The 57,395-nt window shown below is 68.1% G+C and carries 52 protein-coding genes (1 of these 52 only partly in view); 22 read left to right on the forward strand and 30 right to left on the reverse strand.

The annotated features are described in order from the left end of the window. From gyrA to dnaA, 7 genes are all read right to left on the reverse strand, one after another. On the reverse strand, positions 1-1,942 hold the 5' portion of the coding sequence (gyrA, locus tag MQN93_RS13675; protein ID WP_242709683.1) for a DNA gyrase subunit A. Its footprint begins 653 nt before the window's first position; the window shows 1,942 of its 2,595 coding nt (coding positions 1-1,942); the start codon lies at positions 1,940-1,942; its stop codon lies off the left edge, out of view. 42 nt (positions 1,943-1,984) lie between these two features. After that, positions 1,985-4,069 carry a DNA topoisomerase (ATP-hydrolyzing) subunit B gene (gyrB, locus tag MQN93_RS13680; protein ID WP_308404307.1) on the reverse strand — a complete coding sequence of 695 codons (2,085 nt, stop codon included), beginning with the start codon at positions 4,067-4,069 and terminating at the stop codon, positions 1,985-1,987. 386 nt (positions 4,070-4,455) lie between these two features. Next, a complete protein-coding gene (locus MQN93_RS13685) occupies positions 4,456-4,989 on the reverse strand; it encodes a DciA family protein (RefSeq protein ID WP_016437048.1) in 534 nt (177 codons plus the stop codon). Beyond that, positions 4,986-6,107: a DNA replication/repair protein RecF gene (recF, locus tag MQN93_RS13690; RefSeq protein ID WP_242709684.1), complete on the reverse strand. Its 1,122-nt coding sequence runs from the start codon at positions 6,105-6,107 to the stop codon at positions 4,986-4,988. The genes MQN93_RS13685 and recF overlap by 4 nt, the downstream gene beginning before the upstream one ends. Before the next feature lie 36 nt (positions 6,108-6,143). After that, positions 6,144-7,019 carry a phosphogluconate dehydrogenase (NAD(+)-dependent, decarboxylating) gene (gnd, locus tag MQN93_RS13695; RefSeq protein WP_242709685.1) on the reverse strand — a complete coding sequence of 292 codons (876 nt, stop codon included), beginning with the start codon at positions 7,017-7,019 and terminating at the stop codon, positions 6,144-6,146. A gap of 167 nt (positions 7,020-7,186) precedes the next feature. After that, positions 7,187-8,317, reverse strand: coding sequence for a DNA polymerase III subunit beta (gene dnaN / locus MQN93_RS13700; RefSeq protein WP_016437045.1), 1,131 nt, complete (start codon positions 8,315-8,317; stop codon positions 7,187-7,189). A gap of 868 nt (positions 8,318-9,185) precedes the next feature. After that, on the reverse strand, positions 9,186-11,168 hold the full coding sequence (gene dnaA / locus MQN93_RS13705; RefSeq protein ID WP_078516732.1) for a chromosomal replication initiator protein DnaA: 1,983 nt from the start codon (positions 11,166-11,168) through the stop codon (positions 9,186-9,188). 377 nt (positions 11,169-11,545) lie between these two features. Here dnaA and rpmH point away from each other — a divergent pair, with 377 nt between their 5' ends. The 9 genes from rpmH to MQN93_RS13750 all read left to right on the forward strand — a co-directional run bounded on the left by rpmH (position 11,546) and on the right by MQN93_RS13750 (position 18,485). Continuing rightward, the gene (gene rpmH / locus MQN93_RS13710) at positions 11,546-11,683 is read left to right on the forward strand and encodes a 50S ribosomal protein L34 (RefSeq protein WP_015659252.1); all 138 of its coding nucleotides are present in this window, start codon (positions 11,546-11,548) and stop codon (positions 11,681-11,683) included. Between the two features lie 21 nt (positions 11,684-11,704). Further along, entirely contained in the window at positions 11,705-12,076 is a 372-nt protein-coding gene (gene rnpA / locus MQN93_RS13715) for a ribonuclease P protein component (protein WP_078516731.1), read from the forward strand. Further along, a complete protein-coding gene (yidD, locus tag MQN93_RS13720) occupies positions 12,073-12,426 on the forward strand; it encodes a membrane protein insertion efficiency factor YidD (RefSeq protein WP_016437043.1) in 354 nt (117 codons plus the stop codon). Before rnpA ends, yidD begins: the two co-directional genes overlap by 4 nt. A gap of 3 nt (positions 12,427-12,429) precedes the next feature. Then, positions 12,430-13,710, forward strand: a complete 1,281-nt coding sequence (gene yidC / locus MQN93_RS13725) for a membrane protein insertase YidC (RefSeq protein ID WP_242709686.1) — start codon at positions 12,430-12,432, stop codon at positions 13,708-13,710. Positions 13,711-13,725: 15 nt separating this feature from the next. Further along, positions 13,726-14,238, forward strand: coding sequence for a Jag family protein (locus MQN93_RS13730; RefSeq protein ID WP_016437041.1), 513 nt, complete (start codon positions 13,726-13,728; stop codon positions 14,236-14,238). A gap of 115 nt (positions 14,239-14,353) precedes the next feature. Continuing rightward, positions 14,354-15,070, forward strand: a complete 717-nt coding sequence (gene rsmG / locus MQN93_RS13735; protein ID WP_016437040.1) for a 16S rRNA (guanine(527)-N(7))-methyltransferase RsmG — start codon at positions 14,354-14,356, stop codon at positions 15,068-15,070. A 298-nt stretch (positions 15,071-15,368) separates the two neighbouring features. Then, complete coding sequence (locus MQN93_RS13740) at positions 15,369-16,442, forward strand: AAA family ATPase (RefSeq protein ID WP_078516730.1); 1,074 nt, start codon at positions 15,369-15,371, stop codon at positions 16,440-16,442. Then, complete coding sequence (locus MQN93_RS13745) at positions 16,439-17,539, forward strand: ParB/RepB/Spo0J family partition protein (RefSeq protein WP_242709687.1); 1,101 nt, start codon at positions 16,439-16,441, stop codon at positions 17,537-17,539. The genes MQN93_RS13740 and MQN93_RS13745 overlap by 4 nt, the downstream gene beginning before the upstream one ends. Positions 17,540-17,867: 328 nt before the next feature. Next, the gene (locus MQN93_RS13750) at positions 17,868-18,485 is read left to right on the forward strand and encodes a GNAT family N-acetyltransferase (RefSeq protein ID WP_242709688.1); all 618 of its coding nucleotides are present in this window, start codon (positions 17,868-17,870) and stop codon (positions 18,483-18,485) included. Positions 18,486-18,582: 97 nt separating this feature from the next. On the opposite strand, the gene trxA is transcribed toward MQN93_RS13750, so the two are convergent. The 7 genes from trxA to MQN93_RS13785 all read right to left on the reverse strand — a co-directional run bounded on the left by trxA (position 18,583) and on the right by MQN93_RS13785 (position 28,350). Then, on the reverse strand, positions 18,583-18,915 hold the full coding sequence (gene trxA, locus MQN93_RS13755) for a thioredoxin (protein WP_016437036.1): 333 nt from the start codon (positions 18,913-18,915) through the stop codon (positions 18,583-18,585). 43 nt (positions 18,916-18,958) lie between these two features. Further along, the gene (trxB, locus tag MQN93_RS13760; RefSeq protein ID WP_242709689.1) at positions 18,959-19,927 is read right to left on the reverse strand and encodes a thioredoxin-disulfide reductase; all 969 of its coding nucleotides are present in this window, start codon (positions 19,925-19,927) and stop codon (positions 18,959-18,961) included. Between the two features lie 169 nt (positions 19,928-20,096). After that, positions 20,097-21,008 (reverse strand): anti-sigma factor family protein, encoded by a 912-nt coding sequence (locus MQN93_RS13765; protein WP_242709690.1) that lies wholly within the window; start codon positions 21,006-21,008, stop codon positions 20,097-20,099. After that, positions 21,005-21,730: an RNA polymerase sigma factor SigM gene (gene sigM / locus MQN93_RS13770; RefSeq protein ID WP_016437033.1), complete on the reverse strand. Its 726-nt coding sequence runs from the start codon at positions 21,728-21,730 to the stop codon at positions 21,005-21,007. Before sigM ends, MQN93_RS13765 begins: the two co-directional genes overlap by 4 nt. 31 nt (positions 21,731-21,761) lie before the next feature. After that, the gene (locus MQN93_RS13775) at positions 21,762-23,480 is read right to left on the reverse strand and encodes a protein kinase family protein (protein WP_016437032.1); all 1,719 of its coding nucleotides are present in this window, start codon (positions 23,478-23,480) and stop codon (positions 21,762-21,764) included. 138 nt (positions 23,481-23,618) lie between these two features. After that, positions 23,619-25,889 (reverse strand): murein biosynthesis integral membrane protein MurJ, encoded by a 2,271-nt coding sequence (gene murJ, locus MQN93_RS13780; protein WP_242709691.1) that lies wholly within the window; start codon positions 25,887-25,889, stop codon positions 23,619-23,621. 43 nt (positions 25,890-25,932) lie between these two features. Next, complete coding sequence (locus MQN93_RS13785; RefSeq protein ID WP_242709692.1) at positions 25,933-28,350, reverse strand: DUF6049 family protein; 2,418 nt, start codon at positions 28,348-28,350, stop codon at positions 25,933-25,935. Between the two features lie 259 nt (positions 28,351-28,609). Between MQN93_RS13785 and MQN93_RS13790 the strand changes: the two genes are divergently transcribed. Further along, entirely contained in the window at positions 28,610-30,076 is a 1,467-nt protein-coding gene (locus MQN93_RS13790) for a CCA tRNA nucleotidyltransferase (protein ID WP_242709693.1), read from the forward strand. A gap of 62 nt (positions 30,077-30,138) precedes the next feature. Here the strand turns inward: MQN93_RS13790 and MQN93_RS13795 are convergent, their stop codons facing one another. The 5 genes from MQN93_RS13795 to MQN93_RS13815 all read right to left on the reverse strand — a co-directional run bounded on the left by MQN93_RS13795 (position 30,139) and on the right by MQN93_RS13815 (position 34,669). Continuing rightward, positions 30,139-30,822, reverse strand: a complete 684-nt coding sequence (locus MQN93_RS13795) for a hypothetical protein (RefSeq protein ID WP_242709694.1) — start codon at positions 30,820-30,822, stop codon at positions 30,139-30,141. 54 nt (positions 30,823-30,876) lie between these two features. After that, a complete protein-coding gene (locus tag MQN93_RS13800) occupies positions 30,877-31,377 on the reverse strand; it encodes an LppU/SCO3897 family protein (RefSeq protein ID WP_242709695.1) in 501 nt (166 codons plus the stop codon). A 124-nt stretch (positions 31,378-31,501) separates the two neighbouring features. Next, a complete protein-coding gene (locus MQN93_RS13805; RefSeq protein WP_242709696.1) occupies positions 31,502-32,764 on the reverse strand; it encodes an MFS transporter in 1,263 nt (420 codons plus the stop codon). Between the two features lie 94 nt (positions 32,765-32,858). Further along, positions 32,859-33,941 carry an inositol-3-phosphate synthase gene (locus MQN93_RS13810; protein WP_016437026.1) on the reverse strand — a complete coding sequence of 361 codons (1,083 nt, stop codon included), beginning with the start codon at positions 33,939-33,941 and terminating at the stop codon, positions 32,859-32,861. Between the two features lie 44 nt (positions 33,942-33,985). Next, complete coding sequence (locus MQN93_RS13815) at positions 33,986-34,669, reverse strand: PadR family transcriptional regulator (protein WP_242709697.1); 684 nt, start codon at positions 34,667-34,669, stop codon at positions 33,986-33,988. Between the two features lie 352 nt (positions 34,670-35,021). Between MQN93_RS13815 and MQN93_RS13820 the strand changes: the two genes are divergently transcribed. Together MQN93_RS13820 and MQN93_RS13825 are read left to right on the forward strand one after the other, a co-directional pair. Beyond that, positions 35,022-37,691 (forward strand): transglycosylase domain-containing protein, encoded by a 2,670-nt coding sequence (locus MQN93_RS13820; RefSeq protein WP_016437024.1) that lies wholly within the window; start codon positions 35,022-35,024, stop codon positions 37,689-37,691. Positions 37,692-37,822: 131 nt separating this feature from the next. Further along, a complete protein-coding gene (locus tag MQN93_RS13825) occupies positions 37,823-39,331 on the forward strand; it encodes a glycosyltransferase family 87 protein (RefSeq protein WP_242709698.1) in 1,509 nt (502 codons plus the stop codon). A 127-nt stretch (positions 39,332-39,458) separates the two neighbouring features. Here the strand turns inward: MQN93_RS13825 and MQN93_RS13830 are convergent, their stop codons facing one another. The 3 genes from MQN93_RS13830 to MQN93_RS13840 form a co-directional block, all read right to left on the reverse strand. Beyond that, positions 39,459-40,490, reverse strand: coding sequence for an alanine racemase (locus MQN93_RS13830; RefSeq protein WP_016437022.1), 1,032 nt, complete (start codon positions 40,488-40,490; stop codon positions 39,459-39,461). 101 nt (positions 40,491-40,591) lie between these two features. Further along, positions 40,592-41,713 carry a peptidoglycan bridge formation glycyltransferase FemX gene (femX, locus tag MQN93_RS13835; protein WP_016437021.1) on the reverse strand — a complete coding sequence of 374 codons (1,122 nt, stop codon included), beginning with the start codon at positions 41,711-41,713 and terminating at the stop codon, positions 40,592-40,594. A gap of 180 nt (positions 41,714-41,893) precedes the next feature. Then, positions 41,894-42,208, reverse strand: a complete 315-nt coding sequence (locus MQN93_RS13840) for a hypothetical protein (RefSeq protein WP_016437020.1) — start codon at positions 42,206-42,208, stop codon at positions 41,894-41,896. 286 nt (positions 42,209-42,494) lie between these two features. Here MQN93_RS13840 and rpsF point away from each other — a divergent pair, with 286 nt between their 5' ends. The 4 genes from rpsF (at position 42,495) to rplI (ending at position 44,209) form a co-directional block, all read left to right on the forward strand. Beyond that, positions 42,495-42,785, forward strand: a complete 291-nt coding sequence (rpsF, locus tag MQN93_RS13845; protein WP_006604399.1) for a 30S ribosomal protein S6 — start codon at positions 42,495-42,497, stop codon at positions 42,783-42,785. Between the two features lie 76 nt (positions 42,786-42,861). Further along, on the forward strand, positions 42,862-43,449 hold the full coding sequence (locus tag MQN93_RS13850; protein ID WP_242709699.1) for a single-stranded DNA-binding protein: 588 nt from the start codon (positions 42,862-42,864) through the stop codon (positions 43,447-43,449). 58 nt (positions 43,450-43,507) lie between these two features. Then, the gene (rpsR, locus tag MQN93_RS13855) at positions 43,508-43,744 is read left to right on the forward strand and encodes a 30S ribosomal protein S18 (RefSeq protein WP_003949403.1); all 237 of its coding nucleotides are present in this window, start codon (positions 43,508-43,510) and stop codon (positions 43,742-43,744) included. A gap of 18 nt (positions 43,745-43,762) precedes the next feature. Further along, positions 43,763-44,209 (forward strand): 50S ribosomal protein L9, encoded by a 447-nt coding sequence (gene rplI, locus MQN93_RS13860; protein ID WP_016437017.1) that lies wholly within the window; start codon positions 43,763-43,765, stop codon positions 44,207-44,209. Positions 44,210-44,317: 108 nt separating this feature from the next. On the opposite strand, the gene MQN93_RS13865 is transcribed toward rplI, so the two are convergent. Next, on the reverse strand, positions 44,318-45,664 hold the full coding sequence (locus MQN93_RS13865) for an MATE family efflux transporter (RefSeq protein WP_372504349.1): 1,347 nt from the start codon (positions 45,662-45,664) through the stop codon (positions 44,318-44,320). Between the two features lie 452 nt (positions 45,665-46,116). On the opposite strand from MQN93_RS13865, the gene dnaB reads away from it, so the two are divergent. Next, on the forward strand, positions 46,117-47,595 hold the full coding sequence (dnaB, locus tag MQN93_RS13870; protein WP_242709701.1) for a replicative DNA helicase: 1,479 nt from the start codon (positions 46,117-46,119) through the stop codon (positions 47,593-47,595). A gap of 93 nt (positions 47,596-47,688) precedes the next feature. Then, positions 47,689-49,128, forward strand: coding sequence for a serine hydrolase domain-containing protein (locus MQN93_RS13875; RefSeq protein ID WP_242709702.1), 1,440 nt, complete (start codon positions 47,689-47,691; stop codon positions 49,126-49,128). Between the two features lie 59 nt (positions 49,129-49,187). Here MQN93_RS13875 and MQN93_RS13880 read toward each other — a convergent pair whose 3' ends face one another. Next, positions 49,188-49,640, reverse strand: a complete 453-nt coding sequence (locus MQN93_RS13880; protein WP_242709703.1) for a GNAT family N-acetyltransferase — start codon at positions 49,638-49,640, stop codon at positions 49,188-49,190. A 78-nt stretch (positions 49,641-49,718) separates the two neighbouring features. Then, positions 49,719-50,585, reverse strand: a complete 867-nt coding sequence (locus MQN93_RS13885; protein ID WP_242709704.1) for a GNAT family N-acetyltransferase — start codon at positions 50,583-50,585, stop codon at positions 49,719-49,721. 145 nt (positions 50,586-50,730) lie between these two features. Here MQN93_RS13885 and MQN93_RS13890 point away from each other — a divergent pair, with 145 nt between their 5' ends. Together MQN93_RS13890 and MQN93_RS13895 are read left to right on the forward strand one after the other, a co-directional pair. Next, positions 50,731-51,363: an HAD family hydrolase gene (locus tag MQN93_RS13890; RefSeq protein ID WP_242709705.1), complete on the forward strand. Its 633-nt coding sequence runs from the start codon at positions 50,731-50,733 to the stop codon at positions 51,361-51,363. Between the two features lie 119 nt (positions 51,364-51,482). After that, complete coding sequence (locus MQN93_RS13895) at positions 51,483-52,646, forward strand: globin domain-containing protein (RefSeq protein WP_242709706.1); 1,164 nt, start codon at positions 51,483-51,485, stop codon at positions 52,644-52,646. 40 nt (positions 52,647-52,686) lie between these two features. On the opposite strand, the gene MQN93_RS13900 is transcribed toward MQN93_RS13895, so the two are convergent. The 5 genes from MQN93_RS13900 to MQN93_RS13920 all read right to left on the reverse strand — a co-directional run bounded on the left by MQN93_RS13900 (position 52,687) and on the right by MQN93_RS13920 (position 56,430). Beyond that, positions 52,687-53,169 carry an NUDIX domain-containing protein gene (locus MQN93_RS13900; RefSeq protein WP_016437009.1) on the reverse strand — a complete coding sequence of 161 codons (483 nt, stop codon included), beginning with the start codon at positions 53,167-53,169 and terminating at the stop codon, positions 52,687-52,689. An 88-nt stretch (positions 53,170-53,257) separates the two neighbouring features. Further along, the gene (locus MQN93_RS13905) at positions 53,258-54,163 is read right to left on the reverse strand and encodes a LysR family transcriptional regulator (RefSeq protein WP_242709707.1); all 906 of its coding nucleotides are present in this window, start codon (positions 54,161-54,163) and stop codon (positions 53,258-53,260) included. Between the two features lie 242 nt (positions 54,164-54,405). Then, the gene (locus tag MQN93_RS13910) at positions 54,406-55,557 is read right to left on the reverse strand and encodes a cystathionine gamma-lyase (protein ID WP_242709708.1); all 1,152 of its coding nucleotides are present in this window, start codon (positions 55,555-55,557) and stop codon (positions 54,406-54,408) included. After that, positions 55,554-56,045 carry a low molecular weight protein-tyrosine-phosphatase gene (locus MQN93_RS13915; protein WP_242709709.1) on the reverse strand — a complete coding sequence of 164 codons (492 nt, stop codon included), beginning with the start codon at positions 56,043-56,045 and terminating at the stop codon, positions 55,554-55,556. The genes MQN93_RS13910 and MQN93_RS13915 overlap by 4 nt, the downstream gene beginning before the upstream one ends. A gap of 7 nt (positions 56,046-56,052) precedes the next feature. Then, on the reverse strand, positions 56,053-56,430 hold the full coding sequence (locus MQN93_RS13920) for a phage holin family protein (protein WP_016437005.1): 378 nt from the start codon (positions 56,428-56,430) through the stop codon (positions 56,053-56,055). 59 nt (positions 56,431-56,489) lie between these two features. Here MQN93_RS13920 and MQN93_RS13925 point away from each other — a divergent pair, with 59 nt between their 5' ends. Next, positions 56,490-56,807: a cupin domain-containing protein gene (locus tag MQN93_RS13925; RefSeq protein WP_016437004.1), complete on the forward strand. Its 318-nt coding sequence runs from the start codon at positions 56,490-56,492 to the stop codon at positions 56,805-56,807. A 164-nt stretch (positions 56,808-56,971) separates the two neighbouring features. Beyond that, positions 56,972-57,184, forward strand: a complete 213-nt coding sequence (locus MQN93_RS13930) for a DUF5326 family protein (RefSeq protein WP_016437003.1) — start codon at positions 56,972-56,974, stop codon at positions 57,182-57,184. The last annotated feature ends 211 nt before the right edge of the window (positions 57,185-57,395 follow it).

Consider the following 57,395-nt stretch of genomic DNA (forward strand, 5'->3'; position numbering starts at 1 on the left):
GCGGCGAATCGTAATCCTTCAAAGACGTCTTCTTGACCAGACCGCCCTTGGTGGCCAGGACCAGGTACGGCGCCGCCTCGTAGTCGCGGATCGCGAGGATCTCGGCGATCGACTCGTCCGGCTGGAAGGCCAGCAGGTTGGCTACGTGCTGCCCGCGCGCGTCCCGGCCGGCGTCCGGCAGCTCGTAGGCCTTCGCGCGGTAGACGCGGCCCTTGTTGGTGAAGAACAGCAGCCAGTGGTGCGTGGTGGAGACGAAGAAGTGGTCGACGATGTCGTCTTCCTTCAGCTTCGTGCCGCGCACGCCCTTGCCGCCGCGCTTCTGCGCGCGGTAGTCGTCCGTCTTGGTGCGCTTGACGTAGCCGCCGCGGGTGACGGTGACGACGATGTCCTCCTCGGCGATGAGGTCCTCGATGGACATGTCGCCGTCGAAGGGCACCAGCATCGTCTTGCGGTCGTCGCCGTACTTCTCGACGATCGCGGCGAGTTCCTCGCTCACGATGCCGCGCTGGCGGACCTCGGAGGACAGGATCTCGTTGTACTCGGTGATCTTCGCCTGGAGTTCGTCGTGCTCCTGGACGATCTTCTGGCGCTCCAGGGCGGCCAGTCGGCGCAGCTGCATCTCGAGGATGGCGTTCGCCTGGATCTCGTCGATCTCCAGGAGGTCCATCAGGCCCCCGCGCGCGATCTCGACGGTCTCACTGCGCCGGATCAGCGCGATGACCTCGTCGATGGCGTCCAGGGCCTTCAGCAGACCGCGCAGGATGTGCGCCCGCTCCTCCGCCTTGCGCAGCCGGAAGCGCGTACGGCGGACGATGACCTCGATCTGGTGCGCCACCCAGTGGCGGATGAACGCGTCGAGGGAGAGGGTGCGCGGGACGCCGTCGACCAGCGCCAGCATGTTGGCGCCGAAGTTCGTCTGCAGGTCGGTGTGCTTGTAGAGGTTGTTCAGCACGACCTTGGCGACCGCGTCGCGCTTGAGCACGATGACCAGACGCTGGCCGGTGCGCGAGGACGTCTCGTCGCGGACGTCCGCGATGCCGCCGATCTTGCCGTCCTTCACCAGGTCGGCGATCTTTTGCGCGAGGTTGTCCGGATTCACCTGGTACGGCAGCTCCGTGACCACCAGGCACTGGCGGTTCTGGATCTCCTCGACCTCGACGACCGCGCGCATGGTGATGGAGCCGCGGCCGGTGCGGTACGCCTCCTCGATGCCCTTGCGGCCCACGACCAGCGCGCCGGTCGGGAAGTCGGGGCCCTTGATGCGCTCCATGAGCGCATCAAGGAGGTCCTCGTGCGAGGCGTCCGGGTTCTCCAGGTACCACTGGGCGCCGGCCGCGACCTCGCGCAGGTTGTGCGGCGGGATGTTGGTCGCCATGCCGACCGCGATGCCCGCCGAACCGTTGATCAGCAGGTTCGGGAAGCGGGCGGGCAGGACGGTCGGCTCCTGGGAGCGGCCGTCGTAGTTGTCCATGAAGTCGACGGTTTCCTCGTCGATGTCACGGACCATCTCCATCGACAGCGGCGCCATCTTGCACTCGGTGTAGCGCATGGCCGCCGCCGGGTCGTTGCCCGGAGAGCCGAAGTTGCCGTTGGAGTCCACCAGCGGCATCCGCATCGACCACGGCTGCGCGAGGCGGACCAGCGCGTCGTAGATCGAGGAGTCGCCGTGCGGGTGGTAGCTGCCCATGACGTCGCCGACCACACGGGCGCACTTGTAGAAGCCGCGCTCGGGGCGGTAACCGCCGTCGTACATGGCGTACAGCACGCGGCGGTGGACGGGCTTGAGGCCGTCACGGACGTCGGGCAGCGCACGCGAGACGATGACGGACATCGCGTAGTCGAGGTACGAGCGCTGCATCTCCGTCTCGAGCCCGACGGGCTCGAGACGCTGGGCGATGACGCCGCCCTCGTCAGGGGTGGCAGGAGTGTTCTCGTCGGCCATTGCTGGTGAAGGTCCTTCCTGGTGCGGTCAGCTGAGACCGACTCAGATGTCGAGGAAGCGGACGTCCTTGGCGTTGCGCTGGATGAACTGGCGGCGGGCCTCGACGTCCTCGCCCATCAGGACCGAGAAGAGGTCGTCGGCCTGGGCGGCGTCGTCGAGGGTGACCTGGCCGAGGACGCGGTGCTCCTGGTCCATGGTCGTCACGCGCAGTTCCTCGGCGTTCATCTCGCCGAGACCCTTGAAGCGCTGGATCGTGTCTTCCTTGATGCGCTTGCCGCGCTGGCGGCCGAGCTCGACCAGGGCGTCGCGCTCGCGGTCGGAATAGGCGTACTCCACCTCGTCCCGGCCCCACTTGAGCTTGTAGAGCGGGGGACGCGACAGGAACACGTGACCCGCCTCGACCAGCGGGCGCATGAAGCGGAACAGGAAGGTCAGCAGCAGGGTGCTGATGTGCTGGCCGTCGACGTCGGCGTCCGCCATCAGGATGATCTTGTGATAGCGGAGCTTCTCGATGTCGAAGTCCTCGTGCACGCCCGTGCCGAAGGCGGAGATCAGCGCCTGGATCTCCTGGTTCTGCAGGATCTTGTCGATCCGGGCCTTCTCCACGTTCAGGATCTTGCCGCGGATCGGGAGGATCGCCTGGTACTGCGGGTTGCGGCCGGACTTGGCCGAGCCGCCGGCGGAGTCACCCTCGACGATGAAGATCTCGCACTTGGTGGGGTCGTTGGACTGGCAGTCCGAGAGCTTGCCGGGCAGCGACGCCGTCTCCAGCAGGCCCTTGCGCCGGGTCAGGTCGCGGGCCTTGCGGGCCGCCACGCGCGCGGTGGCCGCCTGGATGCCCTTGCGGACGATGTCCGCGGCCTCGACCGGGTTGCGGTCCAGCCAGTCGTTCAGGTGCTCGTAGACCGCCTTCTGGACGAAGGTCTTGGCCTCCGTGTTGCCCAGCTTGGTCTTGGTCTGGCCCTCGAACTGCGGCTCGCTCAGCTTGACCGAGATGATCGCGGTCAGACCCTCGCGGATGTCGTCACCGGTGAGGTTGTCGTCCTTCTCGCGCAGCAGCTTCTTGTCGCGCGCGTACTTGTTGATCAGGCTCGTGAGGGCCGCGCGGAAGCCCTCCTCGTGGGTGCCGCCCTCGTGCGTGTGGATGATGTTGGCGAAGGAGTACACGCCCTCGCTGTAACCGCTGTTCCACTGCATCGCGACCTCGAGGGACAGGCTCTTGTCCTTGTCCTCGGCTTCGAGATCGATGACGGTGTTGTGGACCACGTCCCCCTTGCGGGAGTTGAGGTACTTCACGAAGTCGACGATGCCGCCCTCGTAGTGGTACGTGACGGTCTTGACCTCGTCCTTCTCGTCCGCACCCGCCTCGTCCGCACCGGTGGTGGCCTTCGCCGACTCGCGCTCGTCGGTGAGTTTGATCGTCAAACCCTTGTTGAGGAACGCCATCTCCTGGAAGCGCCGCGAGAGCGTCTCGAAGGAGTACTCGGTGGTCTCGAAGATGTCCGGGTCGGCCCAGAAGGTGACCGCCGTGCCGGTCACGTCGGTGGCCTCGTGCTGAGCGAGCGGCGCCGTGGGGACGCCCATCTTGTAGTCCTGCGTCCAGCGGTGGCCGTCGGTCTTGACCTCGACGGCGACCTTCGCCGACAGCGCGTTGACGACGGAGACACCCACGCCGTGCAGACCGCCGGAGACCGCGTAGCCGCCGCCGCCGAACTTGCCGCCCGCGTGCAGCACGGTGAGCACGACCTCCAGGGCCGGCTTGCCCTCGGAGGCGACGATGCCCACGGGGATGCCGCGGCCGTTGTCGACGACGCGCACGCCGCCGTCGGCGAGGATCGTCACGTCGATGGTGTCCGCGTGCCCGGCGAGCGCCTCGTCGACGGAGTTGTCGACGACCTCGTACACGAGGTGGTGCAGTCCTCGCTCACCGGTGGAGCCGATGTACATGCCGGGGCGCTTGCGGACCGCGTCCAGGCCTTCGAGGACGGTGATGGCGCTGGCGTCGTACGAGGCGGTGACCTCGCCGTTCGACGAAGTCACCGCGCCGTTCTCGCCGGCGTCGGTGGACGGGATGTTCTCGTTGGGGTTGCCGGAATCGGCCACGAAGCGCCCTTTCTGGCACAGCACGAGCCAGGCTCTGGGGTCCCCCCTCCGGAGGGTTGCCGGAGCGGCTGCGGCATGTTGCGTTGGTAAGCCCTGTTCGGCGTTGCTCAGCTTTTCCCGGACGGTCCCCACGACTGGGGCGGGATTAGCCTCCAGTCTACCGGTAGCGCCGACAGTGATGGGGGTTTGCCGGTACCTGAGTCCGCATGTGCCGCCCTGAACCGGCGTCTTCCGGGTCCCCATATACGGAACGGGGCTCCAAGAGGCTCACAGCGGCACTCAGCGCTTCCGGCTGTCAACCCTTGGCTACTTGGGAGTCAGGTGGGCGTTCGCACCCGCACGCAGGGCTGCAACGAAGCGGCCGCCGGTGCCTGAAGGAGAGCGCCGACGGCCGGTGAATGTGAGGTCTGTCACCCATACGTGTCGCCGGGTCCCGTGCTGCCCGGGGCACGCAGGGGACCGTAGCGACGGGCGGGTCCGCCGGGGCCGTTCACCTTGATCACCCGCACGGCACCGTGCCCGAGATCCTCGTTGAGACGGGCGACGAGCGTGGGGGCGAGCAGGCGCAGATTCGTCGCCCAGGCCGTGGAGTCGCAGCGCACGACGAGCACCCGCTCGTCCTCGTCGTACTTCTCCGGCACGCAGTGCTTGGCCACGTCCTCACCGACGATCTGCGGCCAGCGGCCCATCACCCCGCCCACCGCAGCGGGGGTCTCCCAACCGCGCTCGGTGATGAGCCGGTTGATCGCAGCGCCGAGCGCCATGGGGTCGCGTCCGTCGGCGCGCGCGCCGGAGCGCAGGCCCCCGCGCCGCGCCTGCTTCTTCTGCTGTGCCACGTCCCCACGCGCGCGTGCCTGTTCCTTGGCCGCCCTGAGCGCCACGCGCGCGAGGTCGACGCCGGACGGCTCGGGGGTCTTGCCGGGGACCGGCTCTTCGTTCGTCATACGCGCTCCACCGTCCCGTCCGACACGGCGAACCGCGTCCCGGTCAGTACGTGCGGTACGTCGTCGTCGACCGCGGCCGTCACCAGCACCTGCTCCCCGGGCGCGACCAGCTCCGCCAGGCGCTCACGGCGGCGGGTGTCGAGCTCGGCGAAGACGTCGTCGAGGACGAGCACCGGTTCGTTGCCCTCGGCCCGCAGCAGGTCGTAGGAGGCCAGGCGCAGCGCCAGGGCGTAGGACCAGGACTCGCCGTGGGAGGCGTACCCCTTGGCGGGCAACTGGCCGATTTTGAGCAGCAGATCGTCCCGGTGGGGGCCCACGAGGGTGACGCCCCGCTCGATCTCCTGCTTGCGCGCCTCGGCGAGCGCGGCCATCAGCTGCTCGTGGAGGTCCTCGCGCGTGTGCGCCTCACCGGGGGCGGACGGCTTGTACTCCAGGGCCACCGGGCCGCCGCCCGGGGCCAGTTGCTCGTACGCCTTGTCGGCCAGCGGCTGGATCGCGGCGATCAGGTCGAGGCGCTGGGCGAGCAACTCCGCGCCGACGCGCGCCAGATGCTGGTCCCAGACGTCGAGCGTGGACAGGTCCATGGAGCGGCCGCCGTGGCGGCGGGCCAGCGCGGCCGACTTCAGCAGCGTGTTGCGCTGCTTGAGGACCCGCTCGTAGTCGGAGCGCACGCCGGCCATGCGCGGGGAGCGGGCGGAGATCAGCTCGTCGAGGAAGCGGCGGCGTTCGCCGGGGTCGCCCTTGACCAGGGCGAGGTCCTCGGGCGCGAACAGCACGGTTCGTACGATGCCCAGCACGTCGCGGGGCCTGACCTGCGAGGATCTGTTGATACGGGCCCGGTTGGCCTTGCCGGGGTTCAGCTCCAGCTCGACCAGCTGCTGCCGTTCGCCCTGCCGGACCTGGGCGCGGATGACCGCGCGGTCGGCGCCCATGCGGACCAGGGGCGCGTCGGAGGCGACCCGGTGGCTGCCGAGGGTGGCGAGATAGCCGACGGCCTCGACGAGGTTCGTCTTGCCCTGGCCGTTGGGCCCGACGAAGGCGGTCACGCCCGGGTCGAGCGGGACCTCGACCCGGGCGTACGAGCGGAAGTCGGCCAGCGACAGATGCGTGACGTGCATGGTCGTTCGCCGACCTCCCCCAGCGTTGTGGATGGACTACTTCTTCTCGACCGCGTGGCCGCCGAACTGGTTGCGCAGCGCGGCGATCATCTTCATCTGCGGCGAGTCCTCCTGGCGGGAGGAGAACCGCGCGAAGAGCGAGGCCGTGATCGCCGGCAGCGGCACGGCGTTGTCGATGGCGGCTTCCACAGTCCAGCGTCCCTCACCGGAGTCCTGTGCAAAACCCTTCAGCCTGTCGAGGTGCTCGTCCTCGTCGAGGGCGTTCACCGCGAGGTCCAGCAGCCAGGAGCGGATGACGGTGCCCTCCTGCCAGGACCGGAAGACCTCGCGCACGTCCGTGACCGAGTCGACCTTCTCCAGCAGCTCCCAGCCCTCGGCGTAGGCCTGCATCATCGCGTACTCGATGCCGTTGTGGACCATCTTCGCGAAGTGGCCCGCGCCGACCTTGCCCGCGTGCACCGCGCCGAACGTCCCCTCGGGCTTGAGGGCGTCGAACACCGGCTGCACCTTGGCGACGTTCTCCGCGTCGCCGCCGTACATCAGCGCATAACCGTTCTCCAGGCCCCAGACGCCCCCGGAGACGCCGCAGTCGACGAATCCGATGCCCTTGGCCGCCAACTCCTCGGCGTGCTTCTCGTCGTCCGTCCAGCGGGAGTTGCCGCCGTCCACGACGACGTCGCCGGGCTCGAGGAGCTCGGCCAGCTCGTCGACGGTGGACTGGGTGGGGGCTCCGGCCGGAACCATCACCCAGACCACGCGCGGGCCGCTGAGCTTGCCCACAAGGTCGGCGAGGCTGTGGACATCGGCAAGGTCCGGGTTGCGGTCGTATCCGATGACGGTGTGGCCTGCGCGGCGTATCCGCTCGCGCATGTTGCCGCCCATCTTGCCGAGGCCGACGAGACCGAGCTCCATCAGTTGTTCCTTAGGTTGCTGTGTGGCGTGTGGGGCACGTTCGTACCTACGTCCGAGCCTAGACCCGGACGTCCGCGCACAGCTGTGGGCATACACGCTCAAACGTGACCCCCGACCCAGCCCGACCTGCGGATACCCACAAGGCCGGGGGTCACTGTGGACAACGGTCAGCCGCTGAGCCGCACTGGCATGATCAGGTACTTGTAGGCCTCGTCCGCCTCCGCGTCCAGAGCAGGCTTGCCGCTCAGCAGCGCGGGCTTCGTGGAGGTCGTGAACGACAGCTGGGCCACCGGGGAGTCGATCGCGCTCAGGCCGTCCAGCAGGAAGGTCGGGTTGAAGGCGATGGAGATGTCGTCGCCCTCCAGCTGGGCGTCCACCCTTTCCACAGCCTGTGCGTCGTCGCTGGAGCCGGCCTCCAGGATGAGCACACCCTGCTCGAAGCTGAGGCGCACCGGGGTGTTGCGCTCGGCGACCAGGGCCACGCGCTTGACGGCCTCCACGAAGGGGGCGGTCTCGATCACGGCGACCGAGTTGAACTCCGTCGGGAACAGCGTGCGGTACTTCGGGAGGTCGCCCTCCAGCAGGCGGGTCGTCGTACGTCGTCCGGCGCCCTCGAAGCCGATCAGGCCCTCGCCCGCACCCGAGCCGGACAGCGCCAGGATCACGCTGTCGCCGCTGGTCAGCGCCTTGGCAGTGTCCAGGAGCGTCTTGGCGGGCACCAGGGCGACCGCGGAGGCCTCCGGGTTCTCCGGCTTCCACAGGAACTCGCGGACCGCGAAGCGGTAGCGGTCGGTGGAGGCCAGCGTGACGGTGTCGCCCTCGATCTCGATGCGCACACCGGTCAGGACGGGCAGCGTGTCGTCACGGCCGGCGGCGATGGCCACCTGGGAGGCGGCGGAGGCGAAGACCTCACCGGGGACGGTGCCCGTGGCGTTCGGCATCTGCGGCAGTGCCGGGTACTCCTCCACAGGCAGGGTGTGGAGTGTGAAGCGCGAGGAGCCGCAGACCACGGTCGCCCGTACACCGTCTGTGGAAATCTCCACCGGGCGGTTGGGAAGAGCGCGGCAGATGTCGGCGAGCAGCCGGCCGGAGACGAGGACGGTGCCCTCCTCCTCGACCTCCGCCTCCACGGACACGCGCGCGGAGACCTCGTAGTCGAAGCTGGACAGGCTCAGGGCGCCGTCCTCGGCCTTCAGCAGAAGGCCGGCGAGGACAGGCGCCGGCGGACGGGCCGGGAGGCTGCGCGCCGCCCAGGCCACTGCCTCCGCGAGTACGTCGCGTTCCACCCGGATCTTCACTGTTGCCGCCTCCTGCTGTTGCCGGCGCTTCTCGCCCTGCCTGGCTCCGTCGTCTGTCTCGGTGTCGTCGGTCCCTGTGAAGGGAAGGACACCGGGGAACAGTCTGACGCACCGCACTGACAGTAGGTGCCTCTCGGGGTCAAGTCGTGACGAGGGACAGCCGGGCACCGGACGGCGAGTTGTGCACAGGACCCTCTTCGAAGCGACTTTCTCCCTCTCTCTGGTTGGGAGTAGTAGTAGGGGCTGTGGAAACCGTGGATAACCTCGTTTGCCCAGCTCAGGGCCGAGATTTTGTCCACCGGCCCTGTGGGCGGAGGCAGTGGACAACTCCGGGGTTCTGTGGAGAACAGAAAGTTCTGCACACCCCGTGCACAGCCTGAGGCGACTTCTCCCCAGCCTCGTCCCCAGCTTTGACCGGCTTTCCCACAGCCCGCCCCGGCAGCTTCGTGTGACGCCTTTCACTCGACACGGTGATCAGGCGCGTCGTGTTGCCGAACAGTGGACAGCGCTGTGGAGAAGCGGCCGATCGCTGGGGACAACCGGGCCCAGCCTGTGGGTTGTCCGTGGACAACTTTGCGCACAGCCTGTGGATCACTTCGCTGTCCACAGTCTGTGGAGATCCTTCGTCCACGAATCCACAGCCACCTGACCTGGCGCGACGGGTACTGAACAGGTGTCCTGTGGATCGTGATCTGGACAACTTCGCGGTCCCCAGGATGTGGAAGGAAAAAAGTGCCGCAATCTGTGGAGAGAGACCGTAACCCGGCAGGTAATCGAACAGCGGCCCGCGGCGACACGACGAAGGGCGCCCACCGGATCTCCTCCGGGGGCGCCCTGTGGACGTGTCCTGGACGGACCTGTGCCGTCGTCAGCCGTTCTTGATGCGGTTCGTCAGCTCCGTCACCTGGTTGTAGATGGAGCGCCGCTCGGCCATCAGATTGCGGATCTTGCGGTCCGCGTGCATCACCGTGGTGTGGTCGCGGCCGCCGAACAGCGCGCCGATCTTCGGCAGGGAGAGGTCCGTCAGCTCCCGGCAGAGGTACATGGCGATCTGGCGGGCCGTCACCAGGGCGCGGCCGCGCGAGGTTCCGCACAGGTCCTCGACCGTGAGCCCGAAGTAGTCGGCGGTCGCGCTCATGATGGCCGTGGAGGTGATCTCGGGGGCCGAGTCCTCCCCGCCGGGGATCAGGTCCTTGAGGACGATCTCCGTCAGGCCCAGGTCGACCGGCTGCCGGTTGAGGGAGGCGAAGGCGGTCACCCGGATCAGCGCGCCCTCCAGCTCCCGGATGTTGCGCGAGATGCGGGAGGCGATGAACTCCAGCACCTCCGGTGGGGCGTTGAGCTGTTCCTGCACCGCCTTCTTGCGCAGGATCGCGATACGCGTCTCCAGCTCGGGCGGCTGGACGTCGGTGATCAGACCCCACTCGAAGCGGTTGCGCAGCCGGTCCTCCAGCGTCACCAGCTGCTTGGGCGGCCGGTCGCTGGAGAGCACGATCTGCTTGTTCGCGTTGTGGAGCGTGTTGAAGGTGTGGAAGAACTCCTCCTGCGTCGACTCCTTGTCCGCCAGGAACTGGATGTCGTCGACGAGCAGGATGTCCATCTCGCGGTAGCGCTTGCGGAAGCTGTCGCCCTTGCCGTCGCGGATGGAGTTGATGAACTCGTTGGTGAACTCCTCGGAGCTCACGTACCGCACGCGCGTGCCCGGGTAGAGGCTGCGGGCGTAGTGCCCGATGGCGTGCAGCAGGTGCGTCTTGCCGAGCCCCGACTCCCCGTAGATGAACAGGGGGTTGTAGGCCTTCGCGGGTGCCTCGGCGACGGCGACCGCGGCCGCGTGCGCGAAGCGGTTGGAGGCGCCGATGACGAACGTGTCGAAGAGGTACTTCGGGTTCAGGCGCGCGGTGGGTTCACCGGGGCCGGGTGCCGGCGCGGGCTGTGCGGCCAGCGGGCCGGGGGCGCCGGAGGCGGGCAGGTTGGGGCCGACGGGGCCGCCCCGGTGGACGTGCCCGGAGCCGGTCGCCTGCTCGGGCAGCTCCCGGCGGGCGTCACGCTGGTCGTAGTCCTGGCGCGACTGGTCGTAGTCGGAGCGCTGCTGCTCGTACTCGGAGCGCTGACCGTCGTAGGAGGGACGCTCCATCGGCTGCGGCCGGTAGTCCTGGGAGGACGGGGCGTACGTGTCCTGGGTCTGTGATCCGTACGAGTCCTGTCCGGACTGCCCGTACGAGTCCTGGGACGGCGAGGCGTACGGATCCCGCTCGGGGAAGCCGAGGCGCTGCTGCTGCCAGCTGTACTCGTCCTGTGAGGGGCGCGGCCAGGAGCCGGGCTCGGGGCGCTGGTATTCGGACGGGTAGGCCGGGCGCGCGGTGGGGAGCTGGTCCGTGCGGGGATGCGGCAGCTGCTCGGGGCGGGGGTGGGGAAGCTGGTCGCCGGGGGCGCCGGGGAGCTGCTCGGAGCGGCCGGGCCGGTGGTCGTCGCCGCGGTGGCGGCCGTAGCCCTCGTACTGACCGGAGGGGAGCTCGGGCTCCTCGTAGCGCTGCTGGGAGCGGGCCGGGGGCGCGGGCGGGCCGGCGGGCTCGCCCGCGGAGTCGTCGACGGTGATCGCGATGCGGATCGGGCGGCCGCACTCGCGGCTCAGCGTCTCGCTGACGATCGGGGCGAGCCGGCCCTCCAGGACGCCCTTGGCGAATTCGTTCGGAACGGCGAGCAGTGCGGTGTCGGCGACCAGCGCGAGCGGCTGGCAGCGGCGGATCCAGTGCTCGTCCTTCGTCTCCACTCCCTGCCCGCGACCCTCACCGAGAAGTTGCTCGAGTACTCGTGGCCACACTGCGGCAAGATCGGCAGGTACGTCAGCCACAGGGCACGCTCTCTCACGGGGGTCCCACGAACGTGTGGTTCTGGGACGAGTCGGGATTCAAATGGGGTGGAGCAGGTAGAGGGGAACGAATCGGAGTTCAGCCACGGTAGTCAGGGCGACGGGTGCGGTTCAAGTTGTTGTCCCCAGCCTGTGGATAGTGTCTCTCAGTGACCACTGGTTTGACCGGATGGCGTAGCCCCGCGTACCGTAACCAGGTCGAGTTGTCGATGGCTGCTGCCGCCTGCCTCCGAAGGGCACAGATCGCGTCAGGTGATCGGGAAGCGGTGCACTCGGGCGTAACTGCGAGCTACTCGTGGGCGCACGGTGACAGCCAGCACGGCATTCGCAACCACCGATTTGACTTCTGGAGCCCCCGAGTGAGCAAGCGCACCTTCCAGCCGAACAACCGTCGTCGTGCCAAGACCCACGGCTTCCGCCTGCGGATGCGCACGCGTGCCGGTCGCGCGATTCTCGCGAACCGTCGCGCCAAGGGCCGCGCCAGCCTGTCCGCCTGATCCCGGTCAGGTCATGCCGTCGTGCTGCCCACCGAGAACCGGCTGAGGCGGCGCGAGGACTTCGCGACCGCGGTACGACGCGGGCGTCGGGCAGGTCGCCCGACCCTCGTCGTCCACCTTCGTAGCGGTGCCACGGACCCGCACGCGCCTGGGGAGAGCGCTTCCCCGACGCGTGCGGGTTTCGTCGTGAGCAAAGCCGTGGGAGGCGCGGTCGTACGCAACAAGGTCAAGCGCAGGTTGCGTCATCTGATGCGGGACCGAGTGGCCCTGTTGCCCCCCGGTAGCCTGGTAGTCGTACGAGCGCTACCCGGTGCGGGTGACGCCGACCATGCACAACTGGCCCAAGACCTGGATGCCGCCATCGAGCGGCTGCTGGGAGGGGGCGCGCGATGAAGTACCCGCTGCTGGCTCTGATCAAGCTGTACCAGTGGACGATCAGTCCACTCCTCGGGCCGGTGTGCAAGTACTACCCGTCGTGTTCCCACTACGGCTATACGGCCATCGACCGGCACGGCGCGATCAAGGGCACGGCGCTCACGGCCTGGCGCATCCTTCGATGCAATCCGTGGTCGCTGGGCGGCGTGGACCATGTTCCGCCGCGCAAGCGCCCGCGATGGCACGAAATGCTGCGCAACTCCTGGCGCGCACGCAAGGGCGGGCCCTCCGCCGCCGATTCGGCCACCGAAGGAAGCGTTCCTTCGAGCCCGGCCGCAGAGACCTCGTCCCATGTCCAAGGAGCATGATTAGTGGACACGATTGCCAGCCTCTTCAGCTTCATCACGACACCCGTCTCATGGGTCATCGTCCAGTTCCACTCCGTGTACGGGAAGATCTTCGGTCCCGACACGGGCTGGGCCTGGGGCCTGTCCATCGTGTCCCTGGTGATTCTGATCCGTATCTGCCTGATCCCGCTCTTCGTGAAGCAGATCAAGGCGACCCGGGCCATGCAGACGCTGCAGCCCGAGATGAAGAAGATCCAGGAGCGCTACAAGAGCGACAAGCAGCGCCAGTCCGAAGAGATGATGAAGCTGTACAAGGAGACGGGCACCAACCCGCTCTCCTCGTGCCTTCCCATCCTGGCGCAGTCGCCGTTCTTCTTCGCCCTGTATCACGTGCTGAACGGCATCGCGACGGGCAAGACGATCGGCGTCATCGACGATCAGCTGCTCGCCAGCGCCCGTAAGGCGCACATCTTCGGTGCCCCGCTCGCCGCGAAGTTCACGGACAGCTCGGACAAGGTCGCCCAGCTGGGCGCCACGCTGACCGACGTCCGTGTCGTCACCGCCATCATGATCGTCCTGATGTCGGCGTCGCAGTTCTACACGCAGCGTCAGCTGATGACGAAGAACGTCGACACCACGGTGAAGACGCCGTTCATGCAGCAGCAGAAGATGCTGATGTACGTCTTCCCGGTCATGTTCGCCGTCTTCGGCATCAACTTCCCGGTCGGTGTCCTCGTCTACTGGCTGACCACCAACGTGTGGACCATGGGCCAGCAGATGTACGTCATCCACAACAACCCGACCCCGGGCTCCAAGGCTCAGGCCGCCTACCTCGAGCGCCTCCTCAAGCACGTCACGCACCACGGCAGGACCCGCCGGCGCAGTGAGCGGACCATCGTCAAGGCGATCGTGGCCAAGGGCCGTGACCGCAACGAGTTCGAGCGCAAGTTCATCAACGCCCTGAACAAGTCGGGCCTCGCGGCCCAGGCCGACGGCAGCGTGGTGAAGAGCGAGAACGCCGTCGCTGCCCAGACCGAGGACGGTACGCCCACGAGCGGCACCGCCGCCCCCAAGCGTCAGCAGCCCAAGCGTCAGTCGAAGGCCCAGCGCCAGTCCGGCGCCACGAAGCCGGCCGACTCCGGATCGCCCACGTCGCTGAGCAAGTCCGACCAGCCCGAGGACGCCAAGCCGGCCTCCGCTGCCAAGAAGGCTCAGCCGAAGCAGCCCGGCAGCGGCACCCGCAGCAAGGCCCAGTCCGGGCAGCGCAAGGGCCCGCAGCGCCCCAAGTCCCCGTCCAAGAAGTAAGAAGGAGCCCATCCCGTGACGGAAGGCACCACCTCCGCTGCTGCCGAGGGTGCAGACACCCTGACCCGCCTGGAGCAGGAGGGCGAGATCGCGGCGGACTACCTCGAGGGTCTGCTGGACATCGCCGATCTCGACGGCGACATCGACATGGACGTCGAGGCCGACCGCGCCGCTGTGTCGATCATCAGCGACGCGAACAGCCGAGACCTGCAGAAGCTGGTCGGCCGTGACGGTGAGGTGCTGGAGGCACTCCAGGAGCTCACGCGACTGGCGGTGCACCGGGAGACCGGCGACCGCAGCCGGCTGATGCTGGACATCGCGGGCTACCGGGCCAAGAAGCGTGCCGAGCTCTCCGAGCTGGGTGCCAAGGCGGCCGCGGAGGTCAAGAACACCGGCGAGCCGGTGAAGATGAAGCCGATGACGCCCTTCGAGCGCAAGGTCGTGCACGACGCGGTCAAGGCCGCTGGTCTGCGCAGCGAGTCCGAGGGCGAGGAGCCGCAGCGCTTCGTCGTCGTGCTTCCCGCCTGATCGGTTCGTAGGTTCCCCGGCCCCGTCTGTTGCGCAGGCGGGGCCGAACTTTGTCAGCCTGATAGTTCTGTTGGCCGGCGCGGATGCGCTGAAGCGGTACGGAAGGACGGTCCCCGTGACGGAGGCAGCGGAACTCCCCCCTGCGCCCGAGCAGGCGCGTGAGGTGTTCGGCGATCGCTACGCGGACGCCGTCCGCTACGCGGAGCTGCTCGCTGAGGCGGGTGTGCAGCGCGGGCTGATCGGCCCGCGTGAGGTTCCCCGTCTGTGGGAGCGGCACATGCTGAACTGTGCGGTGCTGTCCGAGGTCGTACCCGAGGGGGTGACCGTGTGCGACGTCGGTTCGGGCGCCGGGCTGCCGGGCATCCCTCTGGCGCTCGTCCGGGAGGACCTGAAGATCACGCTGCTGGAGCCGTTGCTGCGGCGCACGAACTTCCTCACCGAGGTCGTCGAGCTGCTGGGCCTGGACCATGTGACGGTCGTCCGCGGCCGCGCCGAGGAGGTCATGGGCAAGGTGCCGCCGGTCCATGTCGTGACGGCACGGGCCGTGGCACCCCTGGACCGCTTGGCCACATGGGGCATTCCGCTGCTGCGGCCCTACGGAGAGATGCTCGCCCTCAAGGGGGACACCGCTGAGGAAGAGCTCAAGAGCGCGGCCACGGCGCTGAGCAAGCTCGGTGCGGTGGAGACGTCCATCCTCCATGTGGGCGAGGGAGTGGTGGATCCTCTGTCCACGGTGGTGCGGGTCGAGGTCGGGGAGAGCCCTGGCGGTGTGCGCTTCGCTGCGAAGAAGGCCAAGGCTGCTCGCACGGGGCGGACTCGCCGTCGCCGTTGACGCGGCCTGACGACGAGACGTACTCCACACAAGCTGCCAAACCTACACACGCCGGAGTGTCGCGACAGTTCGGCCACCGCGGCTGTGCATCGTGTTTCACGTGAAACGTCGCTCACTGTTGCACGGCATCATCAGTCGCGGCCGCGCTGCGGCCGAACCCCGCGACCGCAAGCCTCTTGGTTCACTGGAAGAGGCGCCCACCCACACCGCTCGACCCCACTCAAGGGGTACAGAGATTTCCACAGAGGTGGATTTCTCCACAGAACAACAGGCCTCACTGGTTCACGACCCCGAAGACATGGGAGGCTCTGTTCATTGCGAGCCTGAAGTCGAGGAGAGTGAATCCTTGCGGTCCGACGCCAACATCGCGGGACCGATGACCGATCCGGTCCCCGGTCCCCGTACCGAGTCGATCGGGGAGGATGTTTCACGTGAAACACCGCCCCCGATGGACGACACTCCGATCGGTCGTGCTGCCCAACTGGCGGTGGAGGCTCTGGGACGTGCCGGCGAGGGTCTGCCGCGGCCCGAGCAGACACGCGTCATGGTGGTCGCCAACCAGAAGGGCGGCGTCGGCAAGACGACGACGACCGTCAACCTTGCCGCCTCCCTTGCCCTGCACGGTGGCCGTGTCCTGGTGATCGACCTCGACCCACAGGGCAACGCATCCACCGCGCTGGGGATCGACCATCACGCCGAAGTCCCGTCCATCTACGACGTCCTGGTCGAAAGCAAACCGCTCGCGGAAGTCGTCCAGCCGGTCCCGGATGTCGAGGGTCTCTTCTGTGCCCCCGCCACGATCGATCTCGCCGGTGCAGAGATCGAGCTGGTGTCCCTGGTGGCGCGCGAGAGCAGGCTGCAGCGGGCCATCCAGGCCTACGAGCAGCCGCTGGACTACATCCTGATCGACTGCCCACCCTCGCTCGGCCTGCTGACGGTCAACGCGTTGGTGGCAGGCGCGGAGGTCCTCATCCCGATCCAGTGCGAGTACTACGCGCTGGAGGGCCTGGGACAGCTGTTGCGCAATGTCGACCTGGTGCGGGGGCACCTCAACCCCGCGCTGCACGTATCGACGATCCTGCTCACCATGTACGACGGCCGGACGCGTCTCGCCTCCCAGGTCGCCGACGAGGTGCGCAGCCACTTCGGTGAAGAGGTGCTGCGGACGAGCATCCCCCGCTCGGTCCGTATCTCCGAGGCGCCGAGCTATGGCCAGACCGTGCTGACCTACGATCCGGGTTCGAGCGGTGCGCTGTCCTATCTTGAGGCGGCACGAGAAATCGCGTTGAAGGGTGTCGGCGTCAGCTATGAGGCGCCGCATGCCCACATCGGCGCCCAGAGCGACCCGAGCATGGTGGAGGGAATGCAGTGAGCGAGCGACGGAGGGGTTTGGGCCGTGGTCTCGGCGCACTGATCCCTGCTGCACCGACGGAGAAGACGCCGCCCCCGGCTGCGATGGGGGGCGCTTCTTCTGCGTCTCCGTCGTCGGTCCCGGTGCTGACGAACGAGCGTGGGGTGGCCGCGGCAAAGGTGGCCACGCTGCCACCTGTTTCACATGAAACCGAGGAGTCGCCCTTCGGCGCCCCCGCGGACACGCCCGCAGCTCCCATGGGCGCGCACTTCGCGGAGATCCCTCTCGACTCCATCACGCCGAACCCGCGCCAGCCACGTGAGGTCTTCGACGAGGACGCACTGCAGGAACTGGTCACCTCCATTCAGGAGGTCGGTCTTCTCCAGCCGGTCGTCGTACGGCAGTTGGGTCCCGCTCGCTATGAGCTCATCATGGGCGAGCGGCGCTGGCGGGCCTGCCGTGAGGCCGGACTCGAGGCGATCCCGGCGATCGTGCGAGCCACCGACGACGAGAAGCTTCTCCTGGACGCCCTCCTGGAGAACCTGCACCGGGCGCAGCTGAACCCGCTGGAAGAGGCCGCGGCCTACGACCAGCTGCTGAAGGACTTCAACTGCACGCACGACCAGCTCGCCGACCGCATCGGCCGTTCGCGTCCGCAGGTCTCCAACACCCTGCGTCTGCTGAAGCTTTCGCCGGCGGTCCAGCGCCGGGTGGCGGCCGGGGTTCTCTCCGCCGGCCATGCGAGGGCTCTGCTCTCCGTCGACGACTCGGAGGAGCAGGACAGGCTGGCTCACCGGATCGTCGCCGAGGGGCTGTCGGTGCGGGCCGTCGAGGAGATCGTGACCCTGATGGGCTCGCGGCCGCAGACGACTCAGCGCTCCAAGGGCCCGCGGGCCGGTACCCGGGTCTCCCCGGCGCTGTCCGACCTCGCGACCCGTCTCTCGGACCGTTTCGAGACGCGGGTGAAGGTCGATCTGGGGCAGAAGAAGGGCAAGATCACCGTCGAGTTCGCGTCCATGGAGGACCTTGAGCGGATCCTCGGGAGCCTCGCTCCCGGCGAAGGACCGGTGCTGCAGAAGAGCCTTCTGGACGGCGAGTCCGAGGAGATCGAGGACTAGAAGGCTGTGGCCGAAGGGGCGGTTCTGCCCCGTCGGCCGGTGGAGCGGGCCGTGTCCGGTGTGTACCGGAACACGGCCCGCTCTTTGCTTTCAGGCGGTATCGATGCAATCGCTTGGTGGATACGATGCGTTCGGGTATGGCGCATCCACCTGGCAGTACCTCTGAGAGGGAGGCAGGGGCCATGCGAACGATGAGCCGCACCGGACTGGTGAGCGCGGGCCTGGGGTTGGGCGCAGTCGGCGGCTTCGTCGGCAGTCTCCTCAGAGAACGGAACGCTCTGACAGTCGCCCGCGGTGCCGCGGGCGAGGGAAGCGAGGAACAGGCTTCATGGGGCGTCGGCTCGTACCGCTCACGCTGGACAACCTTCAGGACCTCCCCAACCGCTGCCGTTCGTGCGTCTTCTGGGAGCTGGACCCCGTCAGCGGTGAGGCCGCGATAAAGGCGGGCACCGCGGCTCTGGAGAAGGAGGCGTGGATCTCGGCGGTCCTGCTGGACTGGGGATCCTGCGGCCGCGTGGTCTACGTCGATGACGTGCCAGTGGGCTTCGTGCTCTACGCCCCTCCGGCCTATGTGCCCCGCTCGACGGCCTTCCCCACGAGCCCCGTGTCACCGGACGCCGTGCAGCTGATGACCGCGTTCATCATGCCCGGGTATCAGGGGCAGGGGCTTGGACGGGTCATGGTCCAGACGGTCGCCAAGGATCTGCTGCGACGAGGCTTCAAGGCCATCGAGGCTTTCGGGGATGCGCGGTGGAAGGAACCCGCCTGTGTCCTGCCGGCCGACCACCTCCTCGCCGTGGGCTTCAAGACGGTCCGCCCGCATCCGGCGCACCCGCGGCTGAGGCTGGAGCTGCGGACGACGCTGTCGTGGAAGGAAGACGTGGAGATGGCGCTCGACCGTCTGCTGGGCGCAGTGCAGAAGGAGCCGGCACTGAGGCCGCTCTGAACGTCACCCGGACAAGCGAATGGGCCAACCCTCCGGAGGGTTGGCCCATTCGTGTTTCACGTGAAACATGCGCCGTCGGCTCGACGGCCGCGTCCGGCTACTCGGCGATGAAGTCCTCGAGGTCGCGGACGATGGCGGCCTTCGGCTTGGCACCGACGATGGTCTTGGCGACCTCGCCACCCTGGTAGACGTTCAGCGTCGGGATGGACATGACGCCGTACTTGGCGGCCGTACCCGGGTTCTCGTCGATGTTGAGCTTGACGACCTCGATCTTGTCGCCGTACTCGGAGGCGATCGCCTCGAGGGACGGCGCGATCTGGCGGCAGGGACCGCACCAGGCGGCCCAGAAGTCCACCAGTACGGGCTTGTCGTTCTTGAGGACGTCCTGCTCGAAGGAGTCGTCGGTCACGTTCTTCAGGGTGCCGGCCACGGCGGGCTCCTTAACTGGTTGGTGCGTGGGGCGGATAGGGAGGTCAGACAGTGGTCTTCTCGGGCTCGGCCTTCTCCTCGTCCGCGAGGGCGGCGAGGAAGCGCTCGGCGTCGAGAGCGGAGGAGCAGCCGGTGCCGGCCGCGGTGATCGCCTGACGGTAGGTGTGGTCGACCACATCACCGGCGGCGAAAACGCCCGTCACGTTGGTGCGGGTCGAGGGAGCCTCGACCTTGAGGTAGCCCTCCTCGTCGAGGTCCAGCTGGCCCTTGAAGAGTTCGGTGCGCGGGTCGTGGCCGATCGCGATGAAGAGGCCGGTGACCGCCAGGTCCGAGAGCTCGCCGGTCTTGATGTTGCGCAGCTTCAGTCCGGAGAGCTTCGGGTCGCCCTGGATCTCGGCGACCTCGCTGTCCCAGACGAACTTGATCTTCGGGTCGGCGAAGGCGCGCTCCTGCATCGCCTTGGAGGCGCGCAGGGTGTCCCGGCGGTGGACGATGGTCACGGACTTGGCGAAGCGGGAGAGGAAGGTCGCCTCCTCCATGGCCGTGTCCCCACCGCCGATCACGGCGATGTCCTGGTCCTTGAAGAAGAACCCGTCACAGGTGGCACACCAGGAGACTCCGCGGCCGGAGAGTGCGTCCTCGTTCGGCAGGCCGAGCTTGCGGTGCTGGGAGCCCGTGGTGACGATGACCGCCTTCGCCTTGTGTACGGTGCCGGCGGTGTCGGTGACGGTCTTGATCTCACCGGTCAGATCGACGGAGACGATGTCGTCCGGGACGAGCTCGGCGCCGAAGCGCTCGGCCTGGGCGCGCATGTTGTCCATGAGCTCGGGGCCCATGATGCCGTCCCGGAAGCCCGGGAAGTTCTCCACGTCGGTGGTGTTCATCAGCGCGCCACCGGCGGTGACGGCGCCCTCGAACACCAGCGGCTTCAGCGACGCGCGCGCGGTGTAGAGCGCCGCCGTGTAGCCGGCGGGCCCGGAGCCGATGATGATCACGTTACGGACGTCGCTCACGGCTTGATTCCTCGTCTCTGGACTGCGTCGTCGGACCGGAGGGAGCCCCTCTCGAAGCTCTCACCCCACCCAACGGATCCTAAGGGGCGTGCATTCCCGCTGTGTCCGGGCACACGGAGACGCCACACCGTACGGGATACCACGCAGAACGAAGGCCAAGCGTGCCCGCTCAGGGCTGGTTGTACGAGCGCGTCAGAAGCACCTTCGCCTTGCCGGACGACGGGTGCGTCACACACGTCGAGTCGACGATGTAGGCGATCACCTGGCTGCCGGCGTTGGCGTCGGGCATGACCACGAGCAGAGCGCCGGTTCCCTTGTAGGTCCCTTGCTGCGTGGCGAGCGGCGCGTCCGTCCGCCCGATGCCCTCACTCACACAGTCCGGGATCGAGGGCTGCGTGAAGACCTTGGGCTGGTTGCTTCCGCCGTCCACGCCGAGGCTGCGCGGTGCGTGGGAGCCGCTCTCCGTGCCCTGCTTCTTGAGGAGGCCGGACACCTGGTTCTGCAGCCCGGACTCCGAGAAGGTGTCCGGCCCTGTCGACTTCTGGGCTTCTGTGGCGGGCGGCTTCCCGTCGTTCAGCGTCGCCACCAGGACGGAACCGAAGCCCAGTGCGGCGACCGTGAAGACGGTGCCCAGGACGGCGATCCTGCGACGCCCGGTCCTCTTGCGCTCCTTGCGACCCGGCCCGGTGGTGGAGGAGCGGGCGTGGCCCGCCGGACGATCCGCCGCAGGCGATGTTTCACGTGAAACATGCGTGTCCTCGTCGGTGTCGCCCACGGAACGGGCGGAGCCGACGAGAGCGGACGAGTCCGTGTCGTCGGGCGCCGTGGCGTTCAGCAGCGCCTCGGCCGCGAGGGCGGCGTCGATCCGTTCCGCGACATCGGTCGGCATCCGGGTCGGCCCCGGCACCGAGCCGAGGAGCCCGCGGATCTCCTCCAGCGATGCGTGGACGTCCGCGCACAGCTCGCACTCGTCCAGATGCCGCTGTATGTCGGCGGACCGCGACGGTTCGAGCAGGCCTTCGGTGAGGTCGGAGATCTCGGCGACGTCCGGGTGCCCGGCCATGTCCGTCGTGGATGTCACGCTCGCCCACCTCCGCCCTTCACTGCAGCTGAATCACTCGGACCGGTATCGCGTGGACCGTCGGTCGGCGGTCCCGCTGCCGGTGGGACGGATGTCCCCTGAGTCCGGTTCCGCTCTTCGCCCCGTTCCTTTTTCTCGTCGGCCTTCTCTGGCCGTAGATGAGCGAGCAGCGGCAGCAGTCTGGCTCTTCCCCGGGCGCAGCGGCTCTTCACGGTGCCGGTCGGCACATCGAGCAGATGCGCGGCCTCGGCGACGGGATACCCCTGCATGTCGACGAGGACGAGAGCGGCCCGCTGGTCCGGGGGGAGAGTGCCGAGGGCCTCCAGGAGCTGGCGGTGCAGATCGTTGCGCTCGGCCGGCGCGGACGCCTCCTCGTGCGGCTCCAGCAGCTGCTCCAGCCGCTCGGTGTCGTCGACCGGGGAGGTCTTCCGGGAGGCGGCCTTGCGCGCACGGTCGAGACACGCGTTCACGGTGATCCGGTGCAGCCATGTCGTGACGGCCGACTGGCCCCGGAAGGTGTGGGCGGCACGGTAGGCCGACACCAGGGCGTCCTGGACGGCGTCAGCGGCCTCCTCACGGTCTCCCAGCGTCCGCAGGGCCACCGCCCAGAGCCGGTCGCGATGACGCCGCACAAGCTCACCGAAGGCGTCCGGGTCGCCGTCTACGTGGCGGGCCAGGAGGTCCTGATCGCTGGTGTCGCCGTATGCGGTGTCATCTGCCATCGGACCCCCTCCCCCGGGATGCGGTTTCTGGTCAGCCGGTGAACTTCACGTCCGTGACGGCCTGCTTGTAGCCCGCTCGGCTGTAGTCGTCGGCGGGTGCCTGCGGCACGTCCGTGATCCACAGCAGAACGTACTGGGTCTTGACCTTGCTCGAGGCCTTCACCGTGAGAGAGGTGCCATTCGTGGTGGCGGTTCCGATCTCCTTCATTCCGTCCACCGACGTCGACGGGGTCAGGGAGTCGGTGGCGTACAGATGGACGGTCGTGTGGTCGCCGCCGTATCGGAGCCCTATGGTCGCCGTCGAGATCGTCTGGTTGGAGCCGAGCTCGTAGACGATGCCCACGCCCGGCTTGTACGGCGCGAGCCTGGGGCCGGCGTTGTAGCTCTTGGTCCGCCAGTAGGTGGAGCTGCTGCCGTCGTAGGTCTTGCCGACGTCCTCGGGTGCCTGCAGCGAACCCTCGGCGGCGTACTCCTGCGCGCCCGTGATCTTGAGGGGCCTGACCGGCGACGTCTTGCTGCCGTTCTTGTCGTGCCCGTCGGTCGTCTGTGTGTTGTTGGTGCCGTCGGACTTGCCGCCCTTGTCCATGAGCGCGTCCGCGAGCTGCCAGCTGCCCAGGCCCAGGGCCGCGATGAGGAGGGCCGAGACGGCCCACTTCAGGGCCTTGCCGGTACGGCTCTGCAGCGGGGCCGGGGGCGTCGGCACCGGCTGGGTGACGCCGGGATGTGGTGCGGGGCGGCCGTAGGTGCCCTGCTGGTACGTCGTGCGCTGGTAGTCCGGCGGCGCGGTGAACGAGGGCTCCGGCGGGCGGATGCGGGGCATCTCGCCGATCGCCTTCACCAGCTCCTCCGGCGTCGTGCACGGGGACTCGTGACGCGAGGCGGTCGCCCCGTCGTTGACGAGTGCGCGCATGGAGAGCTCGGACAGCCCGCGGTGGACGTGGGCCCGCACCTGGTCGGGTGCGATCAGGCCGACGTCCTTGGGCAGCCCGGACAGGCCGTAGGCGTCGTTCTCGTACGGCCAGCGCTGGGTGAGCCCGGCATACAGCAGCGCGCCGATGGATTCTGTGTCGGTGCGCTGCGGGGTGTCCGAACTGATGCCGCGCAGCGCGGCGTTGACGGCGAGACCGCGGATGCGCCACTGGCCGCTGGAGGTGCGCAGCACGGCGTTGGGGTTCAGCCGCAGATGCGCCAGGCCCTCGCGGTGCGCGGCGGCCATCGCGGAGGAGACCTGACTGACCATCTGGTACGCGTCGTGCGGCTCCATCGGGCCGGCGGCGAGAAGGGCGGTCAGCTCGACGGCGTCGGGCAGCCACTCGTGGACGACGTAGACGAGGTCGTTCTCTTCCACGGCGTCCAGCACCTGCACGAAGCGGGGGTCGCCGAGCAGTGCCGCGGAACGGGCCGCCGCCAGCACCGAACGGGCCCGTGTGTGGTCCGCGGGCAGCAGATGGACACCGACGGCACGGCGCAGCTTCTCGTCCACGGCACGCCAGCTGCTGAATCCGTCCAGACGGGTGACGCACTCCTCGAGCCTGTACCGTCTGGCGAGCTTGTGACCGCTGTGCAGCTCGGGTGGTGAGGCCTTCTCAGGACCCTCGGTCCCGCCGCTCCCCTGTGCCTCGTCGTTCTCCGTGTCCCGCTCCCGGTTCTGGGCCACCCCGTCGGCCGTGGACTGGTCCGCCTCCGCGGTCAGCGGCTCGTCACCGCTGTTGTCTGCCACGTCGACGGCAGCCGTGCTCCGTTCCGCCACCGTCGTCCCTGCCTCCCCAATCCTTGCGCGCCGACCGACTTCCGTGCGCGCCGTCCGACGCCGAAACCAATTGTGCCCACAGTCCGCCGCTATGCACGACACACGGTGGCGGACGATGGTTGTGCGCGTACCCGCCTGTCAGCGCCCCAGACGTCCGCGGACCATGCCGACCAGCGAGTTCAGCTCTTCGATGCGCATCCTGCGAGCGGCAACGAAGAAGATCCCGAGCAGTACGGCTCCGCCGACCAGCAGCGCGGTGAACGATCCGAGGACGCCCTGGCCGATCGTCTTGCCGATCTCGTAGCAGGCCACACCGCTGAGCAGCGCCGCCGGAATCGAGGCGAGCGCGAGCCGTGCGTAGGTCCGCAGGACACGGGCGCCGTCCAGATCGCCGCCGAGGCGCTTGCGCAGCCGGTTCCAGGCGACACCGACGCCGATCGCGTAGGCGAGGCCGTACGAGGCGGCCATGCCGGCCACGGCCCAGCGGGCCGGGAGCACGAAGTAACACAGCGTCGAGGCGCCCGCGTTGACCGCGGCCACGATGACGGTGTTGTAGAAGGGCGTCCGGGTGTCCTCGTAGGCGTAGAACGCACGCAGGACGACGTACTGCACGGAGTACGGGATCAGGCCGAGGCCGAAGGCCATCAGCATGTACCCCATGTTCGTGGCCTCGCTGGTGCCCGAGGAGCCGAAGATCAGCGTGCACATCGGGATGCCGAGGGCGAGGAAGCCGAAGGAGATCGGGACGATGGCGACGGCCGTGGTCCGCAGCCCCTGGGAGATGTCGTCGCGTACGGCGCCGCTGTCGCCCTCGGCCGCCGAGCGCGAGATGCGCGGCAGCAGAGCGGCCATCAGGGAGACGGTGATGATGGCCTGCGGCAGGCCCCAGATCAGCTGGGCGTTGGCGTAGGCGGCGAAGCCCGTGCCGTCGACGGGCGAGTGCTTGCCCGCCGAGGTGGACAGCTGCGAGACGACGATGGCGCCGGCCTGGTTGGCAAGAACGAAGAGGACGGTCCACTTGGCGAGGGTGACGGCCTTGCCGAGGCCGTGGCCCCTCCAGTCGAAGCGCAGTCGCAGCCGGAACCCGGTCTCGCGCAGGTACGGGATCATCGCCAGCGCCTGGACGACCAGGCCGAGCAGCACACCGATGCCGAGGAGCCGCTGGCCCTCCGGCGGGATGGTGGTGACCTTCATGCCGGAGTCGGCGGCGGTGCCGTACACCCAGATGAACATGCCGAGCGTGACGATGATGACGATGTTGTTCAGGACCGGCGTCCACATCATCGCGCCGAACTTCCCTCGGGCGTTGAGGACCTGACCCATCACCACGTGGACGCCCATGAAGAAGATCGAGGGCAGGAAGTAGCGGACGAAGGTGACGCCTACCTCGTTGGCCGCCGGGTCGCCGGCGACCGAGTCGGACAGCAGACGGATCAGGAGCGGGGCACCGAGGACCGCCAGCACCGTGAGTCCGCCCAGCGCCACCATGACCAGCGTCAGCAGCCGGTTGGCGTAGGCCTCGCCGCCGTCCTCGTCCTCCTTCATCGCGCGCACCAGCTGCGGGACGAACACGGAGTTGAGGCCGCCGCCGACGGTGAGGATGTAGATCATCGTCGGCAGCTGGTAGGCGACCTGGAAGGTGTCACCGAGCAGGCCGACACCGAGGGCGGAGACGATCAGCGCGGAGCGGATGAATCCGGTGAGGCGGGAGACCATCGTGCCCGCCGCCATCACGGCGCTCGACTTGAGCAGTCCGCCGGCCTTGCCGCCCTTCGACGCGGGGGCGGGCGCCGGGGCCGTAGCGGGCACGGCACCGAGGTTCAGGGTCTGGTCGGCCGCCGGGGCGGGGGCAGCGGGAGCCTGGTACTGCGGTGCCGGCGGCTGTCCGCCCGGGGCCGGGGCGGGGCCGGGCACCGACGGGGCGTCCGACGGCAGATATCCGCCGCCCTGCTGCTGGTCCCGGAAGAGATGCGCGAAGGCATCCGGTTCGTGGCGCTCCTCGGCGGCCTGCGTGACCAGGTCGTCGACGCCCACGTACTGCGTCCTGCGGGGATCGTCGCCGTACGGCAGGTGCCGGGACGGGCCGTCCGGCTCCGGCGCGGGGGTCTGGGCCCACACCCGGGGGTCGGGAGCGTGCGGGGACTGCTGGGGCTGGGCGTACAGCGGCTGCTGGGGCTGGTAGGTGCCCGGAGGCGGCGGGGGATGCGCGGCGCGGTCGTAGAGGGCCTCGGCGACCGGGTCCTGCGCGGAGAGGTCCTGCGCCCGGTAGGGGTCCTGGTCGTAGGCGTCCTGGAGGTACATGTCGGCGGGGTGCTGCGGCTGCGCCTGGCCGTGCTCGGGCGGCGGGCCCTCGGGGGAACCCGAGCTGCCCGCGGGCCTGCCGCGGTCACCGTCGTACGGCGCGTTCATGGTTACCCCACCTCATCGTCCCTGGCCCATGGGCCACGCATCCTCAACGGTCCACTCTCTCACCCGTGCCGGACGGGTCGGTGCTTTCGGATGCGGTGTCCGGTTTCAGGTCACTCGGCTGCTCAGGGTCGTCTGCCCGGGCGTCGGTGCCGGACTCCTTGCTGAGACGGTCCTCGGGGCCCTCGGGGTTCTTGGGCTCGTCGGCGGCCTCGCCCGACTCGTCCGGGCCGTCGGGGCCGTCGGGGCCGTCGGGGCCGTCCTCCTCGTCCTCACGCGCGGCCGCCCGCTTGCGCTGCGTGTACATGCGGAAGCCGGCGAGGACCAGCAGGAGGAAGCCGCCGCCGATGACCAGCATCACCGTGGCCGTGAACTCGGTGACCTTGACGTCGAAGGTGACGGCATTGCCGTACTCCTGGCCGTCCTCGGTGTAGAGCTGGGCGACCACCGTCGCCTGGCCGTTGGCCTTGGCCGACGTCGTGAACTTCACGGTCTGGCTGTGTTCGCCGGAGACGGCGATGGGCTGCTCGTCGTAGGCGTGCCCGCCGATCTGCAGACGGGTGGGGCTCGTCGAGGTGAGACGCAGCACCAGGTGATCGACGCCCTGCACCAGGTTGTTCTGCACGGTCACGGGGATCGTGGCGCTGCGTCCGGACAGCTTGATGTCGGACTTGTCGATCAGCTTGACCTGGCTCGCGAGGACATCGAGATGGTCCTCCACATTGGTGCGGAAGCTCTGCGCCTCGGTCGGGCGGCCGCGCCACGACGTGGACATCCCGCGGTTCATCGCCCGCCCGAACGGGGTCACCACCCTGGACTCGTCGGAGAGGATCACCGCGAAGTTGTCGAGCTTGTCCCGGGTGGTCGCGATCTTCTCGAAGGCCGACCGCGGCAGCTCCTGCCTGCGCAACGAGGAGGGGTACGCGGTGGTCGACGGGACCTTCGTCGTGGCGCCCGGGTCCGGCTTGGTCTTCGCCGCGGCGGTGAGGTTCTGCGCCTCGGACCAGTCGCCGCTCTGGAGGGCGGTCAGCGCGGCGGCCATCGTCTGGGCCTGGCGCGTCGTCGGCATGCGCTGCGGGGCGATCACGACGCTGCGCTGCTTGTCCGACTGGAGGTCGAGGGCGAGGCTCTGGGCGAGGAACCGCTGCACGGCGAGTGTGCCGGCGGACGCCCGCGAGAGGTCGCCCTGGAACGAGGTCGACAGCCGGGCGTCGGCGACCACGGCGGTGGTCCCGCCGCCGATCGGACGGGCCGCGGAGGGCGTGTAGGGCAGGCCGCCGGTCTCCTGGAGGCTGTCGCTGCGCGCGATGATCTGGTCGGCGCCGGCGGAGGTGGCGACCTTGACGATCGACGGGTCGACGGCGCCGTCCACCGGCCAGGCGAAGTCGGTCACCGGCTTCACATGGAGGATCGTGTCCACGGTGTTGTCTACGACGTCCGTGGCTTCCTTGAGGTGGCTGAGCGAGCCGGTGACCGTCGTGCCGTTGTGCGCGAGGGAGGCCAGGTCCGGGTCGGCGAAGGGCAGGGCGACGACCTCCTTGTCCGCCACCGCCGTCTGCAGCCGGGCGAGCCACTGCTTGGCGACCGCCTGGTGCGTGCCCGCCGTGGTGGCGCTGCCTTCGGCCCGGATGCGATAGCTGCGGGTCATCGCGTCCACGGAGGCCAGCAGGTCCGGGTCGATCACCCAGGTGACGTCGAGATCCTTGCCCAGGGACAGCATCTCGTCGAGGCGGCCGCCGGGGGAGATCTCCTTGGCCAGGTCGTCGTTGAGGAAGACCGGCGTCTGCTGCTCGTTGGACCCCGTCTCGGCGGTCATGTGGACCGTGGAGATGAGCGGCCACAGGAACGTCGTCTTCGTCCTGGTGTCGGCGCCGTCGGGCTGCCACGGCAGGAAGGTCCGCTGAATGCCGAGGACCTGGTCCCAGGGCTCCGCGGCCGTCCGGCCGGACAGGGACACGGCGAACTGGTAGATCCCGTCGCTGCCGAGATCCAGCTTGTCGACCGGCACAGAGATGCTGAAGGGCTCGGCGACCCCCGGAGTGAGCTTGGAGAACTTCTCGACGTACTTGCCACCGACCTCCGTGCCCGTCGTGCCCCGGAGACTGTCGCTGCTCTTGGCGGCGTCGTCGACGGCCGAGCGTGTGGAGAGCATGGGGCCCAGACGCAGTCCCACGTGGGCGCTGGTGACGGTCTGCTTGCCGTTGTTGGTCACGGTGCCCGACACGGTCACGGTGTCGCCGTCCGTGGGAACGTTGGGGGTGAGTGTGTCGAGGGCCACGGCCACCGAGCCCGAACTCGAGGCGTCCTTCACGGAGGTCTGACCTGCCGCTTCCGCGGAAACGGCAGGGGACAGCTGGAGGAGGCCGGCCAGCAGAGGCGCACCGGCCAGCAGTGCTCCGGTGCGCCGCAGCCAGCGGCGGGCAGGTGAGGGAGTCGTCCCCTGGAAGTCTGCCGCCTCGGCCACGCGCTCGCCCGTCCCTCGTCGTCGTCAGTGGTCGTCGGAATGTGCGTCCACGCATGGTAACGATGCGCGCGGAGGGGAAGTGCCGCGGACCGCTCCACAAGATCGGGGGACCGGGGCTGGTCGTCCCTTATGTGCGCGTATAAAGAGAAGCGCCTTTGTTCGCACCAGGGGGCAGGTCTTGTGCCCGTATCCAGGCAGATGTTCGGCCGCATTTAATGGGGGCGCCCGCGCTCGCCGGGGCCACGTACCCTCTTCTGTTGTGCCGAACGCCAATGAAGCCCACCTCAGCGTCCCGAGCCAGGAGCAGCACAGCGTGCCCAGCAAGTCACTGCGAGTCGCTCCTGTCGCCGACGAACTTGCCCGTCTGTTCCAGGAGGCGGGGTTCTCGCTCGCGCTTGTCGGCGGCTCGGTCCGGGACGCACTGCTCGGCCGACTCGGCAACGATCTCGACTTCACGACCGACGCGCGCCCCGAGGACGTCCTGAAGATCGTCCGGCCATGGGCGGACGCCGTGTGGGAGGTCGGGATCGCCTTCGGCACCGTCGGGGCCCAGAAGGCCGCACGCGACGGAGACACTGAACGCAGCTTCCAGATCGAGGTGACGACCTACCGGTCGGAGGCGTACGACCGCACCTCGCGCAAGCCCGAGGTGTCCTACGGCGACTCGATCGAGGAAGACCTCGTCCGGCGTGACTTCACCGTGAACGCGATGGCTCTCGCGCTGCCGCAGAAGACGTTCATCGACCCGCACGACGGACGGGCCGACATCGCGGCACGTGTGCTGCGCACCCCCGGTACTCCTGAGGCATCCTTCTCCGACGACCCGCTGCGGATGATGCGTGCGGCCCGCTTCGCCGCGCAGCTCGACTTCGAGGTGGCTCCCGAGGTCGTCACTGCGATGAAGGAGATGGCCGGGCGGATCGAGATCGTCTCGGCGGAGCGTGTGCGGGAGGAGCTCAACAAGCTGATTCTTTCCGCGCACCCGCGCAAGGGGCTGAAACTGCTCGTCGACACCGGTCTCGCCGACCATGTCCTGCCCGAGCTGCCGGCGCTGCGTCTGGAGAGCGACGAGCACCACCGGCACAAGGACGTCTACGAGCACACGCTGATCGTTCTGGAGCAGGCGATCGCGCTGGAGGAGGACGGCCCCGACCTCACCCTCCGTCTGGCCGCGCTGCTGCACGACATCGGCAAGCCGCGTACCCGACGGTTCGAGAAGGACGGGCGGGTCTCGTTCCACCACCACGAGGTGGTCGGCGCGAAGATGACGAAGAAGCGCATGACGGCGCTCAAGTACTCCAATGAGCTCGTGAAGGACGTCTCGCGTCTTGTCGAACTCCACCTGAGGTTCCACGGCTACGGCACCGGAGAGTGGACGGACTCGGCGGTCCGCCGCTACGTCCGCGACGCCGGCCCACTCCTCGACCGTCTCCACAAGCTGACCCGCTCGGACTGCACGACCCGCAACAAGCGCAAGGCGACCGCCCTCTCCCGGGCGTATGACGGCCTGGAGGAGCGCATCGCTCAACTCCAGGAGCAGGAGGAGCTGGACTCGATCCGCCCGGACCTCGACGGCAACCAGATCATGAAGATTCTCGGTGTCGGGCCCGGCCCGATCGTCGGTCGCGCCTACAAGCAGATGCTGGAACTGCGCCTCGAGAACGGCCCGATGGAGCACGACGCGGCGGTGGCGGCACTCAAGGAGTGGTGGGCCGAGCAGGGCTGAGGCTGTGAAACGGGGTCATGTTTCACGTGAAACATGACCCCGATCATGCAACTCCTGAGGTGCTACACGTTCTTGAGGTAGTAGTCGTCGAGCTTGCCGTAGACGTTGGCCCTCATCCACTGCTTCTTGTCGACCTGGAAGGTCGATCCCCGGAACACCAGGCTCCCCTCCCAGATGACCGAAGCGTCCGCGTGGTGACCACGGGAACAGTGACGTCCACGCGGGCACCAACTCCAGTTGCTCAGTGACTTCTTCGGGATGGCGTGGGAGATGTTGATGACACCACTCAAGTTCTTCTTGCTGGTGTCGGCATCGTTCACCTTGGTGATGTCATGGCCGTTGCTGTGGAAGTCGACCGACAGGTTGAGCTTGATGACCTTCACGCCGAAGTACTTGACGTAGGTGGTGTACGTCACCGTGTGGTTTCCCTTGGGCAGGGGGCGAGCGCCGGCGGCCAAGCCGCTGACAACGCGCTTCTGCTCGACGGTGACGTCGCCGTTGCGGAGCGAGATTGCACTGCTGACATTGCGGACGTGGGTGGAAACTCTCTCGTCGTGGACCGCGGCCTTGTCGAGAAACGCATTGAGTAGCGCCGGGTCGTGCAGGTAGTCGATGAACTTGTTCTGCTCGGCTCGTGTCAGATGCTGGAACGCGTTGAGAGCGTCGGCCGCGCCTTCCTCGTGGGAGTGGCGCAATGCGTTGACGGCGGGTAGCTCTCCGTATTGGACGGCGGGGTCTCTGGGCATGCGAAGGGGCGATGTTTCACGTGAAACATCGCCCCTTCGTGAGCTAGTCCCGTCCTACTTGACTGCCTTCAGGCAGAGGACGACATCGTGGTTGTCGCCCGTCTGGTAGTAGGCGATCTCGGCTTCCTTGACGGCGTCACACTTACTGTCGTCGCTGGTGTCGTCGAACTTCTCAACGACCTTGTACTGGGCGTCACCCGAGGAGCAGTCGACTGTCTTCAGCTTCGGGTCGGACTGGGTGCCTTGGTTGTGCAGGCAGCTGCCCACCGACGTCGTCTCTGCATCGGTCTTCCCCAGCTGCCACTTGACCACGCCGATGATTATCGCGAGGACGATGATCCCGACGATGCGCAGCAGCTTCTTGTTGAAGCGCTTGGTGGGGGGTGACGGCGGAACCGGCGCATACGGCGCTCCGCCCTGCGGGGGGAACCCAGGCTGCCCCGGCTGCTGGGGGTAGCCGCCCTGGGACGGGTACGGGGCCTGAGCCTGGGGCTGGCCGTACGGCTGCTGGCCCTGTGCGAATGGGTTCTGGCCCTGGGGAGGCGGAGTCGTCACTTGGGGGTCCCCCTAAATGAGTTGGTGAGCGGCGCACATAAGAGGCGCGTAAGACGCACGTAAGTTACAGGGGTTCAGTGACACTCCTGCACTCGAGGGGGACTCTGTGGCTTTGATGTGACACTCACTGTCGTTCAAAGCGGGCCATAGCGGCAGCAACTGCCCCGTAGACGAGGGCGACTGTGACCGTCAGCGTTACGGAACGGCCGTCCGGCGGCAGCATCAGCGCGGCCACCGCGGCGGCACCGACGAAGGCGACGTTGAAGAGCACGTCGTAGACGGAGAAGATCCGGCCGCGGAAGCCGTCGTCCACGGAGGACTGCACGACCGTGTCCGTCGCGATCTTCGCCCCCTGCGTCGTGAGTCCCAGGACGAATGTCGCGACGAGCATGGGGCCGACGGCGAACGGAAGACCGAGCGTGGGTTCCAGGACCGCTGCCGATGCGGCGCAGACGACTATCCAACGGCCCGGTCCGAGCCGTCCTGCGGCCCAGGGCGTCACCGCGGCCGCCACGAAGAAGCCGGCGGCCGACGTCCCCAACGCGAGCCCCAGCAGCCGCAGTCCGTCCTCCGTGTTCGAGGCGAAGGCGTACCGGCAGAGCATCAGAAGCATGACGAGCAGGGCGCCGTAGCAGAAGCGCATCAGGGTCATCGTCAGCAGTGCCCACGCGGCCTCCCGACGCCGTGGGGCCGCGAGATGCCGTAGAGCCGCCGCCAGGTCGCGTGCGGTGCCGCGGAGCGCCGCCGAGAGGCGGGGCTGCACCAACTCGGGCTCCGGCCCCAGCTGTCCGGGCGCAAAGCGCAGGGATGCCAGCGCCGCACACAGATACAGGACCGCCCCGACCAGCACCACGGCCGCGTCGGAGTCCGCCACCACCAGCCGGACGACGAAGGCGAGTCCGCCGCCGGCGGTCGCGGCGAGCGTACCGGCGGTCGGCGAGAGGGAGTTGGCCATCACGAGGCGCTCGTGGTCCACGACGCGCGGCAGCGCCGCGGACAGCCCTGCGAGGACGAAGCGGTTGACGGCGGTGACGCAGAGGGCGGAGAGGTAGAAGAGCCAGTCCGGGACATGGCTGAGGATCAGGACGGCCGTCGCCGTTGCCATCGCGGCGCGCAGCAGATTGCCGTAGAGGAAGACCTGGCGGCGGCGCCAGCGGTCCAGGAGGACGCCGGCGAAGGGGCCCACGAGGGAGTACGGGAGCAGCAGGACCGCCATGGCGGAGGCGATCGCGGCGGCCGAGGTCTGCTTCTCCGGTGAGAAGACGACATAGGCGGCGAGTGCGACCTGGTACACGCCGTCGGCACCCTGGGAGAGCAGGCGTACGGCGAGCAGGCGCCGGAAGTTCGCGAAGCGCAGAAGAGCGCGCAGGTCACGGACGACGGCCATGGGCACAGCCTCACATACGGGGAGGGTCCCCGGGTGGTGACCCGGGGACCCTCATAGCCCTGGCAGGAGCGTTTTCAGTGCGTCGGCGCGCGCCTCAGCGCTCGACCTCTCCCTTGATGAACTTCTCGACGTTCTCGCGGGCCTCGTCGTCGAAGTACTGGACCGGCGGGGACTTCATGAAGTACGACGACGCCGACAGGATCGGGCCCGCGATGCCGCGGTCCTTGGCGATCTTCGCGGCGCGCAGGGCGTCGATGATGACACCCGCGGAGTTCGGGGAGTCCCAGACCTCGAGCTTGTACTCCAGGTTCAGCGGGACGTCACCGAAGGCGCGGCCCTCGAGGCGGACGTAGGCCCACTTGCGGTCGTCGAGCCAGGCCACCCAGTCGGACGGGCCGATGTGGACATTGCCCTCGCCGAGTTCGCGGTCGCGGATCTGGGAGGTGACGGCCTGCGTCTTGGAGATCTTCTTGGACTCCAGGCGCTCGCGCTCGAGCATGTTCTTGAAGTCCATGTTGCCGCCGACGTTCAGCTGCATCGTGCGGTCCAGGACGACGCCGCGGTCCTCGAACAGCTTCGCCATGACGCGGTGCGTGATGGTGGCGCCGACCTGCGACTTGATGTCGTCACCGACGATCGGGACGCCCGCCTCGGTGAACTTGTCCGCCCACTCCTTGGTGCCGGCGATGAAGACCGGAAGGGCGTTGACGAACGCGACCTTGGCGTCGATGGCGCACTGGGCGTAGAACTTCGCCGCGTCCTCGGAACCCACCGGCAGGTAGCAGACGAGCACGTCGACCTGCTTGTCCTTGAGGACCTGGACCACGTCGACCGGGGCCTCGGCGGACTCCTCGATGGTCTCGCGGTAGTACTTGCCGAGGCCGTCGAGGGTGTGGCCGCGCTGAACCGTCACACCGGCGTTGGGCACGTCGCAGATCTTGATGGTGTTGTTCTCGGAGGCGCCGATCGCGTCCGCCAGGTCGAGACCGACCTTCTTCGCGTCGACGTCGAACGCGGCGACGAACTCGATGTCACGCACGTGGTAGTCACCGAACTGCACATGCATCAGGCCGGGGACCTTCGACGCCGGGTCGGCGTCCTTGTAGTACTCGACTCCCTGCACCAGCGACGCGGCGCAGTTGCCCACGCCGACGATGGCTACGCGAACCGAACCCATTCCGGTTGCTCCCTGTGTGTACGAGTGAGGCCCTGACTGGGCTCTCACGTGGCGGTGTCGCCGGGCGCATCCGGCCCGGGGGTGTCCCCGGGCCGGGGCAGGACGCCCGGCGATCCAGTGGTGTTGTTCTGCTGAGCGGGCCCCCCGGAGGCGGGACCCTTCAGGTCCCGTCCGGCCCGCTCGCTCTCGATGAGCTCGTTCAGCCAGCGCACTTCGCGCTCCACGGACTCCATCCCGTGGCGCTGGAGCTCAAGCGTGTAGTCGTCGAGGCGCTCCCGGGTGCGCGCCAAGGAGGCGCTCATCTTCTCCAGACGCTCCTCCAGGCGGCTGCGGCGGCCTTCGAGCACGCGCATGCGGACGTCGCGCGACGTCTGGCCGAAGAAGGCGAAACGAGCGGCGAAGTGCTCGTCCTCGTACGCGTCCGGGCCCGTCTGGGAGAGCAGCTCCTCGAAGTGCTCCTTACCTTCCGCCGTCAACCGGTAGACGATCTTGGCGCGACGCCCCGCGAGTGGAGCGGCGAGGGCGTCCTCGTGAGTGTGTCCCGACTCCTCGATCAACCAGCCGTTGGCGACCAGCGTCTTGAGGCAGGGGTAGAGCGTGCCGTAGCTGAACGCACGGAACACACCCAGTGACGTGTTGAGCCGCTTGCGCAGCTCATAGCCGTGCATCGGCGACTCGCGGAGCAGGCCGAGGACGGCGAACTCAAGGATCCCGGAACGCCGGCTCATCCCTCGCCTCCCCGCCTTTATCTCGCTCCGATGTATCGACTCGATACATCAGCACGATAGAACGGCCATCCGGCTGCGACAAGTGGGGAAGCGGTGAACGGGATCACATCACTTATTCATCGGAGGCAAGTTGCCTGATTTGGGGTGAACTTCTGGCCTCGGAGGGTTTTGACGGTGCGTAGTCTGTGCGCCATGCACATCACCGGGAACCGAGTGACGCGAGGGGGCGTCCTCGTCCTAGGTGCCGTACGGGTGAATGCGCAATCGACCACATCCGTACTTCGGGGGGACCGGAAACCAGCCGCCGTTTCCAGGCGCGCAAAGGTGCGCCTGCCCGAGGAGTAGTCGTTCGATGAGCGAGCACCGTCGCAAACCGCCGCAGCCGCAGGGAGGAGGACGCGCCGCGAACCGTCGTGGCCAGTCCGGCTTGTCCTCCGGCCGCCGTGCGGCACCGCGAGGCGCCACCGGATCTCCCTCCGACGCATACGGGTCGGAGGGCGAGGAGCGGCCCTACAGTGGCCGAGCCGAAGCCCGCCGCGCGGCACAGAAGAGTGGAGGCGGCCGCCGCCGAGCGGCCGAGCCCGGCCGCGGGGGTCGACGCGGCGCGCCGGGTGGCCCGAACGGACCGGGCCGGGGCAGGGCGCGTACGGGCCCTCCGGGCAAGAAGCGGGTCATCGACTATCCGCGCGCGGGCAAGTACGGCGTCGCGCGCTGGGTGCCGTCGTGGAAGCTGGTGACTGGACTCTTCATCGGGTTCTTCGGCAGCCTGGTGGCTGTCGCGGGCATCGCCTACGCCATGGTGGGCGTGCCGGACATCGCCAAGACCGCGAGCGCCCAGAACAACGTCTTCTACTGGGCCGACGGCAGCGAGATGGTCGCCACGGGCGGCGAGACGAACCGGCAGATCGTCAACCTCTCGCAGATCCCCAAGAACATGCAGTACGCCGTGATCTCGCAGGAGAACAAGACCTTCGAGACCGACAGCGGCATCGACCCCAAGGGCATCGCCCGCGCCGTCTTCAACATGGCCAGGGGCGGTGAGACGCAGGGCGGATCGACCATCACGCAGCAGTACGTGAAGAACGCGATGCTGGACGACCAGTCCCAGACCATCTCCCGTAAGTTCAAGGAGATCTTCGTCTCGATCAAGGTGGGCGCCACCAAGTCGAAGGACGAGATCATGGCCGGCTATCTCAACTCGGCCTACTACGGGCGCGGTGCCTACGGGATACAGGCCGCGGCGCGTGCCTACTTCAACACGGACGCCGTCAAGCTGAACGCCGGCCAGTGCGCGTTCCTGTCGGCGATGCTCAAGGGCGCGACGTACTACGACCCGGCGGGTGCGACGTCCATCGACCCGTCCGCCACCCCCGAGGCCAACAGCAAGCGCGCCCTGGTCCAGATGCAGAACACGCTCGACAAGATGGTCGCGTACGGGCACCTGGACGCCACGGAGCGGCAGAAGTACACCACGCTGCCCAAGGTGCAGAACCCGCGTTCCAACAGCGACCTCAGGGGTCAGACCGGCTATCTCGTCGATCTCGCCAAGGCGTACCTGATCAACAACAAGATCCTCACCGCCGATCAGCTGCAGCAGGGTGGCTACTCGATCAAGACGACCTTCGACAAGAAGAAGGTCAAGGAACTCGAGGCCTCCGTCACCAAGGTCCAGAAGGCGAACATCAAGCCCAAGGAACGCCCGAAGACGGACACGCACGTCCAGTTCGGCGGAGCGTCCGTCAACCCGGAAACCGGCGCCATCGAGGCCATCTACGGCGGCGAGGACGCGACCAAGCACTTCACCGACAACGCCGACCAGACGGGCGCCCAGGTCGGTTCGACCTTCAAGCCGTTCGTGCTGGCGGCGGCGATGAAGTGGGGCGTGCGGGACAAGAGCCTGGGCCCGGAGCAGGCGCAGGACGAGCGCACCCAGGTCTCCCCGAAGAGCCTGTACAGCGGCAAGAACAGGCTCAAGATCAAGGAGTACGACGGGACGGTCTGGAAGAACGACAAGGGCAAGGAGTGGCTGCAGACGAACGACGGCAACGAGTCGTACGGCACTCCTCCCCGGTACGACATCGACCTCCGCGAGGCGATGCGTGAGTCGGTGAACTCCGCCTTCGTGCAACTCGGCATGGACGTCGGGCTGGACAAGGTGAAGGCGGCGGCCATCGATGCCGGCCTCAAGGAGGACAGCCTCGCCGGAACCAGCTACCCGTCCTTCTCGATCGGTATCTCCGACCCGAGCGCGATCCGCATGGCGGGTGCCTACGCCACCTTCGCGGCCAGCGGCGAGCAGCGCGAGCCGTTCTCCGTCAAGGAAGTGGAGAGCAAGGACGGCACGATCTACACCCACGAGGACAAGGCCAAGCAGGCCTTCACCTCACAGGTGGCCGACAACGTCACCGACGTGCTGAAGACCGTGGTCGACAAGGGAACCGGTACCAACGCCCAGCTTCCGGGGCGCGAGGTGGCCGGCAAGACCGGTACCACTGACGGCAACAAGTCGGCCTGGTTCGTGGGCTACACCCCGCAGCTGTCCACGGCGATCACGATGTTCCGGTACGACGACGACGAGAGCAAGAAGAACCGCACGTTCCTCGAGATGTATGGAACGGGCGGTCAGAAGAAGATCCATGGTGCGTCGTTCCCGTCGACGATCTGGCACGACTACATGGAAGAGGCTCTGAAGGGACAGGAGGCGCTGAAGTTCCCCGTCCCGGAGCCCATCGGTGAGATCGTCAACGACGTTCCGAGCCCGACGCCCACGCCGACGGTGAGTGAGACCGAGGAAGCCACCCCGACGCCGACTCCGACGCCCAGCGAGACGCTGACGAGTCCGACGCCGACGCCGACCGAGTCCTGCCGGTTCAGCTGGCAGTGCACCGATACCGGTGGCACGGACACGGGTGGCACGGACGGGGGAGTGACGCCGTCGCCGACGGCCACGGAATCCGGTGGGACCGGCAACAGCAGAGGTAATGGCAATGGAGGCCTCTTCGGGGGCCAGGACGGCGGCTAGCCGTCACAACGCCCGGCACGGGTGTTTCACGTGAAACATGCCCATGTTTCACGTGAAACGAGGGCCGCCGCACCTGAGTGGTTGCGGCGGCCCTCGGCGTATACCTAGACACGTACGGCAGGATGTGCGGCATGCCCAGCGCAGAATCGACGCAAGCGAGCGTGCACGAACCGGACCCGGTGCGGCCGACCACAGAGGACGGGATCGCCGCGTCCGGCAGCGAGCTGATCGGCGGCCCCATCGGGCGGCGCGCCCTGCTCGGGATGTCCTGGTGGACTCCCGTCCGGGTCGTGGCGCTCGTGGCGATCGGCATGTTCGCCCTCGGACTGGTCCAGAAGGCTCCCTGCTACAACGGCGCCTGGTTCTTCGGCGCCAGCTCGCAGTACACGAAGGCGTGCTACTCCGACATCCCGCATCTTTATCAGGGACGGGGGTTCGCCGACGGGCTTGTGCCGTACTTCGACAAGCTCTCCGGTGACATGCCGTACCTCGAATACCCGGTGCTGACCGGTGTGTTCATGGAGGTGGCCGCCTGGCTCACGCCGGGCAGCGGCAGCATCCAGGACCAGGAGCAGTGGTACTGGATGGTCAACGCCGGCCTGCTGATGGTCTGCGCGGCCGTCATCGCGGTCTGTGTGGCCCGTACGCACGCCCGCCGCCCCTGGGACGGACTGCTGGTCGCCCTGGCACCGGCATTCGCGCTGACCGCCACCATCAACTGGGACCTGCTGGCGGTCGCTCTGACGGCCGCAGCGATGCTGATGTGGTCCCGCGGACGCTCCCTCGCCTTCGGCGTCCTCCTGGGGCTTGCCACGGCCGCCAAGCTCTATCCGGTCCTGCTGCTCGGCCCACTGCTTCTGCTGTGCTGGCGCGCGGGTAAATGGCGCGACTTCGGCAAAGCCCTGGCGGGAGCTGTCGTAGCCTGGCTCCTGGTGAACCTGCCGGTGATGCTCTTCGCCTGGGACGGCTGGTCGCAGTTCTACACGTTCAGCCACGACCGGGGCGTGGACTTCGGCTCCTTCTGGCTGATCATGGCCCAGAACTCGAGCAACCCGCTCACCACGGACACCGTCAACAATCTGGCCATGGCGCTGGTGGTGCTGTGCTGCGTGGGCATCGCGGTGCTCACGATGACCGCTCCGCGCCGCCCGCGCTTCTCCCAGCTCGCCTTCCTGATCGTCGCGGCGTTCATCCTCACCAACAAGGTCTACTCGCCGCAGTACGTGCTGTGGCTGGTCCCCCTTGCCGCGCTGGCCCGTCCGAAGTGGCGGGACTTCCTGATCTGGCAGGCGTGCGAGGTCGGGTACTTCCTGGGCATCTGGCTGTACCTCGCCTACACGACCAGCGGCGACGCCCACAAGGGCCTGCCGCAGGACGGCTATCACTGGGCCATCGGCGTGCATCTGCTGGGAACGCTGTACCTGTGCGCCGTCATCGTGCGCGACATCCTCATGCCGGACCGGGATCCCGTACGCCGTGCTGGTGACGACGATCCGTCGGGCGGTGTGCTGGACGGCGCCGAGGACGTCTTCACCGTCGGCTCGGCGGCGCATCAACCGCGGCACGCGGCCCACTTCGACGGCCCCCAGGTGGAGTGGGGCAGCCGTGGAACGCCGCCCTCCACGGAGGGTTCGCTGTGAGCGAACAGGCGGGGCGGGACCGGGGCTGACCCCACGCCCTCTGCCGGCCCAAACGCAAGGAAGTACACGGGAAAAGCCCGTGTACGCCCTTGCGGCTGTTGGTCGTTGTGCCCGCTCGGCGCCCTGCTCAGCGGTCCACGATGCGGTCGAACTGCGTGGTGGTGTGCCGCAGATGGGCCACCAGCTCCTCGCCCACCTTTGGCTCGGGTGCGTCCGAGGGGACGAACAGGATGGAGACCTGCATGTGGGGCGGCTCCGCGAACCAGCGCTGCTTGCCGCCCCAGACGAACGGCGAGAGGTTCCGGTTCACCGTGGCGAGGCCGGCGCGTGCGACGCCCTTGGCGCGCGGCATGACGCCGTGCAGCGCCTTCGGGGCCTCCAGGCCCACCCCGTGCGAGGTGCCGCCCGCCACGACCACCAGGAAGCCGTCGGAGGCCGCCCTCTGCTGGCGGTACCCGAACCGGTCCCCCTTGGCGACGCGCGTGACGTCGAGGACCGCCCCGCGGTACTCGGTGGCCTCGTGGTCCCCCAGCCACAGCCGCGTGCCGATGCGGGCGCGGAAGCGGGTCTGCGGGAACTGCTGCTGCAGCCGGTGGAGTTCCTCGGCCTTGAGGTGGCTGACGAACATCGTGTGCAGCGGCAGCCGGGCCGCGCGCAGATGGTCCATCCAGCCGATGACCTCCTCGACGGCGTCCGAGCCGTCCGTGCGGTCCAGCGGCAGATGGATCGCGAAGCCCTCCAGGCGGATGTTCTCTATGGCGGCGTGCAGCTGAGGCAGCTCCTGGGCGCTGATGCCGTGGCGCTTCATCGAGGACATGACCTCGATGACCACACGGGCGCCCACGAGGCCGTACACGCCGTCCACGGACGACACGGAGCGGATGACCCGGTCGGGCAGTGGTACGGGCTCCTCGCCGCGCCGGTACGGCGTCAGTACCAGCAGGTCACCGCCGAAGAAGTCCTTGATGCGCGCGGCCTCGTACGTCGTGCCGACGGCGAGGACGTCCGAGCCGAGGCGCGTGGCCTCTTCAGCCAGCCGTTCGTGCCCGAAGCCGTAGCCGTTGCCCTTGCAGACGGGGACGAGCCCCGGGAACTGCTCCTGCACGTGCTTGTGGTGCGCCCGCCAGCGCGCGGTGTCGACGTAAAGCGTGAGCGCCATGGCCGGACCCGGAACCTTTCTCGTGGCTGCGGTGTATCAGAGATATGGAAGCGAACGAAGCTGTCGGACTCATCGAAGCAAACGGCCGGGGCCGGTGGGGCTCAGCGGCGCGACATGTAGATGTCGAGCGCCTTGTGGAGCAGCTTGTTGAGCGGGAAGTCCCACTCGCCGAGGTACTCGGCGGCCTGGCCGCCCGTGCCCACCTTGAACTGGATCAGGCCGAAGAGATGGTCGGTCTCGTCCAGGGAGTCGGAGATGCCGCGCAGGTCGTAGACGGTCGCGCCGAGGGCGTAGGCGTCCCGCAGCATCCGCCACTGCATCGCGTTCGAGGGCCGGACCTCACGCCCGATGTTGTCGGAGGCGCCGTAGGAGTACCAGACGTGCCCGCCGACGATCAGCATGGTCGCCGCCGAGAGGTTCACACCGTTGTGGCGGGCGAAGTACAGCCGCATGCGGTTGGGATCCTCGGTGTTGAGGGCCGACCACATGCGCTGGAAGTACGACAGCGGGCGGGGCCGGAAGTGGTCGCGCACCGCCGTGATCTCGTACAGCCGCTGCCACTCCTCGAGGTCCTGGTAGCCGCCCTGGACGACCTCGACCCCGGCCTTCTCGGCCTTCTTGATGTTGCGTCGCCACAGCTGGTTGAAGTTCTTGTGGACCTCTTCCAGGGAGCGGTTGGCCAGCGGCACCTGGAAGACATAGCGCGGCTGGACGTCACCGAAGCCGGCGCCGCCGTCCTCGCCCTGCTGCCAGCCCATGCGCCGCAGCTTGTCGGCGACCTCGAAGGCGCGCGGCTCGATGAAGTCGGCCTCGATGTCGCGCAGCCGCTTCACGTCGGGGTTCTGGATGCCGCTCTTGATGGAGGCGGCCTCCCAGCGCCGGATGATCACCGGCGGACCCATCTTCACGGAGAAGGCACCCTGCTGCTTGAGGTGCGCGAGCATCGGTTCCAGCCACTCGGTCAGATTCGGCGCGAACCAGTTGATGACCGGGCCCTCGGGCAGATAGGCGAGGTAGCGCTTGATCTTGGGGAGCTGACGGTAGAGGACGAGACCCGCGCCGACCATCTGGCCCGTGCGCTCGTCGAACCAGCCGAGGCTCTCGGAGCGCCACTCGGCCTTGACATCGGCCCAGGCCGGAACCTGCATGTGGCTCGCCGAGGGCAGGCTCTGGATGAATGCCAGATGCTGCTCGCGACTGATCGTCCTCAGGGTCAGGCTCATTCGGGGCGCTCCTCGGGCTGGTGTGTCCCCATGGGTTCAGGGGCTCCGGCTCTCGCGCCGAAGCCTACTGCGCCCGTGCGAGCGGCCCGAGTGGGCGTACGGAACCCGCACCCCGGCTCGTGGGCCGCCGAGGCGTTCCGTGGTGCTTTATGGAGAGTTGGAGTGACGGTGTCCCTGGCGTCAGCCGATGACCCCGCCGAAGAGGCCGCCGTGCGCCATGCCGAGGAAGAAACCGACGCCCGATGCGCCGAGACCCAGGATGAGCCCGAAGCGCTCGCGGGTCGTCTCCGAGATCCACTGGCCGTAGGCCCCGGTGATGAGGCCCACCAGGCCGGTCCAGGAGCTGAGCAGGTGCAGGTCGTGGAAGAAACCGGTCACGAACGCCACCACACCGAGCACCACGGTCACCGCGAGCAGCGTGTCCTGGATGGGGTGGGGCTTTCCGTCCGTGGCGAAAAGGCCTCCGGCGGTGTTGGGTCGCAATGCCTGTGCCATGGGGCACCTCCTGCGGAAGACGGCGCATCGTAGCGCCATGCACACCCGATGTGTACAGATTGACGGTCACCGCGACCGGATTTCAACCGGAAGCGGGTGGACGGGTACTCTGTACGGTCTGCACCGGTGTCTGCCCAGGCAGTACCAGGGAACCGTCCAGGCCAGACCGGGGATGCCGCTCGTCGGCCCCCGATTGTCAGTGGCGGCCGATACCGTTGCGTACGCATCACGACCCTCCTGCCACGGAACGACCGTGGCCGCTGAGTCCAAAGGAGGTGGGTTCCACATGCGTCACTACGAGGTGATGGTCATCCTCGACCCCGATCTCGAGGAGCGCGCTGTCTCCCCGCTGATCGAGAACTTCCTCTCCGTCGTCCGTGAGGGCAACGGAAAGGTGGAGAAGGTCGACACCTGGGGCCGTCGTCGTCTCTCGTACGAGATCAAGAAGAAGCCCGAGGGCATCTACTCGGTCATCGACCTGCAGGCCGAGCCTGCGGTCGTCAAGGAGCTCGACCGCCAGATGAACCTGAACGAGTCGGTCCTCCGGACCAAGGTCCTCCGTCCCGAGACCCACTGAGCTCTCCCGCTCAGCTGATCCCGGGATTCGAGTAGCAGCACAAGCAGCCAGCAGCAAACCCGCCGAGAGGTTCCCCATGGCAGGCGAGACCGTCATCACGGTCGTCGGCAATCTTGTCGATGACCCCGAGCTGCGCTTCACCCCTTCCGGTGCGGCGGTCGCGAAGTTCCGTGTCGCGTCCACTCCGCGCACCTTCGACCGTCAGACGAACGAGTGGAAGGACGGCGAGAGCCTGTTCCTGACCTGTTCGGTCTGGCGTCAGGCGGCGGAGAACGTTGCCGAGTCGCTCCAGCGAGGCATGCGCGTGATCGTGCAGGGCCGGCTGAAGCAGCGGTCCTACGAGGACCGTGAGGGCGTCAAGCGCACGGTCTACGAGCTGGACGTCGACGAGGTCGGCGCCAGCCTGCGCAACGCCACGGCCAAGGTCACCAAGACCACCGGCCGCGGTGGGCAGGGCCAAGGCGGTTACGGCGGCGGTGGCGGCCAGGGTGGCGGCGGCTGGGGTGGGAACTCCGGCGGCGGCCAGCAGGGCGGCGGCGCTCCCGCCGACGACCCGTGGGCGACCGGTGCTCCCGCCGGTGGCAACCAGGGCGGCGGTGGCGGCGGCTGGGGTGGAAACTCCGGCGGCGGCGGTGGCGGCTACTCGGACGAACCCCCCTTCTAGGCCTCGGGCCCAGGGGTGGGGTCGTACCCACACTTCTTGATCACACAGGAGAAACACCATGGCGAAGCCGCCTGTGCGCAAGCCTAAGAAGAAGGTCTGCGCTTTCTGCAAGGACAAGGTCACGTACGTGGACTACAAGGACACGAACATGCTGCGGAAGTTCATTTCCGACCGCGGCAAGATCCGTGCCCGCCGCGTGACCGGCAACTGCACGCAGCACCAGCGTGACGTCGCCACGGCCGTCAAGAACAGCCGTGAGATGGCGCTGCTGCCCTACACGTCCACCGCGCGCTAAGGGAAGGGTGACTTACGCATGAAGATCATCCTCACCCACGAGGTCTCCGGCCTCGGCGCTGCCGGCGACGTCGTCGACGTCAAGGACGGTTACGCTCGCAACTACCTGATCCCGCGGAAGTTCGCTATCCGCTGGACCAAGGGCGGCGAGAAGGACGTCGAGCAGATCCGTCGTGCTCGCAAGATCCACGAGATCCAGACCATCGAGCAGGCCAACCAGGTGAAGGCCCAGCTCGAGGGCGTCAAGGTCCGCCTGGCCGTCCGCTCGGGCAACGCCGGTCGCCTCTTCGGTTCCGTCACCCCGGCCGACATCGCTTCCGCGATCAAGGCTTCCGGTGGCCCCGAGGTCGACAAGCGTCGCATCGAGCTGGGCTCGCCCATCAAGACGCTGGGCGCCCACGAGACGTCCGTGCGTCTGCACCCCGAGGTTGCCGCCAAGGTCAACATCGAGGTTGTCGCGGCCTGATGGCCGCACGCTCTGCTGAGCAGTTGTGAGAGGGGCCGCACCTCATCGGTGCGGCCCCTCTTGCGTGCCCGCTCTTCCTCTCCGTGTCGCTTGTTTCACGTGAAACACTCAGCGGGTCGCGCCGGTGACGATCCAGCGTCCCGAGCGAGCGCGCAGCCAGAGCGTGAGCATGCGGACCGTCATCATCAGAGTCATCGCCCCCCACAGTGCGGTGAGGCCGCCCCCGAGGGTCGGGACCAGGAGGGCCACGGGGGTGAAGACGGCCAGGGTGACCACCATGGCCCAGGCGAGATAGGGCCCGTCGCCCGCGCCCATCAGTACGCCGTCCAGGACGAAGACGATGCCGCTGATCGGCTGCGAGAGAGCCACGATCACCAGAGCGGGCAGGGCCGCGTCCTTCACCACCGAGTCGCTGGTGAACAGAGGGAGGAACACGGGGCGTGTGACGACGACGAGGATGCCGAGTACGACGCCGACCGCGATGCCCCACTCCACCATCCGACGGCACGCTCCTCGAGCGCCTTCGGCGTCGTCGGCGCCGAGATAGCGTCCGATGATGGCCTGTCCGGCGACGGCGATGGCGTCGAGGGCGAACGCCAGCAGGCTCCACAGGGAGAGGATGATCTGGTGAGCGGCGATGTCCGCGTCACCGAGACGGGCCGCGACGGCGGTGGCGATCATCAGGATCGCCCGCAATGACAGCGTGCGGACCAGCAGGGGTACACCGGCCTGGGCCGAGGCCCGGATGCCTGAAGCGTCGGGACGCAGGGAGGCTCCGTGGCGGCGTGCTCCCCTGACGACCACGGTGAGGTAGACGGCCGCCATGCCCCATTGGGCGATGACGGTGCCCCAGGCGGATCCCGCGATGCCGAGGTCGGCGCCGTAGACCAGGCCGGCGTTCAGGGCGGCGTTGGCGACGAAGCCCGCGACCGCCACATAGAGCGGGGTCCTGGTGTCCTGCAGGCCGCGCAGGACACCGGTCGCGGCGAGCACGACCAGCATCGCCGGGATACCGAGGGCGGAGATGCGGAGGTAGGTGGTCGCGTAGGGAGCGGCGGTGTCCGAGGCGCCGAAGAGTTCCACGAGGTCCGGTGCTGTGGGCAGCACGGTGGCTATGACGGCCGCGCCGAGCAGCAGTGCCAGCCAGATGCCGTCCATGCCCTGCCGGATGGCGGCCTGAAGATCGCCGGCGCCGACCCGTCGGGCAACGGCTGCCGTGGTGGCGTAGGCGAGGAAGACGAAGATGCTGACCGCTGTCGTCAGGAGAGCCGAGGCGATGCCGAGGCCTGCGAGTTGTGCCGTGCCGAGGTGGCCGACGATCGCGCTGTCGGCCATGACGAACAGGGGCTCGGCGACGAGTGCGCCGAAGGCCGGAACGGCCAGTGCGACGATCTCTCGATCGTGCTGTCTCCGGGTGCCCTTGGCCGTCGCGGGAGCCTGTGTCATGAGCACCAATCTAATCGTCCACAGGTAAGGGATGCAAAGTATTTGTGACCCTTACCTCCTTCGATGCCCGGCGCTCTTTCGGGCATCGTTCGAAGAGATCTTGGTCCGACTGGGGAAGTTTTTCTTCTGCACAGCCGGTGGACGGGAAAAGTGCAGGTCAGACCGTGTTCCGCGGGAGAGGGTCGCGCTTGTTCACAGGGCTGTCCACCGTGTCGTGCACAGGTTTTGAGGAGTTCTCCACAGCATCCGGGCCGTCGTCCACATGGCCTGTGGATAACCAGATTGGCTGACGTCGCCCACAGGCCTACCGTGGTCCGGCGCCCGCTCCGCTGGTCGGCAGGGAAACCAGCCCAAAACCGACGCCCGTCAACCGGAGTTGGGCCTCTCATTTGTCAGTGCCGTGCCGTAGAACTAAGGGCATGGCTAGGTCCGCTCGGGGGCGGACGGGAGGAGGTGGCTCGGTGAGCATTTCCGAGCCCTTGGACGACCCGTGGGCCGACAGCGGTCCCAGCGATCGTCTGCCCGCCTCCCGCCGGCGCGGCGACGGGGAACGCGGTCGCGGCGAGCAGCACGACCGAGGCCGGGACTCCGGCGAATGGGACGGCGGCGGCACATCCTTCGAGCGCGTGCCGCCCCAGGATCTCGATGCCGAGCAGTCCGTCCTCGGCGGCATGCTCCTGTCCAAGGACGCCATCGCCGACGTCGTCGAGATCCTCAAGGGCCACGACTTCTACAAGCCCGCACACGAGACGATCTTCCAGGCGGTCCTCGACGTCTACGCCCAGGGAGAGCCGGCCGACCCCATCACCATCGCCGCAGAGCTCACCAAGCGCGGCGAGATCAACAAGGTCGGCGGCGCCTCGTATCTGCACACGCTCGTCCAGACCGTACCGACGGCGGCCAACGCCGAGTACTACGCGGAGATCGTGCACGAGCGCGCGGTCCTGCGCCGTCTGGTCGAGGCCGGCACCCGCATCACCCAGATGGGATACGCGGCCGACGACGACGTCGACGAGATCGTCAACCGCGCCCAGGCCGAGATCTACGCGGTCACCGAGCAGCGCACCAGCGAGGACTACCTCCCGCTCGGCGACATCATGGAGGGCGCCCTCGACGAGATCGAGGCGATCGGCTCCCGCTCCGGCGAGATGACCGGTGTGCCGACGGGCTTCACCGATTTCGACTCGCTCACCAATGGCCTGCACCCCGGCCAGATGGTCGTCATCGCCGCCCGTCCCGCGATGGGAAAGTCCACGCTCGCGCTGGACTTCGCGCGGGCCGCCTCGATCAAGCACAACCTTCCGAGCGTCATCTTCTCCCTCGAAATGGGGCGCAACGAGATCGCGATGCGCCTGTTGTCCGCCGAGGCACGCGTGGCGCTGCATCACATGCGGTCGGGCACCATGACCGACGAGGACTGGACCCGCCTCGCCCGCCGGATGCCGGACGTCTCGGCCGCACCGCTGTTCATCGACGACTCCCCGAACCTGTCGATGATGGAGATCCGCGCCAAGTGCCGCCGGCTCAAGCAGCGCAACGACATCAGACTGGTCGTCATCGACTACCTCCAGCTGATGCAGTCGGGTGGCTCGAAGCGGGCCGAGAACCGTCAGCAGGAGGTCTCGGACATGTCCCGTAACCTCAAGCTCCTCGCCAAGGAGCTGGAGATCCCGGTCATCGCACTCTCCCAGCTGAACCGTGGCCCGGAGCAGCGCACCGACAAGAAGCCGATGGTCTCCGACCTGCGTGAGTCCGGTTCCATCGAGCAGGACGCCGACATGGTCATCCTGCTGCACCGCGAGGACGCCTACGAGAAGGAGTCGCCGCGCGCTGGCGAGGCGGACCTGATCGTCGCCAAGCACCGCAACGGCCCGACGGCGACGATCACGGTCGCCTTCCAGGGCCACTATTCGCGCTTCGTGGACATGGCGCAGACCTGATCCGGCCGAGGCGGGCCGCAGGCGCACTGGACACAGACTCGCGCGACACAAATGCACTCGACGGTCGAGTGCCTCGCGGGATGGACTGGGGGCATGACGACACCTCAGGAAGAGCTGCTCCCTGCTACGCGTCGGGCGCTGCTGCATCGGATCGCCGTGGCTCAGGCCGAAGGACGTGCGCCGTCGTTGACCGCGACGGTGGTCAGGGGCGGGCGGGCCGTGTGGCATGGCGCGCGGACCTCGGTGGACGGGCACGGCCCGGACGAGAACGTGCAGTACCGCATCGGCTCGATCACCAAGACCTTCACCGCAGTTCTGGTCCTGAGGCTGCGCGACGAGGGCGCACTCGACCTCGGTGATCCGCTGGAGAAGCATCTGCCGGGGACCGGGGCGGGGGAGGCGACCGTCGCCGATCTTCTTGCCCATTCGGGCGGACTGGCCGCAGAGTCGCCCGCCCCGTGGTGGGAGCGCACACCGGGGACGCTGCGCCCGGAACTCGCCGACGTCCTGGGCGAGCAGCCCTTCCTTCACCCGGTCGGCCGGCGCTTCCACTACTCGAACCCCGGCTACACCCTGCTGGGCGCCCTGGTGGAGAAGCTGCGTGGGGCCCGGTGGGAGGACGTACTTCGGCGTGAAGTGCTCGAACCCTTGGGCCTCGACCGTACGAGCACTCAGCCGCAGGCTCCCCATGCGGGGGGTTGGGCCGTGCATCCCTGGGCCGACGTCCTGCTGCCCGAGCCCGCCGAGGACCTGGGCCGGATGGCTCCCGCCGGTCAGCTCTGGTCCACCACCGGCGATCTGGCGCGCTTCGCCGTCTTCCTGACGCAGGGCGACGACAGGGTGCTGAGCGCCGAGACGGTGCGGGAGATGCGGGAGCCCGCGGCGCCGTCCGAAGCCGCGGATGTGATGGACGGAGCGGCGTACGGGCTGGGACTGCAGATCCAGCGCCGGGACGGTCGGCTGCTCGTGGGGCACTCCGGCTCACTGCCGGGCTTTCTGGCGAACCTCACCATCAGTGTCGAGGACGATGTCGCGGCGGTGGTGCTGGCCAACTGCACCTCCGGCCCTCTGCTGTCGAGCGTCGGGGCCGACCTTGTGCGGATCGTCGCCGAGGCCGAGCCACGGATTCCCGATCCATGGCGGCCACTGCCTGAAGTAGCGTCGTCCGTACTGGAGTTGGCAGGTCCGTGGTACTGGGGGACCCATGCGTTCGCCCTGCGCCTCTCGGCCGGTGACGGGCTCTCGCTGGGGCCACTGTCGGGCAGTGGCCGCCGTTCACGCTTCAGGGCGAACGGCGACGGCACCTGGACGGGCCTGGAGGGCTACTACGCCGGAGAGCTTCTGAAGCCCGTACGACGCCCGGACGGGACCGTGAGCCATCTGGACCTCGGATCGTTCGTGTTCACGCGCCAGCCCTACGAGGAAGGGGCTCCTGTGCCGGGTGGGGTGGATCCGGAGGGATGGCGGGGGATCGCCCAGTCGCCGACGACCGGCACGCCCCCTGTTTCACGTGAAACATGGCGCACCACGTGACCATGACGCACCACGTGACCATGACGCACCACGTGCACATGAGGCATCACGTCACGGCCTCACAACTGAAGCTTGAAGCCCACGTGTGAGGCCGTGAAGCCGAGCCGCTCATAGAAGCGATGCGCGTCGGTACGGCTGGCGTCCGAGGTCAGCTGGACCAACTGGCAGCCCTGACGCCTGGATTCGTCGATCGCCCACTCGATGAACCGTGTGCCCAGGCCGCTGCCGCGCTCATCGGCATGGACGCGGACACCCTCGATGATCGACCTGGTGGCGCCGCGGCGTGACAGTCCGGGAATGACGGTGAGCTGAAGCGTGCCGACCACACGACCCTCTCGGACCGCGACGACCACATGCTGGCTCGGGTCGGAGGCGAGGCGCTCCCACGCGGTCAGATAGGGCGTGAGATCGTCCGGCGACTCCCGCTGAGCACCCAGCGGGTCGTCGGCGAGCATCGCGACAATGGCGGGCAGGTCGTCCGCCGTAGCGGGCCGTATTTCAAGATCTCCCATGCTCGCACTCTATGCACAGCAGCCCTTGAGGACAGGACTCGGCCCTTGAGGCAGGACTCGGCCCTTGAGGGGCAGGACTCAGCCCGCGGCCACCGTCAGCGGGGCGAAGCGCCTCGTCCAGTCACCGGGCAGGTCCGGGATGCCATAGGTCATCACGGCGTTGAACGCGACGGACGCCAGCCCGCGATCCTTCGCCCAGGCCAGCAGCTCTTCGTGCCGTACGTCGATGTCGGTGCGCAGGGGGCGATCGGTGTGAGCGGCGAGGGAGGTGACGAGAGCTTTCGCCGTCTCCGTGTCCCGGGCGATCAGGGGGCCCACAACATGGTTGTCCATGTTGGGCCAGGCAGCGGCATAGCCGATGAGCCGTCCGTTCTCCTCGGCGACGCGCAGGCGGTCGGCAAAGGCCGGCAGCCGAGTGATGACGTGTGTGCGGTCGGCGCCGAACACCTCTTCGTCGAGCTGGAGGATCGACGGCAGGTCCTCGGCGGTGGCCGCACGCGTGACGACCTCGGACTCCTGCCCGTCTGGCGTGAAGTGTCCTCTCAGCATCTCGGCGCGACCGGTGACCTTGAAGCCGATCTGCTCATAGAGCGGGCGACCGTTGGGGGTCGCGTGCAGGGTCAGCGGGGTGGTCCCCATCGCCGCGATGACGTGCTGCATCAGACGACGTCCGACGCCTTGGCGGGCGTGGCGTTCGGCGACCAGCACCATGCCGATGGCCGCGAGAGAGGGATGGTCCTGTGGCCCGTACTCAGTGACGACACAGGCGCTGACGAGGCCCCCGTCGGGGTCGTCGATGCCGTATCCCTGCCCGGCCGTGAGGAGGAGTCCCCATTTGTGCTCCTCACGTGGCCACCCCCGATCCTCGGACAAGTCGGCGCAGGCGGTGAGATCGCGAAGCGTCAGACGGCGGATGGGAAAAAGAGGGAGGGAATCAGTCGGCACGCGGGTCAGGCTGTCCGACGGTGGCGCTTGCCGTCCACCTGTTTACGTCGAGAAGCAGGAGCTTTTGGCCATGTCGTGGCCACGTGCACAGGTCCCGGACAGCAGTCGGTGTTTCACGTGAAACGTTGGATTAGCCTCAGACTCCATGGCGAGACTTCATCTCTTCGACCTCGACGGCACGTTGCTCAAAGGTACGACGGCGCCCGTGGAGATCTCACGGCAGTTGGGGCTGGAAGCCGAGACCGTGGCGCTCGACCGGGCGATCTCGGAGGGGCTCATAGGGCCTCCGGAGTATGCGGCTCAGGTGTACACGCTCTGGGCGGATCTCACCGAGGCACATGTGGCGGCGGCTTTTGAGGGCGCCCCGTGGCTGGAACGCATCCGTGAAGTATGGGCGGAAATTCGGCGAGTGGGCGATTACTGCGCCGTGGTGTCGCTCTCACCCTCCTTCTTTGTCGAGCGGCTCATCGGCTGGGGAGCGCACGCGACTTATGGATCCCGGTTTCCGGCGGTGCCGTTCACCGAGCCCGTGGATCCGACCGGAGTTCTCAATGCCGCGGCCAAGGTGGAGATCGCCGCCCGGTTGTGCCGGGAGTTCGGAGTGGCGAGCGCGGACTGCATTGCCTATGGCGACTCGTTGTCGGACAGGGACCTGTTCGGTTCGGTTCCGGTCTCCGTCGCGGTCAATGCGGACCGTCATGTGGCGGATATCGCCACACATTCGTACGTGGGTGGGGATCTGTGGGAGGCCTATGAATTGGTGCGTTCCATGGGTTGAACGCGGCCGGGATTCTAACGGGTCGCAGAGATCGAAGGCTCGCCTTCACGGTTGTGCGCGGGCATTCATGTGTGCGGTGGGACGCTTCGGAGAGAGGCAGTTGACATGAATGGCACACCATGGACGCTCCGACCGAGCAGCCCCACGCCGCGGTAAGAGCCCGAAGCCCGTCACGGGACTCCTTGCTCATCCGCCGGACGATGGCAGAGGTGACACCCGTCGCCGAACAGGTCACCTCGTACTTCTACGCGATGCTCTTCGTCCGCCGCCCCGACCTTCGCTCACTGTTCCCGGCCGCGATGGACATGCAGCGCGACCGGTTGTTCAGGGCTCTGCTCCGAGCTGCCGAGCACATCGACGACACCGAGGCGCTCCTCGCCCATCTGCAGAGTCTCGGCCGAGGTCACCGCAAGTACGGCACCAGAGCCGAGGACTACCCGACGGTCGGCGAGTGCCTCATCGGCGCACTGAACCGCTACGCCTCCCGCAGTTGGAACGCGGAGACGGAGGAGGCCTGGGTCCGGGCGTACACGAAGATCTCGCAGATCATGATCGATGCCGCGGCGGCGGACGAGCTGTGTGCCCCGGCATGGTGGTGCGCCGAGATCGTCGCGCACGATCGCAGGACTTCGGACGTGGCTGTGATCACGGTCCGCCCCGACCGGCCCTACCCCTTCCTCGCCGGTCAGTACACAAGCCTGGAGACGCCGTGGTGGCCGCGGATCTGGCGGCACTACTCCTTCGCCTCGACACCCCGCTCCGACGGCCTGCTGACGTTCCATGTGAAAGCTGTGCCCGCGGGCTGGGTCTCGACCGCCCTGGTGCATCGCGCCCGCCTCGGCGACACCATCCGTCTCGGTCCGCCGGCCGGTTCGATGACCGTCGACCACACCACCGACTGCGGACTGCTGTGCCTGGGCGGCGGCACCGGCATAGCGCCCATCGAGGCACTGATCGAGGACGTGGCTGAACACGGTGAGCGGCGGCCGGTCGAGGTGTTCTACGGCGCCCGTACCGACCATGACCTGTATGACATCGACACCCTGCTCAGGCTCCAGCAGTCCCACGCGTGGCTCTCGGTCCGCGCGGTCGTCGACCAGCAGGCGCGGCTTCGTCTTCCGGACGTCATCCGCGAACACGGGCCGTGGAACGGGTTCGACGCCTATCTCTCGGGCCCGCCCGGCATGATCCGCAGCGGGGTGGACGCCCTCAAAAACATCGGCACCCCGTCGGAGCGCATACGGCACGACTCAGTGGAAGGGCCGGCCGTCGCACGGGGCTGACGGCTGGCGGGCGTCAGGTGGCGGGCGCGGGTCCTGTGCGTCAGCCCAGGTCCGGTGCGTGCATGGCGCGTACGCCCTCGATGTTGCCGTCCAGGTAGTGCCGCAGCGACAGCGGCACCAGATGCACGGAGGCGATCCCGACACGGGTGAACGGCACCCGTACGATCTCGTACTCGCCGGCGGGCTCGTCCACTTCGGGGCCGTGCCGCAACGACGGGTCCATGGACTCCAGGTGGCAGACGAAGAAGTGCTGCACCTTCACCCCGGTCGCACCGCCGTCGTCGCCGATGTGCTCCACGGTGTCCACGAAGCAGGGCACCACGTCGGTGATCTTGGCGCCGAGCTCCTCGTACACCTCGCGGTGCAGGGCGTCGACGACGGTCGAGTCGCTGGGCTCGACGCCGCCACCGGGGGTGACCCAGTAGGGATCGACGCCGGGCTTGGTGCGCTTGATCAGGATCAGGTCGTCGCCGTCCAGCAGGACGGCACGGGCGGTGCGCTTGACCACGGGTCGGACGGTCATGGGGGAAATGTGGCCCGGTTGGTTCCACGTGAAACATAGCCGGATGTCATCGGCCGCAATCACGCCGTGACCACCGGGAAAGGGCAGGTCAGCACCAGTCCGCCGCGGATCGCAGCAGCCATTCGTGAGCCCGTGCGATGTGGGGCATCGCGAGGGTGCCGGTGCGCACCGCCAGGAAGTACGTCCGCAGCGGAGGAACCGCCGGCTCGTGCAGGGCGACGATGTCCCCGCGTTCCAGAGCCGCCCCACACAGATAGCGGGGCAGTACCGCGAGCCCCGCACCCGCGACGGCGCAGGCGAGGACCGCACGCAGGTCCGGCACGATGACGGTGCCCGGGGCGGCAGGACGGGAGTCGAAGACGGAGGCCCAGTAGCGGGAGACGAAGGGCAGCGACTCATGCACCTCGATGACGGGGACGTCTTCCAGAGCGGGTGCTCCTTTGCGATCCGGATTTTCCAAGCCGATCTGTTCGGCCCGGAGCGGAGCGGCGACCAGGACGTGTTCCTCGTCGCAGAGCGGAGTCGCCGTCAGCAGGGCGCCGCGCGGATGAGCCGTACTGATGGCCAGATCGTGATGCCCGGCGGCCAGCCCTTCCAGGGTTTCCTCGGCATTTCCGAAGGAGGCGCGCAGGGCGAAGCCCTGGCCGTCCTCGCCGGTCAGCTTCGTGAGGGCGGGCAGCGCCCGCTCGGCGGTGAACTCGGGGGGACCGGCCAGATGCAGCGTGCGTAAGGAGGACTCGTCGTCGATGCCGGTCTCGGCGATCTCCACCAGGGCGTCCAGATGCGGAGCGGCCTTGTGCGCGAGCTCGTCACCGATGGTCGTCGGCGTGACCCCGCGAGCCTGCCGAAGAAAAAGAGGGCGCCCCAACTGCCGTTCCAGCGTGCGGATCTGTGAGGTCACGGCCGGCTGCGACAGACCGAGCAGGGCGGCGGCGCGGGTGAAGGAGCCGGCCCGGTGCACGGTCACGAAAGTGCGCAGCAAGGCCAGATCCATGGTTCGCCCTCCCCAGTTCCCTGCCCCTCTCCCGGCCCCCAAGGCAGGGCCCAACTATAAATAAGTCGATAGGTCTCTGTCGCTACTGTGATTGGACACTGACACAGAGTCAACTAGCCTTGTTCGCGCGGTTCTTCGCGCGCAGAACCGAGGACGGTCCGAGCCACGAGGGGGGAGGCTCGGACCGTCCGTTGTGCGTAGCGAGGGCCGGATCGGGCGCCGTAAAGCAGGTTCCGACGCTGTCATCGCGCCGACTCCTCCAGCGCGCGCAGCACATCCGCCACCAGGTCCTCGGAGTCCTCGGCGCCGACCGAGAAGCGAATGAACCCCTCCGGCACCGCGTCCCCGCCCCAGCGTCCGCGCCGCTCGGCCGTGGACCGCACCCCGCCGAAGCTGGTCGCGTCGTCCACGAGCCGCAGCGCGTCGAGAAAACGCTCGGCACGCGCGCGCGTGGGCAGCGTGAAGGACACCACGCACCCGTAGCGGCGCATCTGCTGCGAGGCGATCTTGTGCGAGGGGTCGTCGGGGAGCCCCGGGTAGCGCAGCCCGGTCACCTCCGGCCGGGCCCGCAGTGCCTCGGCGAGCGTGAGAGCCGTCGCGCACTGCCGGTCGACGCGCAGCTGGAGCGTGGCGATCGAACGGTGCGCGAGCCAGGCCTCCATGGGCCCGGGGATCGCACCGACGATCTTGCGCCAGCGTCGTACGGCGGCCATGGCCTCGGCGTCGCGGCCGACGACGTAGCCGAGCAGTACGTCCCCGTGTCCGGTGAGCTGCTTGGTGCCGCTGGCCACGGCGAAGTCGGCACCGAGATCCAGCGGACGCTGCCCCAGTGGTGTGGCCAGCGTGTTGTCGACGGCGACAAGCGCGCCACGCGCGTGTGCCGCCTCAGCGAGGCGCCGGACGTCGCACACGTCGAGCCCCGGGTTCGAGGGCGTCTCCAGCCACAGCAGCCCGGCGCCGTCGAGGACGTCGAGCTGCGCGTCCTGGCCGGTCGGCGCGGTCCGCACCTCAATGCCGTACGCCTCCAGCTGCGCGCGCACCAGGGGCAGCGCCTGATAGCCGTCGCTGGGCAGCACGACCGCGTCCCCGGCGCGCAGCTGGGAGAACAGCACGGACGAGACGGCGGCCATGCCGGAGGCGAAGACGAGTGTCTCGACGTCCGCCTGCCCGGGCGCCTCCAGCTCTCCGATCGCCCGCTCCAGCAGCGTCCAGGTGGGGTTCTCGTCGCGGCCGTAGGTGTAGGGGCCGCCCACCTCGCCCGGCAGATGGAAGTGGGCGGCGAACACCGGTCCGGGCAGGGTCGGCTCGTTCTTGACCGGCTCGGGCAGGCCTGCCCGCACCGCGCGCGTGCCGTCCCCGTCGCCCGAAGGCCCGCCCTCAGCGGAATCACTCATGCCGCCTGTCCCTCCACGTGCGCGCGTACCGCGGCGAGGAGGCCCTCGCTCGCCGCCTCCACCATCTCAAGGCACTCCTCGAATCCGTCCATGCCCCCGTAGTACGGGTCCGGCACATCGAGGTCGTCGCCGGCCGCGGTGTCGTAGGAACGCAGCAGCCGCACCTTGTCCGCGTCCTGCGGTGTGGGTGCGAGGCGGCGCAGGGCCCTGAGATGGCCGGAGTCCAGGGCGATGACGAGGTCGAGGCGGGAGAACCACGACGCCTCGAACCGGCGCGCCCGGTGCTCCGTCCCGTAGCCGCTCTCCCGCAGGACGGAGACGGTGCGCGGGTCGGCGCCGTCGCCCTCGTGCCAGCCGCCGGTGCCGGCGCTGTCGACCTCGACCAGGCCGTCGAGCCCGGCCTCCGCGACGCGGGCCCGGAAGACGGACTCGGCCATCGGGGAGCGGCAGATGTTGCCGGTGCAGACGAAACAGACGCGGTAGGCCATCGTGTGCTCAGTCCTCGTCGGGCAGGACGACGTGCAGCGCCCACGAGACGATGGAGACGATCAGGCCGCCCAGCACCGCGGTCCAGAAGCCCTCCACGTGGAAACTCAGGTCGAGCTTGCCGGCCAGCCACGAAGTGAGCATCAGCATCAGGGCGTTGACGACCAGGGTGAACAGGCCCAGGGTCAGGATGAGCAACGGCAGGCTCAGGAGCTTCACGATCGGCTTGACCAGGAAGTTCACCAGGCCGAAGATCAGCGCGACGATGATCAGGGTGCCGGCCTTCTTGCCCGTGCTGTCACCGGTGAGGGTGATCTTGTCGAGCAGCCATACGGCAACCGCCAGGGCACCCGCGTTGGCGATCGTCTTGACTACGAAATTCTTCATGTGTCTGATCGTGGCAGACGAGATCGGTCACGAGCAGCGGGGCGAGGGCGACAACTGCGATGAAGGCATTCCGGCTGGACGAACTTGAGGCGGAACGTGCCGCCAATGAGGGCGCCTACCTGCAGTTTCTGCGTGAGCGGAACATGTCCGTCGGGCTGTACGCCCTCAATGCCGGTGAACATGATCCACAGAAGCCTCACAACCAGGACGAGGTCTACTTCGTCGTGAGCGGCCGCGCCTCGATCACCGTCGGCCTGGAGACCACCGAGGTCGCGCGCGGCAGCGTGGTGTACGTGCCGGCGGGTGTGGCCCACAAGTTCCATCACATCAGCGAGGACCTGCGGGTCCTCGTCGTCTTCTCTCCGCCGGAGAGCTGAGGCGGACTCTCGGGGTTCCCTAGGGGTTCGATCAGGGGAGGACAAGGGGTGCGAGGGCCCCGCCGGCACCCCCGGCGGCTCTAGCATCGAGTGCAGGACGTCAATGGACCCTGCACAGATGGACCCCTGCACAGCAGTCGGGCCGAGAGCGAAGGACGAGAGCAATGGGAGAGATCTTCGGCGGACTGCCGTGGTGGGTGAAGTGGATCGCGGTGCCGGTCATCGCCCTGGTCGTGTTCGGCGGGCTGATAGCCAGCGTCGTGGGCTTCGTCATCGGGCTGCTGTTCAAGGCGCTGGTCTTCGTGGCGCTGGTCGGCGGGCTGATCTATGTCGTACGAAAGTTCATGTCGAACTCCTCCTCACGCAGCGACTGGTGAGGCCCCCGGGAAACCGGTGATCGGTAACAGGAATCACCGGTTCCCTCGCGCGAGGGAAGATTTCCGGACAGGCCGTCTCGAGACGGCCGCGGGCCATTAGAGTCCGGAAATCGACGCGGGGACCACCCCGCGAGCGGCGTACACCCCCACCCGTGTTCTCCGGCACGGCTGCCCCCTCGCGCTTTCGGGAGTGACCCTTGGCCACGGCAGA

Origin of the sequence: Streptomyces spinosisporus (assembly GCF_022698145.1) — a bacterium.
GTDB classification, from domain to species: Bacteria; Actinomycetota; Actinomycetes; order Streptomycetales; family Streptomycetaceae; genus Streptomyces; species Streptomyces spinosisporus.

Coding starts and splice junctions, on each gene's coding strand:
- MQN93_RS13925 (WP_016437004.1), top strand. CDS start 56,490: ATGAAGGCATTCCGGCTGGACGAACTTGAGGCGGAACGTGCCGCCAAT.
- MQN93_RS13880 (WP_242709703.1), bottom strand. CDS start 49,640: ATGGGAGATCTTGAAATACGGCCCGCTACGGCGGACGACCTGCCCGCC.
- MQN93_RS13900 (WP_016437009.1), bottom strand. CDS start 53,169: ATGACCGTCCGACCCGTGGTCAAGCGCACCGCCCGTGCCGTCCTGCTG.
- MQN93_RS13915 (WP_242709709.1), bottom strand. CDS start 56,045: ATGGCCTACCGCGTCTGTTTCGTCTGCACCGGCAACATCTGCCGCTCC.
- MQN93_RS13795 (WP_242709694.1), bottom strand. CDS start 30,822: ATGCCCAGAGACCCCGCCGTCCAATACGGAGAGCTACCCGCCGTCAAC.
- gnd (WP_242709685.1), bottom strand. CDS start 7,019: ATGGAGCTCGGTCTCGTCGGCCTCGGCAAGATGGGCGGCAACATGCGC.
- MQN93_RS13875 (WP_242709702.1), top strand. CDS start 47,689: ATGACGACACCTCAGGAAGAGCTGCTCCCTGCTACGCGTCGGGCGCTG.
- recF (WP_242709684.1), bottom strand. CDS start 6,107: ATGCACGTCACGCATCTGTCGCTGGCCGACTTCCGCTCGTACGCCCGG.
- MQN93_RS13805 (WP_242709696.1), bottom strand. CDS start 32,764: ATGGCCGTCGTCCGTGACCTGCGCGCTCTTCTGCGCTTCGCGAACTTC.
- MQN93_RS13890 (WP_242709705.1), top strand. CDS start 50,731: ATGGCGAGACTTCATCTCTTCGACCTCGACGGCACGTTGCTCAAAGGT.
- MQN93_RS13840 (WP_016437020.1), bottom strand. CDS start 42,208: ATGGCACAGGCATTGCGACCCAACACCGCCGGAGGCCTTTTCGCCACG.
- MQN93_RS13825 (WP_242709698.1), top strand. CDS start 37,823: ATGCCCAGCGCAGAATCGACGCAAGCGAGCGTGCACGAACCGGACCCG.
- sigM (WP_016437033.1), bottom strand. CDS start 21,730: ATGGCAGATGACACCGCATACGGCGACACCAGCGATCAGGACCTCCTG.
- rpsR (WP_003949403.1), top strand. CDS start 43,508: ATGGCGAAGCCGCCTGTGCGCAAGCCTAAGAAGAAGGTCTGCGCTTTC.
- MQN93_RS13850 (WP_242709699.1), top strand. CDS start 42,862: ATGGCAGGCGAGACCGTCATCACGGTCGTCGGCAATCTTGTCGATGAC.
- MQN93_RS13930 (WP_016437003.1), top strand. CDS start 56,972: ATGGGAGAGATCTTCGGCGGACTGCCGTGGTGGGTGAAGTGGATCGCG.
- MQN93_RS13905 (WP_242709707.1), bottom strand. CDS start 54,163: ATGGATCTGGCCTTGCTGCGCACTTTCGTGACCGTGCACCGGGCCGGC.
- MQN93_RS13910 (WP_242709708.1), bottom strand. CDS start 55,557: ATGAGTGATTCCGCTGAGGGCGGGCCTTCGGGCGACGGGGACGGCACG.
- rplI (WP_016437017.1), top strand. CDS start 43,763: ATGAAGATCATCCTCACCCACGAGGTCTCCGGCCTCGGCGCTGCCGGC.
- MQN93_RS13685 (WP_016437048.1), bottom strand. CDS start 4,989: ATGACGAACGAAGAGCCGGTCCCCGGCAAGACCCCCGAGCCGTCCGGC.
- yidD (WP_016437043.1), top strand. CDS start 12,073: ATGAAGTACCCGCTGCTGGCTCTGATCAAGCTGTACCAGTGGACGATC.
- MQN93_RS13920 (WP_016437005.1), bottom strand. CDS start 56,430: ATGAAGAATTTCGTAGTCAAGACGATCGCCAACGCGGGTGCCCTGGCG.
- MQN93_RS13750 (WP_242709688.1), top strand. CDS start 17,868: ATGGGGCGTCGGCTCGTACCGCTCACGCTGGACAACCTTCAGGACCTC.
- rpsF (WP_006604399.1), top strand. CDS start 42,495: ATGCGTCACTACGAGGTGATGGTCATCCTCGACCCCGATCTCGAGGAG.
- MQN93_RS13820 (WP_016437024.1), top strand. CDS start 35,022: ATGAGCGAGCACCGTCGCAAACCGCCGCAGCCGCAGGGAGGAGGACGC.
- MQN93_RS13740 (WP_078516730.1), top strand. CDS start 15,369: ATGGGAGGCTCTGTTCATTGCGAGCCTGAAGTCGAGGAGAGTGAATCC.
- murJ (WP_242709691.1), bottom strand. CDS start 25,889: ATGAACGCGCCGTACGACGGTGACCGCGGCAGGCCCGCGGGCAGCTCG.
- MQN93_RS13895 (WP_242709706.1), top strand. CDS start 51,483: ATGGACGCTCCGACCGAGCAGCCCCACGCCGCGGTAAGAGCCCGAAGC.
- MQN93_RS13810 (WP_016437026.1), bottom strand. CDS start 33,941: ATGGGTTCGGTTCGCGTAGCCATCGTCGGCGTGGGCAACTGCGCCGCG.
- MQN93_RS13830 (WP_016437022.1), bottom strand. CDS start 40,490: ATGGCGCTCACGCTTTACGTCGACACCGCGCGCTGGCGGGCGCACCAC.
- MQN93_RS13815 (WP_242709697.1), bottom strand. CDS start 34,669: ATGAGCCGGCGTTCCGGGATCCTTGAGTTCGCCGTCCTCGGCCTGCTC.
- femX (WP_016437021.1), bottom strand. CDS start 41,713: ATGAGCCTGACCCTGAGGACGATCAGTCGCGAGCAGCATCTGGCATTC.